Origin of the sequence: Anaerococcus tetradius ATCC 35098 (assembly GCF_000159095.1) — a bacterium.
Classification (GTDB): Bacteria; Bacillota; Clostridia; order Tissierellales; family Peptoniphilaceae; genus Anaerococcus; species Anaerococcus tetradius.
The window spans coordinates 117,990-164,066 of sequence record NZ_GG666296.1 but is presented as its reverse complement, the minus strand read 5'-3'; the positions used below and the strand labels follow the sequence as shown (position 1 = coordinate 164,066).

The window sequence follows — 46,077 nt, the reverse complement described above, 5'->3', positions numbered from 1 at the left end:
GCTAAGATTTTTTATATATCTTGTATTTTAGATAAGCATTTGCACTCATTAGGAGGGCTGCTATTAGGACTAGCCAATAGTAAGGCTTATCTTTTATATATTGGTAGATGGTTAGAATATATAAGAGGCTAGCTGAAGCTAGGCTTGTCATAAATTCTAATCTTTGAAAATTTTTCATAAATATCTTAGATAGTTTGATCAAGTGTCTTCCAAGAAAGAAGGGCACATTTTACTCTTTGTGGCATATTTTGGATGTTCTTGAAGGCCACAGCATCCTCTAGAAGTTCTAATTCTTCATCGCTCACTTCTTCTCTTTTTATCATCCTTATGTAGATATCAGCGAGCCTTTTTGCCTCTTCTTTGGTTTTGCCAACAATTATATCACACATTACACTTGTTGCAGCCTGGCTGATGGCACAACCATCGCCAGTGAAAGCTGCATCTTTTATTACATCTCCATCCATCTTTAGTTGAAGGACGATTTCATCTCCACAAGAAGGATTGTGGCCTGGCTCTTTGATATCTGCGTCAGGCAAATCGTGTTTGTTAGCTTGATTTCTTGAATGATCTAGTATTATTTGACTGTAAATTTCTTCCATGTTCATTATAAGCCCATCACCTTTCTAACATTTTTAAGTTCTTTCGCAAAAATCTCTGCCTCTTCTTTGGTATTATAGATAGAAAATGACGCCCTTGCAGTTGCAGATATTCCCAAGTATCCATGAAGGGGCATAGCACAGTGATGTCCGCTTCTAACAGCAATCCCCTTACTATCGAGGATTGTTGCTATATCATGAGGATGTATGTCTGTAAAGGCAAAAGAAATTACTGAACCTGCCCTTCCATTTTTTGGATAAAATATTTTGATATTAGAAATATCCTTTATCAAATCGTAGGCATAAGAAGTTAATTCATGCTCGTAGGCAAGTATCTCATCCATTCCTATTTTTTCTACATAGTCTATGGCAGCCCTAAGACCAAGGACTCCTCCAACATTTGGAGTTCCAGCCTCAAATTTTAGAGGTGCTTGTTCAAAGCTTGATTCTTGTTCATAAACATATTCTATCATATCTCCACCATAGTTAAAAGGCTCGAGGTCTTCTAGAAGTTCGTATTTTCCATACAAAACTCCTATGCCCATAGGTGAAAACATCTTATGGCCTGAAAAAGCGAGAAAGTCGCAGTCAATATCCCTAACATTTGTTTTTACATGAGGGATTAGCTGGGCACCGTCTACTATTGATATGGCTCCCACTTCATGGGCCCATTTTGTGATTAGTTTTGAGTCGATCAACTCTCCTGTAACATTGCTTGCTCCAGTTACAGAAACTATCTTTGTTTTGTCAGTGATTTTACTTTTTAAGTCATCATAGTCTAAGCTATAATCGTCTTTTAGATAAGCATAGACTAGCCTTGCCCCAGTTTTTTTGGCTACCATTTGCCAAGGAACTAGGTTAGCATGGTGGTCTAGGATGGTTATTAGGATTTCGTCATCTTTCTTTAGCTTATTTAAGCCATAAGAGTAGGCTAAAAGGTTAAGAGATTCTGTTGTAGATCTTGTAAAAACAATCTCTCTTGCGCTTTTTGCTCCAATAAAGTTTTTTACCACTTCCCTAGTCTCTTCGTAGGCTTCTGTAGCCTTCCAGCTAAGATAATGTGCTCCCCTATGAGGATTTGCATTTGAGTATCTATAATACTGATCTACTGCATCAATTACGCAAGTAGGCTTTTGGCTTGTAGCTCCTGTATCCAGATAAATAACCTTCTTTCCCACCTTTTCGCTATCAAGGTAGGGAAAGTCGGCTCTAATTTTTTCTACATCTATCATAGTTTACGCCTTGTATTCATTTGGTGAACTTTTTCTCTAATCCTATTTCTCAAAGTTTCGTCTTCTATTTCATCAATAGCAGGTGCGAAATTGGCTTCAAGCATCATAGCTTCTGCTTGTTTTTTGCTAAAGCCACGACTCATGATGTAAAATAGCATACCTTTGTTAAGTCTACCAACACTTGCTGCATGCTTTCCAGCAACTTCCCTTTCTTCGTTTAGAAGGATTGGCGCAGATTTGTTGATAACTTCATCAGATAGCATCATTGAATAATCACCGATTTTTCCATCTGCCTTAGTACAACCCCTTCTTAGGTCGACTATACCCTTGAAGTTTTTCTCTGCCTTATCCTTCAAGGCTCCATTAAACATACATTCTGAATCAGTTTCATTGCCAAAATGTTCATTTGTAGCTAATAGGTCTAGGAAGTCTTTTCCTTGCTTGAAGTAAATTCCCTTCTGGATGACCTTTGACTTGGCTCCCTTTAGGATATTGTCTATATTTACTAGGGACTTGCCAGCTCCAACTTCTATATAAGTTATATCAAGAACTGCTCCTTCTTCCAAGTAAGTTCCTATGGAGTTTAGATTAGTTGCCTTTTCAGACATATTGGTAACTACTACTAGTTTCACATAAGAATTAGCGTGAAGCTTTGCCCTTATCCTAGAATTTAGAAAAATATGATCTGACCTATCATCAAAAATACTTACGAGGAAAGATGATTGACTTTCTTCTTGAGCATTAATGTCGATATTTGAAACTAGAATATTTTTATCCTTATTTAATTCAAGATTTATAAATTCTGTTTCTCTTTTTCCTATCACATCAAAATCTAGGGAAGAATTTCTAAAGTCTTTATTTTCTTTTTCTATTTTCTCTGAAATACCTAGCTTATGGCCCTCAAAGGCTTTTTCTACTTCACAAAGGCCAGCTTCTTTTTCACTAGGGTTAAGTTCATCTTCTATTTTTTCTATCTTAACTTTTGATTCTCTTAAATAATTTAATCCGAGACTTGCCCAAGTAGGCATTCTCATTTCGTTTATTCTTGCCATCAGCCGTTTGCTCCTTCCAATTCCATATCTATAAGATGGTTCATCTCTACAGCATATTCTAGTGGAAGCTCTCTAGAAATTGGCTCAGCAAAACCCCTAACAATCATTGATTTAGCTTCTTCTTCTGGTATTCCCCTAGTCATTAGATAGAAGATTTGGCTTTGGTCGATTGAACCTATTTTAGCTTCGTGACCACAGTCTACATCGTCATTTCTAATATCTAGAACTGGAATTGTATCTGACTGAGATTCTTCTGAAATCATTAGGTTTTCACAATCTACTGTCGATCTTGCTCCCTTAGCTTTTTTCTTAATTTGAACAAGAGATCTGGTCATAGACTTGCCATTACCTGCTGTGATTGACTTAGTTAGAGCTGTTGAGTAGGTATTTGGTGCAAGGTGAATCATTGAGCAACCATTATCTATATATTGACCATTGGATGCAAAGGTAATTCCTGTATATTCCGCACTAGCTCCTTCTCCTACAAGAACACTTGTTGGATAAAGCATGGAAACCTTAGAACCGAAGGAACCTGATACCCAAATAACCTTGCCACCTTCTTGGACTATAGCCCTTTTGGTGTTTAAGTTATACATATTTCTTGACCAGTTTTCTATAGTTGAAAATCTTACTTCAGCATTTTTTCCGACAAAGATTTCTACAGAACCTGCGTGGAGGTTAACCACATTGTATCTTGGGGCAGAACAACCTTCTATAAAGTGAACCTTGGCATTATCTTCTGCTATAATCATGGTGTGCTCGAATTGCCCAGCTCCTGGTGCATTGAGCCTGTAGTAGGATTGAAGAGGAATATCGACTTCAACACCTTCTGGAACATAAATCAAAGATCCACCGCTCCATACAGCACCATGAAGGGCTGCGTACTTGTGGAGGGTTGGTGGAATTGCCTTTTGGAAGTAGGCTTTTACTATATCCTCATGTTCTCTTACAGCAGAGGAGAAATCCATAAAGATAACCCCTTGATCTGATAGGTGTTTTTGGATAGAGTGATAAACTTCCTCACTATCGTATTGGGCACCAACTCCAGCCAAGGATTCTTGTTCTGCTTGTGGAATACCAAGTCTATCAAAGGTATCTCTTATATCATCTGGAAGGGCCTCCCAGTTAGACTTTTTATCAGACTTTGGCTTAACATAAGTTGTAATATCAGCCATATTAAGCTCTGATAGGTCTGGGCCCCAGGAAGGATTGTCGATTTTTTCAAAAAGTTCTAGAGATTTAAGCCTTCTTCTTCTCATCCAATCAGGCTCATTCTTCTTTGTCGAAATCTCATTAACTATATCGGCATTAATCCCCTTTTCAGTTATATCTGCATATTCAAATTCATTAAAGAAGTCATAGTATCCTCGATCTAGCTCCTTTAGTTGATCTTCAATATTAATTTCTTTCATCTTAAACCCACTCGTATCCTTCTTGTTCAATCTTATCCATTAGCTTATCATCGCCTGTTTCTTGGATTTTACCATCTTTAAGGATATGAACATAATCAGCCTTGATATTAGCAAGAAGCTCCCTATGGTGGGTTATAATAATTACAGCATTATCCTTATTTAGGAAGTCTTTGATACCTTCACTAACAATTCTTACAGCGTCAACGTCAAGACCTGAGTCTGTTTCGTCAAGTAGGGCAAGCTTAGGATTGAGCATTTTCATTTGTAGGATTTCTGATTTCTTTCTTTCACCACCAGAAAAACCAACATTAACATATCTTGAAGCATAATCTTCAGAAAGCTTTAGCTCCTTCATCTCTTTGGCTAGTTCTTTATTAAAGGCAAGAACTGATGGCTTCTTTCCTTCTTTTTGCTCCTTAGAAATCCTTAGAAAATCGTTAAGCTTAACGCCTGGAATTTCGTTAGGATATTGGAAAGACATAAAAATACCACGTCTTGCTCTCTTATCTACTGATTCATCTGTAATATCTTCGCCTTCAAAGAAAATCTTTCCTTCTGTAACTTGATAAACCGGATTTGCCATAATAGAATTCATAAGGGTTGACTTGCCTGAGCCGTTTGATCCCATGACAACGTGAACTTCACCCTTATTAATCTCTAGATCTATACCATCCAAAATCTTCTTATCTCCAACTGAAACATGAAGATTTTCTATCTTTAATAAATTAGTCATCGCTACCTCTTCTTATAATATTTTAAAAAATCTATTTAAAGTATACTCTTTTACTAGGAATTATCAATTAACTCCTCTAAACAATTTACCCTAAAACAAGCTAAAAATAAACATAAACAGCTAAAATTTCATATAGAATCAGAATAAAAAAACGAGCTAAGTAAATAGTTCGTTTTATGAGCAAAATATATAATCATCAATAATCGCTAAGTCTATTCTCAACTAAGTCGACGAGAGTATTTACAGCTTCATCTTCAGCTTGGCCGTCAGCCCTTATAATTATCTCATCGCCTTTAGAAGCACTCATGCTAAGAACTGACATGATAGATTTTGCATTATAACTCCTACCAGTTTTTTCTACTGTGATATCACATGGGAACTTAACGGCTTGTCTGATAAAAATAGATGCTGGTCTTGCATGTAAACCTATTTCATTAGAAAGTGTTACTTTTTGTTCGTACATAGGTACCTCCTTTTCTATAATCTACCTATATGGTACTCTGTTTTCTCTGAAAGTGCAAACGTTTTTTTGTCTCTTTATTAATAATTTTTTTTAAATTTTTATTTTTATTAATTAAATCTTGAATCAATTAGCATGTAACGTAAAATTTGCTTAGAAAAAGTGGCTAGAGCTATCCCCGCCACTTGACATTATTCTTCTCTTTCGGAAAATTCTTTCAATTTTCCTAAAGCTTGATTTTCTATTTGTCTAATTCTCTCTCTTGATAGGTCATAGATTTTTCCTATTTCCTCTAGGGTCTTTGGTTTTTCGTTATCAAGACCATACCTGTAGATGATTATTTGTTTTTCCCTATCTGTAAGTTGGTCTAGGGCCTTTAAGAGGAAGTTTTCCATATCCTTTTCAAGTATTAGCATATCGACTGGAGTTGATTCATCTCCAACCATATCCATAAGCTCATCGCCTGTCGAATCTTCACTATCCAAATTGATATTTAGAGAAGTAGAGTTTACTTGATTTCTATTTATGAGGAAGAGATCGTCTGCTTGTTTCTTATCTATCCCTTCATTTTCCAAAATCCTATACAACTCTTCATCACTTGCTTCTGGATTTGCCTTTAAGATTTGCTTTAATTTATTTAATTTAAGATATTTGCCAGCAGGTATCCTTATAGTATGGCCTTCCTTGTTGATAGCCTTTCTTATGGCCTTATCAATCCACTTGTAGGCATAGGTTGTGAATTTATAACCAAGGGAGAGGTCAAACTTTTCTGCAGCACGAATCATCCCAAGCATACCTGATTGGACCAAGTCTTCGAGGTCTAGGTCATTGCCATGAGATCTAAAGAAATATGATGCCCTACTTCTAACTAGACCCTGGTTTTTTTCAACAAGGGCTGCTAGGGCGTTTTGATTGCCTATTTGAAATTGCTCTACAATCTGCTCATTTGTAAGGTCTGATAATTTCATCATATCACGACGACTTATAGGAGTAATTGCACTGCCAGCTGATTTATTTGCTCTTGCGATGAATTCGTCGTCGTCTTCGTCTTCATCGTCAACATCATCAGTTATTATATCAATTATCTCTTCTTTTTCTTCTTCTGATAAACCTTCAAGAACTGAGCAAATTTCTTCTTCGGTCAAGTCCTCCGAGTTTAGATACTCTTTTAATCTCTCTAGGGTTTTTTCATCTTTTAAATTTATTTTATCCATCTTATCACCCATTTGAATTTATTTACCTAATTGTTATCATCCAAGTCTTCTCTTATTTTATCGAGCATATCTGAAACTTTGTCAGATATTGGGAAAGTTTTGAAGTTTTGGTTGAAGTTTTCTTTCCTTTTTCTCTTAATCTTATTTCTTAAAGTATTAAGCTCTGCCCTAAGCTCAAGAGCTGTAACTCTAATTGCTCCCTTGCTTGTAGCCTGTGTTTGAACAGCTCCATCATCTGTTACAACCTTAATATTGTTGTAAGTGTCGATTTTTGCAAGTTGCCTTTCTATGAAGCTGTCGGCTGTTTGAAATCTCTTAGTGAAAACTATCTTCATAGCATATTTTTCTATGACAGTTTCCTTTATCCTATCTAGATTATAAGCATCGAAGACTATGACTATTTCTTCTCCGGATAGAGATTTGTATTCAGCAAGCTCTTCTATCAACTTATCTCTAGCATCTGCTAGATTAACTTTAGATAGTTCTTTTAGCTCGCCCCACTTATTTATAACATTATAGCCATCTATAAAGCTAATATTTCTCTTAGTTAAAGCCATTTTGCCTTAATAACTCATACATGGATATGCCGGCTGCTACAGAGGCATTTAGGCTATTAACCTTACCTAACATCGGTATATTAATAAGCATATCACAATTCTCTCTTACAAGTCTAGAGATACCTTCACCTTCGTTACCAATCACAAGAGTCACCTTGCCTTTAAGGTCCGCCTTAGAAATGTCGCTATCCGCTTCTCCTGCTAGACCATATATCCAAAATCCCATATCCTTTAGGTCTTTGATAGTCCTGGTAAGATTTGTAACTCTGATTACCTTAATGTTGTTTATGGCCCCTGCGCTGGTTTTGTAGACAGTAGATGTTACAGATGCTGATCTTCTTTCTGGAATGATTACCCCATCAAAGCCAAAACTTTCTGCACTTCTTATGATAGCTCCAAGATTGTGGGGATCTTCTATCTTATCTAAGATAATTAGCCTATTAGCATCCTTTACATCATCCATTGTTGCATACTTAAAAGATTCGACCTCTAGCATTACCCCTTGGTGGTTCATATCTATCTTATCAAAAAATCTCTTATCTACAAAGGAAATTTCTATATTTTTTTCTTCTAACTTTTTGATAATAGTATCGACCAATTTAGAATTTTGCTTTTGTATATAGGCCTTATAGATTTTAATATCTGTATCTAGGCTGTCTAGAACAGGTTTTCTTCCATATATCTTATCCATTAGCTAATCTCCCACTTGACACCTTCTCTGGTATCTTTGATAGTAATGCCCATATGAGAAAGCTCGTCTCTTATGGCATCTGCTGTGGCAAAGTCTTTAGCTTTTTTGGCTTCACTTCTTTTTGCTATAAGCTCTTCGATTTTTGCTACATCTACATTATCTTCTTTTTTCTTAGCAAGAAGTCCTAGGGTATCAAACAAGCTCTTGTATAAGTCAAAGGTCTTATTTACAAGGTCTTTGTCAGAATTTTCATCTATTTTTGTATTGATGAACTTAGCTATATCAAATAATACTGTTATGGCATCAGCAGTATTTAGGTCATCGTCCATAACTTCAATAAATTTATTCTTGAAGGAGTCTAGCTCTCTTATAAGATCTTGGTTGATTGTTTGGGATTTTTCAGCTTGGCTTTTTTTCAAGTCTTCTAGCCTAAAATAAGCGTTAGTTAGTCTTTGCAAGGAAGAGTTTGCTTGATTAATTATTTCCTTGGTGAAGTTAATAGGTTGCCTATAATTTGTTGTAAGAAGCCAAAATCTGATAACTGAAAGGTCATATTCCTTCTTTATATCATGAAGGGTGAAAAAATTTCCCAAGGATTTACTCATCTTGCTGCCATCTACTTGAATCATTCCGTTATGCATCCAGTAATTGGCAAATTTCTTACCATTTAGTCCTTCTGATTGGGCGATTTCATTTTCGTGATGAGGAAATTCGAGATCTTCCCCTCCAGCGTGGATGTCTATGGTATCTCCTAAGATTTTCTTACTCATAGTCGAACATTCAATATGCCAACCAGGTCGACCATCTCCCCATGGTGATTTCCAGCTTATTTCGCCTTCCTTCTTGGTTTTCTTCCATAGGGCGAAGTCTACTGGAGATTTTTTCTTGGAGCCATCAGCCCTATCCAGCCTATTGCTTGCTCCATGAATCAAGTCCTCTATGTTTTTACCTGAAAGCTTGCCATAATCGTCTGCCTTAGACACGTCGAAGTAGACATCACCTTCGGATTCATAAGCCATGCCCTTATCAATTAGCCCCTTTACGAAGGCTATTATATCATCCATTACCTCTGTAGCCCTAGGATGGATGGTATTTTCTTCGTCAATATTTAAGTCCTTAGCATCTTCCATGTAGGCAGCTATATATTTATCGGTAACTTCCTTGGTGCTAATGCCTTCTGCTATGGACTTATTAATTATCTTATCATCTACATCTGTAAAGTTTACCACATATTTTACATCGTAACCCCTAAAGTTCATATAACGCCTAAGGGTATCAAAAACTACTAGGGGTCTAGCATTGCCAATGTGCATATAATCATAAACAGTAGGCCCACAGACATACATTTTTATTTTATTTTCATCTATAGGAATGAATTCTTCTTTTTGTCTAGTAAGCGTGTTATGAATTTTCATTAAAAGTTTTCCTTTACGAAATTTAGTCTGTTTTTGATTTTTTCCTTGCCCATTATTATGAAGGCATTAGAAAGTTCTGGTCCATGAACAGAGCCTGTAATAGCTGCCCTTACTGGGAACCATAGGTTTTTGCCCTTTATGCCAGTTTCTTTTTGGATTTTTTTCATTACACTTGTTGCAAATTCTTCATCTATCTCGTCTACTTGGTCGAGATGATTTAGGAAAGAATCTATTAGTTTTTTAGCATCTTCTGTGCTTATAGCTTCAACTGCTTCATCATCCCAAGACATTTGCCTATCATCTATGAAGTAATTCTTTGATAGCTCTGGAGCATCAGAGAATTTGTCTATGGCTGATTGCCAGGTAGCTGCTAGAAGTTTTAATTTATCTTCTGGGTAAGATTCGTCAATAAGACCTGCTTTAATCATAAATGGTTTGATTTTTTCGGCAAGTTCATCAACGGATAAGTCTCTTACATAGTGGCCGTTTACCCAATCAAGTTTTCTCTTATCAAAAACTGCTCCAGTCTTGTTAACTCTATCAAAGTCAAATTGCTCAGCTAATTGTTTCATAGTAAAGATTTCTTCTTCGCTATCTGGTGACCAACCTAGGAGGGCTAGGAAGTTTATTAGGCCTTCTGGCATATAGCCTTCTTCGATGAAGTCTTCTACCATGCCATCTCCGTTTCTTTTTGAGTATTTCTTGTGGTCTTTGTTAAGAACGGTTGGTAGGTGGATATATTCTGGAGCTTGCCAGCCAAAAGCTTCATAGAGATATACGTGTTTTGGTGTTGATGAAACCCACTCATCACCACGAACTACATGGGTTATACCCATCAAGTGATCATCTACAACTACTGCAAAATGGTAGGTTGGGAAGCCATCTCTTTTTATAAGAACTTGATCGTCTTGGTCGTCTGTGTTAAAGGTTATTTTTCCCTTAATCCTATCATTAAAAGTGATATCACGATTTACCGGAAGTTTTAGTCTTACTGTGTGAGGCTCTCCTGCTGCCACTCTTTTTTTAGCTTCTTCTAGAGGAAGAGATCTACAAAGTCCGTCGTATTTTGGTGTAAGACCATCAGCCCTTTGTTGATCACGAACCTTGTCTATTCTTTCTTGAGAGCAGAAGCAATAATAAGCCTTACCCTCTTCTATAAGTTGGTCTATATACTTGTTATAGATGCCTTTCTCTACTCTTTCTGATTGGATATATGGACCACAGTCTCCCCTTTCGGTAACTTCTCCATTCTCATCAAGCATAACGCCTTCATCTATTTCAATGCCTGCCCATTTTAAGGCCTTGAGGAGATTTTCCAAAGCTCCTTCAACAAATCTAGTTCTATCTGTATCTTCAATCCTTAAAAGCATATCGCCACCAGTGTGTCTTGCATATAGGTAGTTGAACAAGGCTGTTCTTAGACCACCTATGTGAAGGTAACCTGTTGGTGATGGTGCAAATCTTACTCTAACATTTCCCATTTTCTTCTCCTTCTTAATTTATTACAACAAATTATATATATTCTTATACTATTATATAATAAATCGATAATTTTTTTAAGCGAAATATAAATTAGATAAACAAAGGGGCTGTTGCAAAATTATGAATAATCATCGTCCCATCATTAGAAGGTTCTCTTAGGAAATTTTTAGTGGTGCCTGCCGGCTGATGGAGGCAAAATTTCCGTGGAGGTTCTTCTAATGATATTGGGACGATTTATTCATTCTGCAACTGCCCCTCCTCTGGCTTAACTCACCTTATTATATCAAGATGTACTACAAAAAGCAAGATTGTCAAGGACTTTTTTGGAAATTCTTGCCTATAATAAAGTAAAAGGAAGCCTCCAAGGACTCCCAATCAAATATCTTATTAACCTTATATCTTTTTAGTTGAATATATAAAAGAACTTACACTTTCCTATTTATACATATCGAGTTCTTCTAAAAGCTCATCAATTTGATCTATAATAGAGCCTATAAAGGCTATAGCTTCTTCTAGGGCGTGGGTGTTTGTCATATCAACACCAGCCTCCTTAGCTAATTCTATTGGCCCTTTTGATCCACCGAGTTTTAGGACTTCTATCCATCTTTTCCTATCTTCGTCATCTCCATTAACAATTTTATCAGAAATTATAGTTCCTATAGTAAGACCTGCAGAATAGGTGTATGGGTAAAGACCCATATAATAGTGAGGTTGTCTCATCCAAGTAAGCTCACTTCCCTCATCAAGTTTCACAGAGTCTTTCCAGAATTTTTCCAAGTTTTCTTTAAAAATTCTATTAAAATCAGCTGCTCCTAGGCTTTCTCCTCTTTCTACTGCCCTATAGACATCTCTTTGGAAGCTTGCTTCTAGGAAATGAGTTACAAAATTGTGATAGTAGGTCTTACCAATCATAGTTGATAGAACCCATAATTTTTCCCTCTTATCCTTGGCCTTCTTTAGGAGATATCTTTCCATAGTTATCTCGTTTGCTGTTGATGGAGCTTCTACAAAATACATGCTCATATTTGAAACTAAGGCTTCTTGATTAGAGTTTGAATATATTCCCTGGCAAGCGTGGCCCAATTCATGAGCAAGGGTCATTACTTGGCTCATAGCATTGTTGTAGCAGGTCATTATATAAGGATGGGACTTGTAAGGGCTAGCACAAAAAGCTCCTGTCCTCTTGCCTGTGTTTTGAGCATAGTCTATCCATCTATCGGCAAAGGCCTTATCAAGATAAGATACATACTCATCTCCTAGTGGAGAAAGTCCATCTAGGATATATTCACGAGCCTTGTCTATATCAACTTCAAGCTCATAGGAAGGGTCAATTCCAAGTTTTAGGTCTGCATAGGTCATCTCTTCAAGACCATAGTGTCTTTTGATGATTTGTGCATACTTTCTCATATGAGGAGCAAGTTTTTCCATTATTGTATCTAGTTGCTTTTCATAGATTTCGAAATCCACATCTTGCCTTGCTAGTAAATAATGAAAAACTGATTCGTAGCCACGAATGTCTGCCAATCTTTTTTCTGTAGTAACTTGGTTGTTATAGACAGAGGCATCGGCATTTTCATATTTTCTTAATACATCATGGTATCTTTTAAAGGCTTCACGCCTTAAATCTGTTCTTGGGTCAGCTTCTAAGTATTCTTCAAAAGTATTGTGGTCTAGGATTATTTCTTCACCTTGATATTGGAAATTCTCAAAGGCCATATCCCCATAACGCATATCGTTGTAGTTTTTGTATGGAGCATCAAGGCTTGGCTCTAGACTTGCAAGAAGGGCCTCGGCCTCATCTGTTAGCATATGGGCTTTTTTCTTTTCAATTTTTTCCAAAAAATAAGCAAATTCTGGATAAGCCTTGATAGCTTCCTCCAAGATATTTTTATCTAGCTTGGCAAGGCTTGGCTCGTAGAAAGATAGTTTGCTTGAAATTTTTGATAAATCATTAGTAAAATTAGCATATCTTTTGATAGGTCCCTGGTCGCTGGTATCAACTTCCATGGAAATCCCCGCAAAAGTTCCTAGACAATCTATTATAGCATCTATTTCTGAATAAGCCTTTAGGGACTTGTATAAGTCTTCGAGGCTTTCTATGTTTTTAAAATTATTAGAAAAATCAGAAGCTTTTTGCTTTAGTCCTTCTATTTCTTTGTAGAAGGCCTCATCATTAGCATACATATCCTCAAGCTTCCAAGTTTCTTTAATATCAACTTCACTTCTTTTTTTCATCTTTTCTCCTTAATTTTTAAAATTAAACTCACTATCTTTATTCTACCCAATTACTTATAATCTATCATATCCTTGTCTAAGATTTAATAAAAGTATAATGTAAGAAAATACTAGGAGGAATTATGAGAGAAAGAATAGAAAATTTTGCAAGGCTTGCTGTAGAGTTTGGCGTTAATGTTCAAAAAGGAGAAGATGTCCTAATAGCATCTCCTGTCGAAAGCCCAGAGCTTTGCCGCCTTATCACAAAAGCCGCCTACGAAAAAGGGGCAAGAAATGTCGCAATAGACTGGAAAGATGACGAGCTTACAAGATTAACTTATGAATACCAAGACCAAGAAACCCTTAATGAAGTGGCAGATTGGAAGCTTGCTAAGCTTGACTATCAAATAGCTAAGAAAAAATCAAACAGAATTTCCATCCATGCAGAAGACCCAGACCTTCTAAATGGACTTGATAGTGAGAAAATCTCAGAAGCTATAAGAGAAAATAGCAAAAAAACCAAGGACTATGTAAAATACACCATGAATGATATAGTATCTTGGCTAGTTATTTCAGTACCAACCAAAAAATGGGCAAAGAAAGTCTTCCCAGACCTCACAGAAAAAGAAGCCTATGATAAATTGTGGGAAGTAATTTTAGATGTCTCAAGAGTATCAGAATCTTGGCAAGAAACCAAGGCTAATTGGACAAAACACATTGATAACCTTGATGAGAAGGCAAAATTCCTAAACGACCATCAGTTTGACAAAGTCCACTACAAGGCAAGTAATGGAACAGACCTTTGGGTAAAACTTCCAAAAAATCATATCTGGATGTCAGCAGGATCTACTAACGAAAAAGGCGATAGATTTATACCCAACATGCCAACAGAAGAAGTCTTCACCTCTCCTCAATACGATGGAGTAGACGGAAGGCTCGTAGCAAGCAAACCACTTGTCTATAATGGTGTGGTAATAAACGGTTTTGAGTTTGAGTTTAAGGATGGAAAGGTAATTTCTTTTTCTGCCAAGGAAGGGGAAGATACCCTAAGAGAAATGTTAGATAGCGATGAGGGAAGTAAGTTTTTAGGAGAAATCGCCCTAGTTCCTTACGATTCTCCAATATCAAACTCAAACATCCTCTTCTATAACACCCTCTTTGACGAAAATGCCTCTTGCCACTTCGCCCTAGGTAAGGCTTATCCAACAACCGTAAAAGGAGCAAGTGATTTAGATGATAGCCAAGTAAGATCTCTTGGTCTTAACGATTCCTTAATCCATGAGGACTTCATGGTAGGAACAGAAGACCTAGAAATTACAGGCTACAAGGATGATAAAGAATTTAAGATATTTGAAAAGGGAAACTGGGCCTTTTAGCCAAAACATAAATATATTCTGCCTGTCGATTGTATCGATAGGCCTTTTTTTGTCCACTTATCCTAGATAAGTTACCTTTTATCAGAAAACAAATGAAGCATCCTCCACTTCGGTCTATAATAATCATAGGAGGTGGCGATGAAGGTTGAAATAATTATAGATGAAACAATCGAAGAAACTAAGGTTAAGATTTTCGCCAAAGAATATTCCAAGGAGGTCGAAAACCTAAAGGACCTTCTGGCAGATAGGCTGGTAGATAAAATAGTAGTCTTTAAGAACAAGGAAGTTTATATCATATCTCATGAGGATATCATAAGAATTTATGCCCAAGATAAGAACGTCTTTGTAAAAACAAAGGATGGAACTTTTTCATCAAGGCTAACTATTTATGAGCTAGCTGATAGACTTGATAAGAACAAATTTATCAGAATATCTCGATCTGAGATTGTTAATTTGGATTTTGTAAGAAAACTCGACCTATCCTTTACTGGAACGATAGCTGTCGAGCTTACAAATGGCGATGTTTCTTATGTTTCTAGGAGAAACTTAAAAGAATTTAGGAAGGCCTTGGGCCTATAGGAGGATATATGAAAACTTTTAAAGATTTACTAGTTGGTTTTTTGGCAGGGGTTGGTATTGGAGCTTTAATCGAAGCTTTCATATCAATATTAGTTGGAGCTGATATTGTAGGTGTGCCTGACTTTGTGGCAAGTGTAAGCGCAGGACACGCAAAGATCATCCAATGCTTAGTTTATGGAGGCTTTGGTGTGGTATCAACTCTATCTGGAATTATTTTTAAGAATAAATCTAGATCAATTTATCTAAATCACGCTATCCACTTTCTAATAATAGCAATATATTTTGTCTTTGCAGGATTATACCTAAGATGGTTTTCTAACAATAGTACAATAATCTTTGCCTTTGCAAGTTTTGTTATAATTTACTTATTAATTAGCTTTGGTTTTTATATCTACGAAAAAAATATGATTAACGAAATAAACAAGAAGCTCTAAAAGGGGCTGTTGCAGAATGAATAAATCGTACCATTATCGTTAGAAGAACCTCCACGGAAAGCCTCATAACGCCGACGGGCTAAATGCCTCCATCAGTCGGCAGGCACTAATATGCCCACCGGCAAGGAGAGGTAAATTTTCCTAAGAGAACCTTCTAATGATGGTACGATGATTATTCATAGTTTTGCAACAACCCCTTATTTTGCTGCTATAATTCCTATAATAGAAGAAATAGCTAGAAATATTGGTGCTAGTATCCCTACATCTGTGTAAAAGCCTAGTCCTGATAGAACTACTAGCATTATGAAATTTGTAAGAATAGTTGCGCTATAGCCCCTGTAGCCTTTTTTGTAATAATCAGCTTTTAGCATCTCGTCAGATTCTTCTATAAACTTCTTATTAAACTTAAAATCAAGGGTGTCAGCTTTTCTATTTGGTTCTACTTTCTTGATAAGCTCGTAGTTTTTTTGAAAAATCATTGATATAAGGATTATATAAACTATAAACCCTAGTATTATAATCAAAGCCTCTTTTATATTAATCCAAGATTTGTAAGAATAAACGCCCATAGACATAGCCCATATGCTCGCAAGAGCAAAGATTAGAAAAATACTTACCTCTCTTACCATAAGGCTATAGTTAGTGTATTTTGTTGGAATTGGATCTTCGCCTTTAAGACCTTTTTCGATTTCTTTTTTAGACTTCCTATAAAAAGCATAGGCTATTATAAGGCTTAATACGATTACTGTAAGAGATATCGCAAATACATTTTTTATTAGGAAGAACTTAATAGCCTTTCCCAAATCGCTTAGCGCAACATTTTCAAATATCCATCCAGAAAAAGTCCCAACTAGAAGCCCTACTATAATTAACATCAAAAATTTTTTCTTATTCATATTCTTCCTCCAATCCGAAAATATCCTCGACTCTCATATCAAAAACTCTGGCAAGACTTAGAGCAACCATAACTGAAGGATTGTAATCTCCTCTTTCAATAAGAGATATGGTCTGTCTTGAAACTCCTACCATATTACCAAGATCTGTCTGATTGATTCCTTTTTCCTTTCTGATTTCAGAAAGTTTATTAACTAATTTCAATAAATCTAAGCTCCTTTCTTGACAAGTATCTTTGTCATTATTATATAATTGACAAGTATTCTTGTCAACCCTTGCCATAAAAAAACCAGAGCATCTGCTCTGGCTATAAATACTAACCCCTATAAGCTTCCTCATCTACATAAATATAGACATTTGGATGAAGGGATAAGAATCCTGCTGGAAAGTCTGTCGATAGGCTTTCGTCTTCTAATAATCTTTTAACAGCTTGGTGTTTTTTCTTGCCATTTGCAAGAAGAATTATAGTTTTTGCATTGAAGATATCTGCCATTCCCATAGAGATAGCATATTTAGGAACGTCTTCTTTGCTAGCAAAAAATCTTGAATTAGCCTCAATGGTGCTATCAGCTAATTTTACTATCGAAGTTCTCCTATTGAGTTTATCGGCTGGCTCATTAAAGGCTACATGGCCATTTTCACCTATGCCTAGAATTTGAATATCTCTTTGTCCAAATTCATCGAGGATCTTGTCATAGTCTTTGGCGTATTTTTCGTCATTATCCTTAGCCTTTGGTAGAATATTAGTCCCCTCATTAAATGAAACATGGTCGAAGAAGTTTTTCTTCATAAAATACTTATAAGAATGTTCATTTTCTGAATCAATACCTACATATTCGTCAAGATTTATTGATTTTGCATATTTGAAACTAATCTCTCCCTCATCATTTGCCTTAATTAAATATTGATAAAGGCCCACTGGAGAAGACCCTGTAGCAAGGCCCAATTTAATTTGTGGTTTTTCTATGATATTTGATATGACCAAGTCTGCCGCTTTTTTGCTCATATCATCGTAGTCTTTGCATACTATTACTTTCATATTGCCTCCTCTTACTTATCTTTCACTTAAATTATACGAGTAGAAAGAAAAAGTTCTATCCCTAAGACTAGGACTATTGGTTAATAGTTATCTACAAATAAGGGCTTTTTCTATATCTAAAATAATCATCTAGGATTGTAACTTCTAAATTTATAAAATTGCCCACAAAAAAACCAGGACCAAGGCCCTGGCACAAATTTCTTATTAATAGTTAAAGTTTGCGATTTCGAACCATTCTTGTTTGTGATGACAAGCTGGACAAATCTTTGGTGCAACTTTTCCTTCATATAGGAAGCCACAGTTTCCGCATTTCCAAATAACTTTTTCGTCTCTTTCAAATACTTTTCCATTTTCAACATTGTCATGAAGTTTTTGATATCTATCTCTATGAGCTCCTTCAGCTTTTGCGATGTTTCTGAATGCTCTAGCAATTTCATCAAATCCTTCTTCTTCTGCAACATCTGCAAATGATGGATACATATGTTCACATTCTTCATTTTCACCATCTATAGCACCTTGTAGGTTTGTTAGGGTGTCATGGAAGATAACTGGGAATGCTGTGTATTCTGGGTTAAGTTCAATTGCTTCAAGTTTAAATTCTTCTTTTAAGAATTTGTAGAATCTTGCAGCGTGTTCAACTTCGTTTCTTGCTGTTTCTTCAAAGATTGCAGCGATTTGTTGATAACCTTCTTTTTTTGCAACTTTTGCTGCATAGTTATATCTCATTGTTGCTTGGCTTTCACCTGCGAATGATGTAATTAGATTTTGTGCTGTTTTTGTTCCTTTTAATGTCATATGTACACTCCTTTTTTATTTCTTTCTTCGACTTGTATTCACATTATATTATATAAATTTCATTTGTCAAGAATCATTCTAAAGTTTTTATCATTCTAATTATGATACTTAGAATCATTATCAAATACATAATCAACCCTTATTCTTCATCTATTTTCCAACGTTTGATTTTAAGAGGTAATTTTTCTATATCTCACAGGAAAACTTTATCTTTTTCGTGAGCATTCTTTATGGCTGACTTTCAAGTCTGTATAATTATTTGATAATGGAAAATAATTTTATCGGGTATAATAAAGGTATATATAGGAGGAGAATATGAAATTAGATTTTACTAATGTAAACTTAGACAATTTGTCTAGCTATGAGGATAAGGCTCTTTCCGCCTTTGATACTTTGATGAATAAGGATGGAGCCGGTAATGACTTTCTCGGTTGGATTGAAAGACCTGTAGATTATGACAAGGAAGAGTTTGAAAGAATCAAAAAAGCAGCAGAAAAAATCAACAAGAATTCTGATGTTTTGATTTCAATTGGTATAGGTGGATCCTATCTAGGTATCAAGGCTGTTGATGTGGCTTGTGATTCTTATTTTAATTCTAATAGAAAAGTTAAGCTAATCTATGCAGGAAATCAAATTTCTGGGGAATATTTGTCTGACCTTCTCGATTATCTAAAGGATAAGGACTATTCTTTAAATGTTATTTCTAAGTCAGGTACTACTACAGAACCTGCCATAGCCTTCAGATTCTTAAAAGATGCTATTGAAGAAAAATATGGAAAAGAAGAAGCCAAGAAGAGAATTTTTGCTACTACAGATAAGGCTAAGGGAGCTTTAAAAGAACTTGCCGATGCGGAAGGCTATGAAACTTTTGTCGTACCAGATGATATTGGCGGAAGATTTTCTGTTATATCAGCCGTAGGCCTTCTCCCACTTGCAGTAGCTGGAATTGACCTTGATGAATTTATGGCCGGTTTTAAAGAAGGTATGGATGAGTACACTCAAAGATCTTTCGAAAACCCTGCTATCAAATACGCTGCCATTAGAAATATGTTAAATGAAGCTGGAAAGGATATAGAAGTTCTTGTAAACTATGAATCAAAGTTAAAATATATAGCCGAATGGTGGAAGCAACTTTTTGCAGAAAGTGAAGGAAAAGATGGCAAGGGAATCTTCCCAGTATCTGTTAATAATACAACCGACCTTCACTCAGTAGGACAAATGATTCAAGAGGGTAAGAGAAACCTATTTGAGACTGTCCTAGAGATCGAAAATCCAAACAAAGACCTTACCATCAAAGAAGAAAAAGATAATCTCGATGGCCTAAACTACCTAGCAGGAAAGACCATGAGCTTTGTAAACAAACAAGCTATGGAAGGAACAACTATAGCCCATGTAAAGGGTGAGGTTGCTAATATCAGGATAAAACTAGATAAGATTTCTGCTAAAAATATTGCCAAACTATTCTATTTCTTCGAAATAGCTGTAGGCGTTTCTGGTTACATGTTAGGGGTAAATCCATTTAACCAACCAGGAGTTGAAGAATACAAATCACAAATGTTCAAGCTTCTCGGCAAGCCAGGTTACGAAAATTAATATCCATCACTCTGGATTTCAAGTTCAGAGTGATTTTTTATTAATATTTTTATATTTTTTTGAGCTAGAAAGCCTTTGTTTCAAGGCTTTTTATGAATAATAAAAAATTATTTTGAAATTTTATTTGACAAACCTTCGAAAAGAGATTAATATATTATCAAGAATAAATTAGCAGAAAAAAAGAGTAGATTCAGTAGGGATTTCAGAGAGTAGACGTTTGGTGAAAGTCTATATTCAAGCTGATTTTCGAAAATCATTTTTCTAATGCAAGTCTGAACTATAGTAAGATTTGACGCATTGGTAGGCGTTATCACTACCCAGCATTGTTGGATGCTTGAGAGCTTATTTTTATAAGAAAAAAGGTGGTACCGCGGAACTTTCGTCCTTTGTCATATGACAGAGGACTTTTTTTATAGAAAATTTTCGAATATTATTAAGAGGTTAAGATGAGAATAAAAGGATCAGAAATTATAGTAAAAACACTGATTGATGAGGGAGTTGATACTCTCTTCGCCTATCCAGGCGGATCAGTTATCCAAGTCTTTGATTCGCTTTATGATTATTCAGATAAGATAAGGCTGATTAGGACAAGTCACGAACAAGGAGCATCTCACGCTGCTGATGGTTATGCTAGGTCAAGCGGAAAGGTCGGAGTTGTTATGGCTACATCAGGACCTGGAGCAACTAATATAGTTACAGGGATTGCGACAGCCTTTATGGATTCTATTCCCTTAGTTTGTATTACTGGCAATGCTGGAAGGAAACTTTTGGGTAAGGATTCTTTCCAAGAAATTGATATTGTAGGCATTACTATGCCAATTACCAAACACAATTTTATAGTAAGGGATATAAAAGACTTGCAAGATACTATAAGAAGAGCGTTTTTGATTGCAAACTCTGGCAGAAAGGGCCCAGTGCTTATTGATATTCCAAGCGATGTTATGGGTGATTATTGGGAGTATGAGAAAAAAGAGAAGCTTGTCGATGATTCATTAAAAAATAAGCCAAGCCTTGAAGATATCAAGAAGTTAGCAGAATGTATAAATAATTCTAAAAGACCTATCATCTATTGTGGTGGGGGTCTTACCTCATCTGGTAGTTTTATGGAGCTTAGAGAGTTGATTAAGTTATCAAATATTCCTGCTTGCAATACTATCATGGGCATAGGAGTTTTGGGCTATGAGGATGAGCTTAACTTAGGAATGTTAGGTATGCATGGTAGGTATAGTACAAATCATGCTATTGATGAGTGTGATTTGCTTATAGCTTGCGGAGTTAGGTTTTCTGACAGGGTAGCTCTTAATACAAAAAAATTCGCCAAGAATGCTTATATAGTACATATTGACATTGATAAGTCAGAAATTGATAAGAATATTTTCACAGACTTTAGTCTAGTTGGAGATTTGAAAGAGATTTTATCAGAGCTTTTAGATTATATAGAAAAAAAGGATAGAAAGGAGTGGATAAGGAGAGTCAATGAATTAAAGAAGGATGATTATAAGCCTGAGGACTGTAGAGATAAGATTAAACCACATCAAGTTATTTCTTATATTTCAGAATTTCTAGGTGAAGATTTGATATTTGTAACTGATGTTGGTCAACATCAAATGTGGACAGCCCAGTATTGTGGCAGAACTAAGCCGAGATCTTTTCTTACTAGTGGTGGACTTGGTACTATGGGCTTTGGCTATGGAGCATCTATTGGTGCTAAGCTTGCTAATCCCGATAGGCCTGTTGTTCATATAACTGGTGATGGTTCATTTAATATGAATTTTAATGAGATTTTGACTGCTGTTAATAATAATGTAAAGGTCATAAGTGTAATTATGAATAATTCTACTCTTGGCATGGTTAGGCAGTGGCAACACCTTCTTTATAACAATAGATTTTCAGGGACCAATATAGAAAAGACGATTGATTATGTAAAACTTGCAGATTCTATGGGAGCGGAAGGCTATAGCTGTGATAAGCTCTCAGACTTCAAAGAGTCTTTTAATAAGGCTGCAAGTTCAAATAAGGTATCGATTATAGAAGTTAGAATTGACAAGAATGAGTTAGTTCTACCAATGATTCCAGCTGGTGGAACTGTAGATGATGTTATTATGGAGTAAAAATGAAAAACCTTAGCACTATTAATGTCTTTGTCCACAATAATGCTGGTATCCTTACTAGAATCTCCTCCATATTTTCGAGGAGGGGTTTTAATATCGAAAGCATTAATGCTGCTGTTAGTAGCGATGATAACAAGACAAGGATTATTGCAACAATTTCCGAAGACCCAGATATGGTAAGGCAGGTAGTAAATCAGATTGAAAAGTTAGAAGATGTTATCGACCTTGAGATTATGGATAATGAGAATTTCATCTCAAGAGAGATGCTCTTGGTCAAGCTAAAGATTCACAGTAGTGATTATTTGGAGCTTAATGCCCTAACTAGTCTTTATAAGGCAAAAATTATAGATTACTCATCTGATAATTTATTTTTGGAGATGACAGGATATAAGAATAATTTGGATGATTTTTTAAAGATTATATCAAAATATCAAGTAGAAGATGTAATAAGAACAGGAATAACAGGAATAAAAAGAAATTAGGAGATTAAAAATGATAAAAAAATATTATGACAAAGATTGCGATTTAAGTTTATTAGAAGGTAAAACAGTAGCTATAATAGGATTTGGTTCTCAAGGTCATGCCCACGCCCTAAACCTAAAGGAAAGTGGCGTTAATGTTGTGGTTGGTCTTAAAGAAACTTCAAAATCAAGAAAACTTGCCCAAGACTTTGGCTTAGAAGTGTTAAGCGTAAGCGAGGCTAGCAAAAAAGCTGATGTTGTAATGATGCTTGTACCTGATGAAATATCCGCAGATATCTACAACAAAGAAGTTAAGGATAATCTAAAAGAAGGAGATACCTTGATGTATGCTCATGGCTTTAATGTTCATTACAACTTGGTTGAAGTAAATCCTGGCGTAGATGTTTCTATGGTAGCACCAAAAGGTCCTGGTCATACAGTAAGAAGCCAATACCAAAAGGGCTTGGGAGTTCCATCCCTTGTTGCTGTATATCAAGATGCTAGCGGCAAGGCTAAGGATTTGGCCCTAGCTTATGCCAAGGCTCTAGGTGCTGGCAGGGCTGGAATCCTCGAGACAACTTTCAAGGAAGAAACTGAAACAGACTTATTCGGTGAACAAGCTGTCTTGTGTGGAGGTATTACTGAATTGATGAAGGCTGGTTTTGAAACCCTAGTTGCTGCTGGTTATGAACCAGAAATGGCCTACTTCGAATGTATCCACGAGATGAAATTAATTGTAGATATGATAGTCGAAGGTGGATTTACAAATATGAGAAATTCAATTTCTAATACTGCTGAGTACGGTGATTATCACGCAGCAAAAATGGTAATCGGTAAGGAAACAAGAGATAATATGAAAAAAATCTTAGAAGATATCCAATCCGGAGAATTTGCTAGTGAGTTTATGCAAGAATTTAGTGCAGGTAGGAAGATTAAATTCCTTACAACAAGGAGAAGAGAAGCCTCTCACCAATTAGAAGAAGTAGGCAAGGATCTTAGGTCAATGATGAGTTGGCTTAAAAAATAAGGAGCTTAGATGTTAAATAGTGATAAGGTCCTAAAGGGTGTAGAGAGAGCCCCAAACAGGTCTCTCTTTTACGCCCTTGGATATACAAAAAGACAACTAGAAAGACCCCTCGTAGGAATTATTTCTGCCTATAGTGAGATAGTGCCAGGCCATATGTACCTAGATAAGGTATCCCAAGCTGTAAAAGATGGGGTCTTGATGAACGGGGGAACTCCTATCCTCATCCCATCAATAGGTGTTTGTGATGGAATAGCTATGGGCCATGTCGGCATGAAATACTCCCTTCCCAGTAGGGAGTTAATAGCTGATAGTGTCGAAACCATGGCTAGGGCTCATGGCCTTGACGGTCTTGTTCTAGTACCAAATTGCGATAAAATCGTTCCTGGTATGATAATGGGAGCTTTGAGGTTAAATCTTCCAACCATCCTCGTTAGCGGTGGACCAATGCTTGCTGGCAAGAATAAGAAAAAAGAAATCTCCTTATCCTACGCTTTCGAAGCTGTCGGTCAAAATAAGGCTAATATAATCACAGAAGATGAACTCTACGAAATAGAAAAAGCTGTTTGTCCAACTTGTGGGTCATGTGCTGGAATGTACACTGCAAATTCCATGAACTGTCTTTCAGAAGCTATAGGCCTAGCCCTCAAGGGAAATGGAACAACTCCTGCTGTTTATGCTGAAAGATATAGGATTGCTAAGGAGAGTGGCTATCAGATAATGGAATTGATTAATGATGATGTAAGGATTAAGGATATAATCACTCCTTCTTCCATAAGAAATGCAATCGCAACTGATATGGCTTTAGGTTGTTCTACAAATACGGTCTTACACTTACTTGCCATTGCCACAGAAGCTGGCATAGATATCAACCTTAACTTGTTTAACGAGATTAGCGAAAAAGTTCCTAATTTATGTCATCTAGCACCAGCTGGGCCATTTCATATGGAAGACCTCTACCTAAGCGGTGGTATAGCAGCTGTCCAAAATGAACTTATGATGGCTAATTTACTAGAAAAAGATTGTAAGACTGTCCAAGGCATCAGTATCTATGAACAAATTAAAGATGCTAAGCCAGAAAATCACGAGGTTATAAGACCAATTGATAAGCCTTACTCAAAAGTTGGAGGCCTTGCTATCTTGTTTGGCAATATAGCTAGAAAAGGTGCTGTTGTAAAAAGAAGTGCAGTCGATAAGTCCATGCTCAAACACACTGGCCCTGCAAGAGTATTTGATAGTGAAGATACCGCAATCAAGGCTATATATGAGGGAGACATAAAGGATGGCGATGTAGTAGTAATAAGATACGAAGGCCCTAAGGGTGGCCCTGGTATGAGAGAGATGCTAAATCCAACTTCAGCCTTGGCAGGAATGGGCCTTGATAAGAGTGTTGCCCTTATAACAGATGGAAGATTTTCAGGAGCATCAAGGGGAGCATCAATAGGACACGTTTCTCCAGAAGCTGCCCTAGGTGGAGAAATCGGCATAATCAAAGAGGGCGATCTTATAGAAATTGATATAGAAAAATATTCTATCAGGCTAAAAATATCCGACGAGGAAATGGAAGAAAGAATGAAGAATTTTACTCCAACTGATAATAATAAGCTATCAGGTTGGCTTGATAGGTATAGAAGATGTGTTACAAGCTCTGATAAAGGAGCTGTCCTAAGATAATTTTTTCAAAAAATAATCGTAGCCTTAAAACGAAGTTTAACTCCCTAAATAGGCTACGATTATTTTTTTAGTCTTAATGACAAGGCTTATTTAATTTCCTAAATAAAATAACTAAGACGAAAAGCTCGACAAGGGTTACTATTAGGCTTGCCTCTATTCCGAAGCCACCCCCACTTATTAGGAAAGAGCCGACAGGTTCACTCTTAAAGATGGTATTTTGGCTATCAATTATTCCACTAACATTTATACCAAAGAAATTTCCCTGGAGGAAATTCCATACGCTATGACAAGCTGCAGATGTGTAGATACTATCGTTTATGTAAAAAATCATAGAAAATACTAGACCCATCAAGAGTAAATTGACAAAGGCTATAGCATTAAAGGAAGTGTTTCCTACATGAAGGATAGCAAATAACAAACTATTGGCTATAAGTCCCGTCTTTACGTCCTTAACAGCAGCAAAATAATTCATAAGCACTGATCTCGTAATTAATTCTTCCTCAAAGCCTTGGAAAATCCAACCTATAACAAAAAGTAGATATAAAAAAGGACTGATATTTCTAATATTGACCCTTATCCTAAAGCCTCCAAATAAGAAGACAAGAAGGAAAGATGCCGTAAGCATAGCCCCACCAATCAAGATACCCTTGGTGTAGGATATGAGCTTTTTATCATCTACTAGGCCTAGAGACTTGGCATTTCTATTTTGATATTTTTTTACGAAAAAATAAATAGTGAGACTTATGAAAAATGTGGAAAGTAAATCAAATATCATAAATGAGTCACTTCCATAAGCTATTTTAGGAACATATCCTAGCTTTAATACTTTTACTAGGGGGTAGATTATAAGACCTAGTAAAAAGGCTATTACAGCTGGCATAAGATTCATCACAAAAAATAGGCATAGGGTAAAGAGGATAGGGTTTCTATCCTTCATGACCCTCCTAGTTTCTTTGATTGACTCATTATCTAATAGCATATATCTCTTATTTAGCATAGTCGAGTGCCCCTCCCAAAATTGCATTTACAAAGGGTCTTGACTCGTAAATCTTCTTTGAAAAAATCTTATCTCTAATGAAGATACTAACCCTAGCCTTTTTCCTTGGTGCATCTTTATTCTTTAGAGCCTTCATATAGGCCTCATGGCTCTTATCTTCTCCCAAGGCCTTGTAGACATCTATATAATTAACATTTTCAATCTCTAGACTAACTTCCTTGCCACCTTCAACACTTTTTTCTTCTATATACTTAATTGACAAGTTAGAAAAAACAGCCTGGTAAAACTCCTTATTTTCCTTCTCATCCTTGGAGTAGGACTTCTTTAGCACATCCATTATAACTGCCATCCTATCCATTTTCTTAGAAAAATATTCTTCATCGTCATTTTTGATAGCAGTCTGAATCATCCCTACTTGCTTTTTATTGGAAGAGATTAGCTTCTTATAAGAAAAAAATACAGCAAATATTATAAAAAGTAGGACAAGAATCCTAATAATAGTCTCTCTTCTACGCCTTATCTTTCTCCTATGCCTTCTTTCTGCATCTCTTTTATTTTCTCTTATGTAATTATCGTCCATCTTGGATCGTCTTCTTCTATCCATGTCAACTCCTCTTATGAGTATTATATCATTTTATTAGTAATTTTTCTTATTTGTGATATGATTTAAGTATGAAAAATATCAGACTAAATATAGCTGGCTTTTTGGGCTTAATTTTACTTGTTATTAGTTTTATTACCCCTTTGCTAGGCCTTTCAACAAAATTAAATACTCAAATAGCATCAAGAATCATAAATTCCTATCTGATAGCCTATATAGCCTACATGATCTCCTTCATGGATACCAGAAGGGTTATCCTAATATTTCTTCCCCTTCTTTTTCATGTAAGCCTTAATTACCTCATAATTAACGGATTTTCTGTAAAACTATCCAAAGATATCATCCAGGGTACTTATGCTATTGTCAGAAATTTGTTTGATTTAATAAGCCTAGTTGGAATATTTTTCCTCCTAGAGCTTATCTTAAATAAAATTTTCGGTAATAAATTTACAAGTCTAGTTGGCCTTTTATCGCTTGCCTTCTTCTTTTACTTTGATTATAGCAGGATTCTTGTTCGCTTTACAAGTCTTAAAGAATTTTTTCTATACTTTGCTATTTTTGTTATGGCTTTAAGAATTAGGAAGGCTGAAAAAATCAACCCCCTCCTCTATATTTTGGCGGCAAGTCTTGTTGGAGTCGAAATTTTTCTTAACTATAAATATGGATTTGACTATGGATATTTCCTATCCTTTATCCCCCTAGTCTACCTAATCCTAAAATCTATAGCTAACCCTAGCCAAGTAAGTTTTGAGAAGTTTATGATTTTCACCTACCTCTACATCTATCCAAGCATTTTTATCGCCCTTAGACTTTTTGTCGGCGAAAATAGGTTAGTTACTTGCTTGTTAGGACTACTTAGCACTTTGTTTATAGGCCAAATTCTTTATAAGCTTAGGATAAAATATATAAACTATCTCCTAGTGGGAATAAATTAAAAAAATCCAGCCTTTCAAAGTTTAGTAATTATCTACTAAGCTTTGAAAGCTGGATTTTTTATAGGCTTTCTACCTTATTCTTTATATCTCTTTTTAGAAAATACATACACATTATAGTATTTAATACTTCCGATATGAAAAATGACCACCAAACTAGATCTATATTACCGGTAAGGGACAATAGATAGAAGGTTGGTAGGAGGATTATAAATTGTCTAAGGAAGGATTGGAGGATAGCTGATTGCCAGTTACCCAAAGCCTGAAACACTCCTACAGCTATTATAGATACAGAGGCTATTACATAAGATAAGGAAACTATTCTTATCATAGGAACGCCTATCTCACGCATCCTAAAAGTTGCATTGAACATATCAAAGATTTGATTTGGAAATATCCACAAAAGAATAGTAGCTAGTCCAACTAACAAGAATCCCCATAGCAAGGCTAACCTTATAGATTTTTTTATCCTTGCCACATGTCTTGCCCCATAGTTAAAGGAAATTATAGATATCATGGCGTTAGACATACCTATAATAGGCAAAAAGGCAAAGGACTGAAGCTTAAACATCACTCCATAGGCTGCTATGGCTGATTGACCAAAGGCCCTTAGCATGGTGTTTAAGATAAAGATAAGGACTGATGATATAGCATTCATCACTATTGATGGGATTCCAATCCAAAATATTTCCTTTAATATTTCTCCATGAAAACTAAAATGCTTAAAATCAACTACTATGTCTGTGTTCTTCTTCCTATTTATTACAAGTCCAATTATTGACCCTCCAATTTGACCGATAACCGTTGCAAGGGCAGCTCCCCTAACTTCTAATCTTGGAAAACCAAAAAGACCAAAAATAAAGATAGGATCGAGGATAAGATTTATCAAAGCGCCCGATACTTGGACAATCATGGTGTAGAAGGTAAGGGATGTCGCTTGAAGGAGCTTTTCTGCCAAGATTTGGAAGAAAACTCCTATACCAAATACCATTATTATCCACAAGTAGTCCTTAGTGTATTTTATGATTTGAGGGTTTGTCGACTGGCTATTAGCAAAATTATTTGTAAAGAGTAGGCCTAAGCTTGCAAAAACTAGGTAGGCTAGGATTGATAGGGCTATACCATGCATAGCAACAACCCCTACTCTTTTCTTATCATCCATACCCAAATACCTACTCAATAGGGCACTGGCTCCTACAGAAATTCCAACTGCCACAGCTATCATGATATTTTGGACTGGAAAGGCAAGGGAAACTGCCGTAAGGGCCTCTTCTGAAATTCTTGCTACGAAAATCGAGTCTACCACATTGTAAACTGATTGGACTAGCATGGAGATAACCATAGGAATACTCATCTTGATAAGGAGATTTCCAACCGGCATAGTCCCCATTATATTTTCTTTTCTTGTTTCGGTTTTTTCCATAAATTCTCCTTTCTGTTTAAAAAAATTTGGCAATATAAGAGATACCGGAAAAAACCGATATCTCTGATTAATTAAATAATTCTTTTTCTTGTCTTTTTATTGACTCATTTACTTTAAGTTTTCTAAGCATATCATCATCATAATCGCTTATAACATGGATAGCTGAGTTTTCTTCTCGACCTTTCTTATTAAACTCTTCTTTTAGCTCTTCTGCTACATTCTCGTAGGCAACCTTCCTAGAAATAGCTTGGAGCCTAAAAGCTTTTTGGGTCTTTTTGCTTTCACTTTTGCCAAGAACTAAGTCATTTACCGCAAGCTCTATGAGATTGACGCCTGCCAGGGTTGAATAATAGAAGGTCCTTCCTTGTCTTATATTCATCTCAAGGACAAAAACTTCACCAGTCTTTGAGTCTTTCTTGAAGTCTATATTAAAGAGTCCATGATAGTCGAGGGATGTAACAATTTTTTCTGCCAAAGCATACATGAGGCTATCATCGTGATCTACTTGAACTAGGTGGTTACCAACCCACATAGGTCTAAGGTCTGATAATAAGTTTCTCGCAAGAACAAAAGAAATCTTTCCATCTTTTGACCTATAACCATTTAGAGAATACTCACTACCTTGAGTCCCATTAATAAAGTTTTGGCAGATAAAATCTCCCCTAAAATCACTCTCATATACTTTCCTTAAAACTGCCTTAGCCTCATCTGAATCCCTTAAATAATAACCCTTTTGGATATTTTCACAAGATGAGTCAAGGAGAGCATCATAATCGTCAGCCTTGAGGAAGACTTCTCCAGAAAAATCAATGCTATCAATATTATCCTTATTGATAACCAAGGTCTTTGGATAAGAAACTCCTATTTTTTCTAAATATGAATAGAACTCAGATTTTTTTAGTAGTTTCTCTGCCCATTCATAATTAGGATATGGAATATGGTAGGTAAAATTAAACTTAGCTTGATTTTTAAGTAAAATCTCCACATATCTTTCTGTCGGAGCAAAAAAGACAAACTCATCTTCATCTCTTTTTTCGATAACTTCATTTATAAAGTTTGCAAAAATCTCCTCGTCTGATGAAAAACCCTTGGTCGTATAAACATCGGCAATTTTTGATTTATAAAAAGGAACAAGAACAGCGGCTCCTATGACAAGGGGCTTTTTAGAAAAAGCCTCATAAAAGCTCCTTGCCACTGAGTAACTGTTATGGTCTGTCCCCAAAATTACAGCATTGAAGGTCATATTAGAATATTGATTTTATTGATTTAGAAGCTTTTTCTTCATTAAGCTTTTCTATAAATTCTTCTAGAGAAACATCTGGAGTTTCTTTAGCATCTCTATTTCTTACAGTAAGTTTACCAGAATTTTCTTCTTTCTCGCCTACTACCAACATGTAATTTGTTCTCATAAGTTGAGCTTGACGAATCTTGTAGCCTACTCCTTCACTTCTGTAGTCTATATTAACCCTGTAACCTGCTTTTTTGATTTTTTCTTTTAATTCTTCTGCATAAGGAATATATTTATCAGATACTGGGATGATTTCAACTTGTTGTGGGTTTAACCATAGTGGGAATCTTCCTGCGAAGTGTTCTGTTAGAACTCCGATAAATCTTTCAATTGATCCAAGTAGGGCCCTGTGGAGCATGGCTGGTCTTTTCTTTTCTCCATTTTCATCGATATATGTTAAATCAAAGTTTTGTGGAAGTTGGAAGTCAAGTTGGATTGTACCACATTGCCATTCTCTCTTAGCAGCATCTAGTAAGTGGAAGTCGATTTTTGGTCCGTAGAAAGCACCATCTCCTGGGTTAATTTCATATTCAATACCACGTTCTTCTAGGGCTTTCTTTAGTTGGTCTTCTGCGAAGTCCCAATCCTTAATCTCGCCCATGAAGTCATCTGGCCTTGTTGATAGCTCTATTGTATATTTGAAACCGAATGTTGAATAGAGAAGGTCTGCAAGGTCTATCATCTTGTAAACTTCTTCTTTGATTTGGCTTGGCATACAATAAACGTGGGCATCATCTTGAGTAAATGTTCTTACTCTGAAAAGTCCGTGTAGGGTACCAGAAAGCTCATGTCTGTGAACTTGACCATACTCAGCAAGTCTTATTGGAAGGTCCCTATAAGAGTGTTGGTTAGCTGCATAAGTTAGAACAGAACCTGGGCAGTTCATAGGTTTAACTGCATAAGCTTCCCCATCAATTTTTGTAAAGTACATATTTTCTTTGTAGTGATCCCAGTGACCTGATCTGTGCCATAGGGCTTCATTTAGGATAAGTGGAGTTTTGATTTCTCCATAACCATTGTTGTTAAGAACATCTGTCCACCAAACTAGAAGTTCATTCATAAGAATCATTCCATTTGGATGGAAGAATGGGAAACCTGGTCCTTCTTCGTGGAAGGCAAAAAGGTTCATTTCACGACCGATTTTTCTATGATCTCTCTTTTCAATTTCTTTTTGAAGTTCTTCATACTCTTCTAATTGTTTAGCCTTCTCGAAAGAAATTCCGTAGATTCTTTGAAGCATTTGTCTATCAGAATCTCCCCTCCAATAAGCACCAGCTATAGTTTTTAACTTAACAGCCTTGATAACTTTTGTAGATTCAAGGTGTGGTCCCCTACAAAGGTCTACAAAAACATCGCCCATCTTGTAAAGGGTAATCTTTTCATCTTCTGGAAGGTCTTCTATAAGCTCAACCTTGTAGTCTTGCTTATCTTTTTTAAACATTTCCAAAGCTTCATTTCTAGAAATTTCTACTCTTTCAAGTTTTAGGTCTTTTTTGGCAAGTTCTAGCATCTTCTTTTCGATTTTTTCCAAATCTTCTGGAGTAAATCTATGTTCAAGGTCCATATCATAATAGAAACCATCATTAATAGCAGGTCCTATGGCAAATTTAGTATTAGGATATAATTCATTAATAGCTGCAGCCATTAAGTGAGAAGAAGTATGCCAGAAAATTTCTTTTCCTTCCTTATCTTCAAATTTTACAACTCTGAAGTCAGAGTCTTCTTCTATTGGCTCAGCATAGCCCATAACTTTTCCATTAACAACAGCCCCAAGTGCTGCCCTATAAAGACCCATAGAAATGTCTTTTGTAACATCTCCTACTAGGACTCCACTTTCATATTCCTTAACTGATCCATCAGGTAATTTAATCTTAATCATAATTTCTCCTTTAAAATAAAAATAGACGTATGCCCAAGCCTCATGGCTATAGGACGATACGTCTTTGTTTCGTGGTTCCACCTAATTTGTTACTCATTAGAAGGCTTATCGCGCCCAAACGTTTCACATTACATGAAAAACTCTAGGGTGGTACTTTAAATCTATGTACTGAAACTTCTCAACTACCGTTTCTTTCTGTAAGCACTTTTCCGATCAAAGCTCCCTATCTAAGTCAATATTAAGTATAAGCTTATGTTACCATATAATTTAGACTTTGCAAATTATTTTTAAAATATAAAAGCACGATAAGGATAAATTGACCCTAACTGAGAACTAATTTATAATAAAATTAGAAAAAACAATAAAAGGAAAACTTATGAAAAATGGCATTATACTTACAGGTCATGGTAAAATCGCCTCTGGTATCTACTCTGCTATTCAGATGATAGCAGGCAATTTCGATAATTTAAGAGTTTGCGATTTCAAAAAAGGAGATAGCTACGATAATCTTGATATAAAGCTTATAAAAGCCTACCAAGAACTTTCAACTTACGAGAATATAATAGTCCTAGCAGACATAGGAGGGGGAAGCCCTTTCAATAGAGCTGTCCTAAGTTTAGCTAGCTATAAAAATGTCTATTTCTTAACGGGTATGAATTTTGAGATGGTCTATCAAGCCCTAAATTTTGATTGCGATGATATCAATACTTTTCTAAAAAAAATAATAGATACAGCACAAAAGTCGATTTACTTATTTGACTAGCAAAAAAGGCCCTTGCAAAAGTATGAATAATATCTCAACCCTAGAAGCTTTTTCTAAAGATGAGATGATCATTCACTCTGCAAGAGCCTTTTTCCACTAAAACTAAATTTATAAACCTAATTTATTTAGGAGGAGGGAGGATATCCTTAGTTTTAGGATTTTTATATCTTAATACTTGTTATATTCGACCATTAGCTTTTCTTTTCTAGATTTTTCGGCATCAAAGCACATCAAATGGCTTGCCAAACTTTCCATTGCTCCAGTTTTCACTTCATCGACACTGCCATTGCAAGCATCATAGAAGGCTTTGATAATAGCCCTATCAGACCCACCATGGCCGCCAAACATGTTGTTTACCTTAAACAACCTATCTTCGTCTTTACCAAATACATTTACTCTTATTTCTTGAGTTAAATCATCAGCTATGATTTCACCCTTTGTCCCTTGGATTTTGATATTTCTGTGGACATCTTTGGCAAAAGCAGAAAGGTTAAAGGTTGCTGATACTTCATCTTCAAATTGGATGGCTATGGATTGGTGATCACAGACGTCGTTATCTGATTTGAATACACATCTTCCATAAGGACCTTCTTCGAGAGCTTTCTTCAAACTTTCATCAGTGATTTTTGGATCGACAACTGCTCTCCAGCCTCTTCCCCTGCCGATAGTATAAAAGTCCTTGACAGAAAATATACATGAGTCTTGATATTTACAGCTTAGACACCTGTCAGCTGCTCCTTCTGGTTGATTTTCCTCTTTGAAATATGTCAAGGATCCATAGGCTGATATTGATTTAGGCATCTTACCTGTTAGGTAAAGGAGGATATCCATATCGTGACAGGATTTTTGAAGAATAAGAGGAGATGACTCAACAGAATTTCTCCAGTTACCCCTTACAAAAGAGTGGGCGAAGTGAAAATATCCAATATTTTCATTATGGTTAATATTTATAAGCTCACCTATGGCTCCTTCATCTATCAATTCTTTTATCTTTCTAAAGAAAGGTGAATACCTCAATACATGACAAATCATAAAAACTTTCTCATAATCTTTTGCCTTGTTAGCAATATTTAGCACCTCTTCTCTTATAGGAGAAATGGGTTTTTCCAATAGGATATTTAGATTCATATCCAAGGCTTTCATTGTTATATCATAGTGCTCCCTATCATAGGTAGCTATAATTATAGTATCTGCAAACTTTTCCTTTTCTAATTTATCAAAAAAATCTTTCTCATCTTTAAATATGTATTCGTCTGATATGTTAAATTCTTTTTTTACCTTATCTAGTTTTCTTTGATCCCAATCAAGGGCAGCGACTATCTCTACCCCCTCGTATTGGATCAATTCCTTAGCATAGGCTTCGTGTCCTCTATTACCGCATCCAACAACTGCAACTTTCATTTTTACTCCTCAATATTCTAAACTATATAATACTTTCTTGCCTTATAATTATTTTATCAGCACAGACCTCACTTATTAAGAGAGTGCTCAATTATCTTTTCTTTAGCTTCATCGGTTGATAGTATATTTTGTAGACCTATAACCTTAATTCCGCTTTCAATTTCTTTTTCAAAGTTATCTTCAAAGTTTTTAGCACAAAATATAAGGTCAACATCTTCATCTATAGGAGATCTATCCTTTATAGACCCATGGTCTATTTCAAGCTCACCCTTATAATTTAATTCTTCAAATGCCTTCTTAATAACTTCTTTCATTAAAATAGATGTTGCTATTCCATTTGCGCAAAGAACTAGTATTTTCATCTCTCCTCCCTAATTTAATAATTTATAAAATTTGCTAATATTAAGATATCTTATTTCCTGTATCTGGATCAAACAAGAAGGATTTATTTGCATTCAAATATACTTCTAAGCTTGATCCCAATTCATAATCTAAATTCATAAAGTCTCTAATTATGATTTCATTATCTTCACAACTTGAATATACAACTTTCTCACTACCCAAAGATTCTACGACTTCTATTTTAGTCTCTAGGGTGATTACTTCTTCTGTATAATTTTCTACATATATATGCTCTGGTCTTGTGGCTACATTTACGCTATCCTTATCATAGGCCTTGAGTTTGTCCGCCAAAACTTCTGGCATAAGAATTTTTTGCCTTCCCACATAGCCTAATAATTGTGAGCCGTCTTTCTCCAATTTTATATTGATAATATTAATCCTTGGTGATCCTATAAAACCTGCTACAAATTCGTTGACAGGATTGTTATAAAGGTTAACTGGCGTATCTACCTGTTGGACAAGTCCCTTATTCATAACAACTATCCTATCACCTAGAGTCATAGCTTCTGTTTGATCGTGGGTTACATATATGAATGTAGTATTCAAATCCTTGTGAAGCTTATTTATCTCTGTTCTCATTTGAGTTCTAAGCTTAGCATCAAGATTAGATAAAGGCTCATCCATCAAGAAGACCTTAGGATTTCTAACCATAGCCCTACCAAGGGCAACTCTCTGATTTTGACCGCCTGAAAGTTGGCTAGGTTTTCTATCTAGGTAATCTTCGATTTGAAGCATCTTTGAAGCCTTAGTAATCTTCTCCTTAATTTTATCCTTATCCATTTTTTGATTCTTGAGGGCGTAGGCCATATTATCATAGACTGTCATGTGAGGATATAGGGCATAATTTTGAAAAACCATAGCTATATTTCTATCCTTTGGTTCAACATCATTTATGACCCTTCCATCTATTTCAATCTCTCCTGAAGATATATCTTCAAGTCCTGCCAGCATCCTCAAGGTTGTCGATTTTCCACAACCAGATGGGCCGACAAATACAACAAATTCGTTATTTCTTATATCTAAATTAAAATCCTTAACAGCATGAAAGCCATTATCATAGATTTTATTTACATTGGTAAACTTAATACTACTCATCTGTTCTCCTTAATTTTTACCTTACAATACCGATTTTACATTAACCCTTCATACCACTTTGAGCTAGACTTTCTATAAATTGTTTTTGGAAAATAGCAAAAAGCAATATCATTGGCCATATTGATAATAGGGCACTAGCCATATATACAGGGAAATTGACTGTGTATTGACCAGTAGATGCCATATTTGCCAAGCCTACTGCTAGAGTTTGTTTGGCAGGTAGGGTGTTAACAATCAAAGGCCACATTAGGTTGTTCCAAGTATATAATAAACAAGTTATTACAAGGGTAACTATTCCTGGCTTTACTATAGGCAAGCATATATCAAAAAATATTTTAAATTGACCTGAGCCATCGATTCTTGCTGCCTCTTCTAATTCTTTAGGAATTTGACTGAAAAATTGCCTCATCAAGAATGTTCCCATAGCTGAAAACATGCTTGGCAATACCAAAGCTGTTATAGTATTTAGTAATCTCAATTTGTTCATTATTTGAAATTGAGGAACTAAAAATATTTGACCCGGCACCATCAAGACTGACATTATCAATATAAAAATAATGTTTTTGAATGGGAAATCAAGTCTTGCAAAGGCATAGCCTGCCATAGTACACATAACTACCTGACCTATGGTTGTAAAAATAGCATACAAGGCAGTGTTCTTGTAAAGTAAGATGAAGTCTATTTTCTTTAAAGCAACGCTAAAGTTAGACCATTGCAAAGCACTTGGCAAGATTACTGGAGGTATAGCCATGGATTCGCTTAGGGTTTTTAAGGACGTTAAAATCATCCACAAAAATGGGAAAACCGTAAATATAACTCCAATTATAAGAACTAAATGTATTAAGATTTTCTTGAATTGACTAGTTTTTAACATTGTTTATCCACCTTTTTTGTAATGTCATTTGTATAAAGGTAATGACAATTATAATAACAAATAAAACGGTCGCAACAGCAGCTCCATAACCTTTTCTACCAAAATCAACGGCAGCTTGATAGAATAAATAAACAATAGATTGACTACTTTTTAAAGCTGGACTAGTCTTATTTATCATCATAAAGATAATATCAAAGACTTGAAAGCTACCTATCAAATCTTTTGTTATTACAAACAAGAGGGTTGGCGATAGCAAAGGAAAGGTTATAGTAAAAAATTGTTTAAATCCACTAGCTCCGTCAAGCTTAGCCGCTTCATAGTATTGCTTAGGTATTGACTGCATGCCAGCTAAGAAAAATATAATATTCATTCCCAAGCTCATCCATATTCCAACAACTATAATACAAGCTAAGGCAGTATTGTTATCAGCAAGCCAAGCTTTAGGTTGACCACCAAACTTCATAATCAGCTGATTCAATAAGCCGTATTGACCATTATAAATCCATTTCCAAATCATAGCAACTGCTGCCGGCATTGTTACAGCAGGCAAAAAGTATAAGGTCCTATAAACTCCTATTCCCTTAATATTTTTATTCAACAAGTTCGCTACGGTCATTGATATTATTATTGATAAAGGAACAGTAAATATTGTGTAAGTAAAAGTATTTTTAAGTGCCATATAGAAATTTTCATCAGCGAACAATTCCTTATAATTAGCCAATCCTATTGGCTTCCATACTCCAAAAGAGTTCAAATCAGTAAATGAATAAAAAATATTTTGGAAGAATGGTATTATGTAAAACACAGTAAGGCCTAGCAAAACAGGGAGTATCATTAAATACCCCCATTTTACCGCCTGTGAGTTATACCTTTTTTTATTAGTTTTCTTATTTTTCATAACCCACCTCGCTATTCTAGGATAAATTATTCTTTAGACAATGCGTCATTCATCTTGTCAGCTAAATCCTTTAATGAATCTTTTGCTGGTCTTTCTAGTGAAAAGATTTCGTTAATAGCATCATTTTCATATTGGTTCCATACTGGTGTATTTTTGCTTACTGGGTAAGGAACTGAATATTCTAGCTCATCAACATAAGCTTTTAGGTTCTTGTCTGGATATGAAGCTTCCCAAGTTTTTAGTGATTTATTAAGAGCAGGAATTACTGTTCCCTTGCTAGCCCATAGCTCATTTACTTCTTCAGAAGCTAAGTATGCCATAAAGTCTAAAGCTTGTTCCTTATTTTTTGAATCCTTTGCCAAAGCATAAGAAAGACCATGGATTGTAGCTGCTCTTTTCTTTATTAAAGGCATAATTTGTAAATCTACCTTGTCCTTGAAGCTTGCATCTCCGAAAAATTCTGGAACTCTCCAGCTACCTAGATAAACCATAGCTATTTTTCCAGCCTTGAACAAATCATTATCAGGAGTGTCTGTTAGAGTTTTTAGATCAGGAGAAATTCCTTTTTCAATTAAATCTGTCCATCTCTTAACTCCTGCTTCAGCTTCTGGACTATCGTATCCAGATTTTTTCTTATCTTCACTTATAATGTATCCACCAGATTGAGGAATAGTATCATATATTCCTTCTTGAGTCATAGACTTAGCAGAAGTTCCCCATATTCCTTTTTCTTTGTTTGTTAATTTTTCAGCTGCCTTAACAAAATCATCCCAAGTCCAATTTTCATTAGGATATTCAACACCTGCTTGATCAAATATTTCTTTATTGTAGAATAGGGCAGTAAGGTCCCAATCCTTAGGGATTCCGTATAGCTTACCTTCGTATGTATAGAGATCAATCAAACCCTTTGGGAAATCTTCCTTCTTGAAATTCAACTTATCCATATGTTCATCTAGGGGTTCTAGAACACCATTAGAAGCAAACTTAACAAAGTTAGGACCATTCATAGTAAAAATATCTGGCATAACTTGGCCTTGTGCTTGTGTTTCTAGTTTTGTGAAGTGATCTTTGAAAGTTGTTTCCTCTATTTGAATATCAATATCAGGATGTTTTTCTTCGTATTTTTTCTCAATCTCCTTCATAACTTCAATTTGATCAGGGTTCCACATGGCCATTCTAACAACAGTTTTACCATTATTGCTAGTGCCATTGTCAGCCTTATCCTTGCTCTCATTTCCACTACATCCTGTTAACATGGTAACAGCAGCAACTGCGAATAACATTTTCTTAATAGCTTTCATATTTCCTCCTTAAAACTATTAGTTGACAGAAAATTTTGGATTTTGAAAATTTCAAAACGATTTCATGTCCAGTAATGGTAGTTACCTTGTAAATAGTATAGTCCCTCATTGCTATTTAGTCAAGTAAAATATTAATTTTATTTATCAGTAAATTAAAGGCACTTACAGAGATTAGAATTTTTAAATAAAATATTAACAAGAAAAAACTTATATCTTTTAACAAAATGGATACTACCATATCAAATCATCTTCTAACCCTATAAATTTTTTTATATAAGATTATTTACACATGCTTTAATATCTAACTAGCCTTTGTTAGCGATTTGCTATATAATATATATAAGTTTAAACAGGAAATGAGGAATTTCGATGAAGAATGTATTAATAACCGGAGGGGCTGGATATATAGGTTCCCACATAGCAGTCGAACTTTTAGATAAGGGTTATGGAGTAGTCCTTTATGACAATTTATCTAATTCATCTAGAATTTGTATAGATAGGGTTGAGGAAATAACAGGCAAGTCAGTTAGCTTTTACGAGGCTGATGTCCTTGATTATGACAGGCTAAAAGAAGTTTTAGCTAAGGAGAAAATCGATGTGGTCATCCACTGCGCAGCCCTCAAGGCTGTAGGCGAATCTGTAGAAAAACCCTTACAATATTATCACAACAATATAAGTGGTACTTTATCCCTTTTAAAGGCTATGAATGATATAGGATTAAGGAATATAATCTTTTCTTCTTCAGCTACTGTTTATGGTGATCCAGAAAATGTGCCTATAACAGAGGATTTTCCAAAGGGCATTTGCACCAATCCTTACGGTTGGACTAAGTCTATGATGGAGCAAATTATGACTGATTTATATACATCAGATCCTTCTTGGAAGGTTATTCTTTTAAGGTATTTTAATCCAATAGGCGCTCACAAGTCTGGAAAAATCGGTGAGGATCCAAAGGGGATTCCTAATAACCTTCTTCCTTATATAAGCCAAGTTGCTATAGGAAAGCTAGCTTGTCTAAGTATTTATGGAGATGATTATGATACCCACGATGGTACTGGAGTTAGGGATTATATCCATGTAGTCGACCTTGCCAAAGGCCATGTCCTAGCAGTAGATAAGCTTGATGAACTTTCCGGAGTTGAGATTATTAACCTTGCTACAGGAAGGGGATATTCTGTTCTTGATGTAGTTAAGGCCTTTGAGAAGGCTTCGTCTAGAAAAATTGCCTACAAGATTGTAGGAAGAAGGGCCGGCGATATAGCCGAATGTTATGCAGATGCTAGTAAGGCCTACAAGCTTTTAGGCTGGAAGGCTTGTAATGGTATAGAGGAAATGTGCGAAGATTCTTGGAGATGGCAATCACAAAATCCTAACGGATACGAGGAAAAGGAGCAATGATGAAGACAACTCTTGTAGTTCTTGCAGCAGGTATTGGCTCAAGATATGGGGCAGGCATTAAGCAGCTTGCCAAGATGGACGATAATGGATATACAATCATAGATTATTCTATTTTTGATGCAATGAAGGCAGGTTTTAGCAAAGTTGTTTTTATTATAAGAGAAGAAATCGAGAAGGATTTTAAGGAAATAATTGGTTCTAGGATTGAAAAAATAATAGATGTCGAATATGCCTACCAGGATATGACTTTGCCAGCTGGCTTTATTAGTCCAAAGGAAAGAAATAAGCCTTGGGGCACAGTTGATGCTGTCCTTACCTGTAAGGGGCTGGTAAATGAACCTTTCTTGATAATTAATGCAGACGACTATTATGGTAAGGAAGTTTTCGAAGATCTTCACGAGTTTTTAGTTAATCACAAAGAAATAGAAGATGGCAAACTTCAAATAGCTATGGCTGGCTACAAGCTAAGAAATACCCTCTCGGATAATGGAGCTGTAACTAGAGGAGTTTCGGTTGGAGATGAGGATAACAAGCTTACAACTATAATCGAAACTCACGGAATAAAACTAGAAGATGATGGTTCTCTTTCAAGCAAGGAAAATCTTAGTCCTGATTTACTTAGGCTAGATGCTCTAGTTTCTATGAATTTATGGGCTTCTTACCCAAAATTTATAAGCCTTTGTGAAAAACATTTCATAGGATATCTAGAAAAGAACAAGGACGATTTAGCAAATGCCGAGTATGTACTCCCAAATATGATAGCTGAGCTTATTAATGAAGATGAGGCTTGTGTTACAATACTTCCTACTGATGAAAGATGGATTGGTATAACCTACAAGGAAGACCTAGCCCCAGCCAAGGAAGCTTTCAAAGAAATGTTTGAGGAAAAACTTTACCCAAAAGACATTTGGAATATCTAAATTTAAACATTTGACAAATATTTTTTTAAAATTATAATAAGTCTATAAAATAGAGAAACAATAAAAAATATTATTCATAAGGAGATTTTATGGCAGAGATTGTTTTTACTAGAATTGATGATAGGCTACTTCATGGCCAAGTTGGTAGAGAATGGGTTAAATCTGAGGGAGCTGATCTTATACTTGTAGCTAATGACAAGACAGTAGATGATAGACAAGCCCAAAAACTCATGAATATTGCAACACCACTTTTTGCTGAAGCTATTTTTTGGTCTATCGATAGAACCATAGCAGAAATCGAAAGCAAATTTGAAGATAACAAGGTACTCATTCTTGTTGAAAGCCCAGAAGATGCTTATAAGTTAGTAGAAGCTGGTCTTGATATTACAAGTGTAAATGTCGGAAATATGAGACAACTTCCTGGCAAAGACGAAATCAACGAAAATGTCTATGTAAGCAAGGAAGATAGAGAATTTTTCAAAAAATTAAAGGATAAAAATGTAAGCCTAGATATTAGGACAATTCATTCTGATCAAGCAGCTGACGAAAATATCCTATTCTAGGACCTTTTCCCCGACTATAGTCGGGGCTTTTTAATTGGAATTTAGAAGAAAAAGGGCTCTTTAGAAATTTAGATAGCCACAAGCTTCATTAAAAAGTCCTCTGGAAAGTTTAAAAAACCCCAAAATCTGTATTCTGGATTTTGGGGTTCTGGCCAATGTCTACTGGTCCTTTTCTTTTTCTTTATTTTTAAGTTTTCTGAGTCTAACAGCCTTTATTCTATTGTCTTCAATGTAGAGTATTTTTATTTCGTATCCATTGTATTCTATGGTTACATTAGAATTTTCATCTGGTATATAGCCAAGCCTATCTATGATAAATCCACCGAGGGAGTCGTAGTTTTCATTTTCTTCATCTATGGCTATATTTGTCTTTTCATTTAAGTCCTTAATAGATATGGAGCCCTTAACGACAAATACGTCCCTGCCATTTTCCTTTATTACTGGTATGTCGTTATCGAAGCTATCGTCAATATCTCCCACGATTTCTTCTATTAGGTCTTCCATAGTTACTACTCCAGAAAATCCTCCATATTCATCTATAAGCACAGCCATATGGATGTGTTTTTTTTGCATATCAGAGAAAAGTTTATCAGTTTCTATCTTGTCTGGTGCAAAGTAGGCAGGTCTAAGAATTTTCTTGATGTCTACTCCCCTTAGTCCTGTTTTTGTAGCTTCTAGGAGGTAATCTTTGGTATAGACAATACCTAGGATATTGTCCAGTTCATCTTCATAGACAGGTATCCTTGCGTGTTTAATCTTGGTAAACTCTTCTAGAAATTCCTTATCCTTATCATTTATATCAATCATAAAGACGTCAGTTCTTGCAGTCATTATCTCCTCTGCTAGAAGGTCATCAAAGGTCATAATCGAATGAATCATCTTTGATTCCATAGGCCTAAGGATTCCCTGGTCTTCTCCAATTTGGACAATTGATTTTATTTGCTCACCTGTAACTTGTTTTTGGATGTTTTGTGCCTCTATACCAAAAATCTTCATAAAAAGATTGGTAACCGATGTGGTAAGTCCGACCATGGGCCTTGTCAAAAATATAGTAAGCCTAATAAGAGCTACCGTCTTACTAGTAATCTCCATGGGAAATCTTACACCAATCCTTTGGGGGATTTTGTCCACAAAGATGACCTTCAATATAGTATAAACTACAATGGATATTATAGTTACCCATCTAATAGGCAAATTTCCCGCTAATAAATAGCCATCTGAGCTTACTTCCCTTAATCTTTTAGCAAAATAAGCTATTGTTAAGAGAGAAAAAATTATATTTACAATATCGAATGATTGGTTTAGCCTATCTTGGTCTGATAAAATCTTTAGGATAGCTTGGGATTTATCATCTCCATTTTCGCTATCTTCTTCGAGTTTTGATGTATTTAGGGTAATTAGCCCTGTATGAATTGCAGTAAAAAATCCATTTATTAAGAAAAATAAAATTATAGTAAATGTTGTAATTAAGCTATGGTAGGGTCCAGTTTCCATTATATCTTATCTCCATTCTTTATGTATCTAATATTGACTATATACATAAAGCTTGTATTGTCAAAAACATTGAGAAAAAAGCCACCCTTTTTAAGTGAGAAGAAACTTTCCCTTGGCCATTAAATAAGAGCTTAATCCAAAGCTTACTCTATTTTTCTAGTAAAGCTTATTGATGCAGATAGGTTTTTGCTTTTTAAAGTCTTTAGGCCTATCTTCTTTATAGAAAAAGAAGACCTAGCGGCCTTCTTATTTTTCTTCAGCTATTATATCTTTAACCTTCATAAGTCTAGATATTGTAGCCCTTTCGTTTTCTTCTAGTTTTGCCCTTATATATTTAATTGTTTCTTCTAGGTCTGGAATAGTCCTATATTCTAGGGCATTAACTCTTCTTCTTGTGCTTTCTATCTCATCTGCCATAAGCTGGGTAGTTTTTTCTAGCTCAGCAAGCTCTAGGAGTCTTTCCATTACTTCTTTTAGACCCTTTATAGCCTTATCAAGGCCTGCAGATGTTTCTGCATAACCATAAGGAAACATACTGGCATTTTCGTTTTCTTCTAGCTTAAATTCCATCTTAGGAATTCTTACGCTCATGACATTTTTGATACTTATATCAACGCCAAGTTTTTGGGTAGGAAAGCTTACTGCCTCCTCCATAAATTCTGGGCTCATAAAGGCACTTGCTATGAGGAAGTCAGAAAAAGAATCCTCTAATTCTTTTTCCACTTCTTCTCTTAATTTTTTGTTTTTTCTAATAAGCTCTAAGAACTGTCTCATTAATTCATCTTGCTTGTCTTTTAGTAGCTTGTAGCCACGTTTGCTAGTTGCAAGCCTGTCTTTTAATGCATTTAGATTCATCCTCGTTGGCGTTACTTTTAATCTTGCCATAGCACGCTCCTAATCTAAATATTTTTCAATTAGCTTATCATCTATTCTCTTAAGCTCTGATTTTGGTATAATCTTTAGAAGTTCCCAACCCAAATTTAGGGTATCTTCGATAGTTCTGTTGGTGTAGTAACCTTGGTTGATGTATCTTTCTTCAAACTCTTTGGCAAACTTTGCAAAGGCAAGGTCAGCTTCTGATAGGGCAGAATCACCCAAAATCTTTTGAAGCTCTCTTGCATCAACACCTGATGCGTAGGCTGCATAGATTTGATTCATTGTATCTGCGTGATCTTCCCTAGTTTTTCCCTTACCTATACCCTTATCTTTAAGTCTTGATAGGGATGGAAGGATTGATACAGGTGGCTCAACTCCTTGGTTATAAAGCTCTCTATTAAGGATGATTTGGCCTTCTGTAATATATCCTGTTAGGTCTGGGATTGGGTGAGTTATATCATCTTCTGGCATGGATAGGATTGGAATTTGTGTAATTGTTCCTGGTTTGCCACGAAGTTTTCCAGCTCTTTCGTAAATTGTTGAAAGGTCTGTATAAAGATAACCTGGATAACCACGACGACCTGGCACTTCCTTACGGGCAGCAGATACTTCACGAAGGGCTTCTGCGTAGTTAGTCATATCTGTCATGATTACTAATACTTGCATATCCTTTTCGAAGGCAAGGTATTCTGCAGCTGTAAGGGCCATCTTTGGTGTTGATAGACGCTCTATAGCTGGGTCATCAGCAAGGTTCATGAAAAGAACTGACCTATCCAAGGCTCCAGTTTTTCTAAAGTCATTCATGAAGAATTGTGCTTCTTCGAAGGTAATACCGATGGCAGCAAAGACTACCGCAAAGCCTTCATCATCTGATAAAACTCTAGCTTGTCTTGCAATTTGTGCTGCTACTTGGTTGTGTGGAAGTCCGTTTCCAGAAAATATTGGAAGCTTTTGTCCACGAACTAGGGTATTAAGACCATCTATGGTGGAAATTCCTGTTTGAATAAACTCTGATGGGTAATCTCTTGATACAGGGTTGATAGCTGTACCATTTACATCTCTTTTTTCTTCAGGTATTATTGCAGGGCCATCATCTATTGGCTCTCCTAGACCATTGAAAGCACGGCCTATCATATCTTCCGATACGCCAAGCTCAAGAGGTCTACCTAAAAATCTTACAGAAGTAGATTTAAGGTTAATACCAGTAGAGCCTTCGAAAAGTTGAACCATGGCACGATCTTTTTCTATTTCTATTACACGGCCACGACGACGCTCGCCTGTTTGCATTTCGATATCTACAAGCTCATCAAAGCTTACACCCTCTACTCCTTCAACGAGCATAAGAGGGCCAACTACTTCAGAAACTGTTTTATATTCTTTTAACATTATGCCTCCCTTATAAGCTCATCTATTTGCTTATCAATTTCATCTTTAATTTCTTTGATGCTTCCTAGGTCATCTTCGGAAATTAGTTTTAGTCTTGTAATTCTTTCACGAACTGGAAGTTTCTCAATTTTATCAAGATCTACTCCAGCTGCTAGGGCTTCTAAAGACTTATCGTAGTTGTATAAAATAGTATCGAGCATCCTATCTTGCTTGTTAAGTGAGCAGTAGGTGTCTACATCGTGGAAGGCATTTTGTTGGAGGTAGTCCTCTCTGATTGACTTAGTAACATCAAGTTTTAACTTGTCATCATCAGATAGGGCGTCACGACCTACAAGCCTTACTACTTCTTGAAGACCTGATTCTTGTTGCAAAAGACTCATTGATCTCTTTCTATTTTTCGAAAAGTCCTCATCAACTTCTCCGTCTATATACTTATCCATCTTCTCTTGGTAGAGAGAATATGAGGATAGCCAGTTTATAGCTGGGAAGTGTCTTTGGTAGGATAGGTCGTAATCTAGTCCCCAGAAGACCTTAACTATACGAAGTGT

The 46,077-nt window shown here is 35.7% G+C and carries 45 protein-coding genes and 1 other annotated feature (1 of these 46 cut by a window edge); of the genes, 13 read left to right on the top strand and 32 right to left on the bottom strand.

Annotation, left to right across the window (positions count from 1 at the left end; genetic code table 11):
- Position 1 precedes the first annotated feature (1 nt).
- The 13 genes from HMPREF0077_RS10755 to pepF form a co-directional block, all read right to left on the bottom strand.
- On the bottom strand, positions 2–178 hold the full coding sequence (locus HMPREF0077_RS10755) for a hypothetical protein (RefSeq protein WP_004836657.1): 177 nt from the start codon (positions 176–178) through the stop codon (positions 2–4).
- Positions 179–185: 7 nt separating this feature from the next.
- Positions 186–605: a Fe-S cluster assembly sulfur transfer protein SufU gene (gene sufU / locus HMPREF0077_RS03870; RefSeq protein ID WP_004836656.1), complete on the bottom strand. Its 420-nt coding sequence runs from the start codon at positions 603–605 to the stop codon at positions 186–188.
- Positions 605–1,828: a cysteine desulfurase gene (locus tag HMPREF0077_RS03865; RefSeq protein WP_004836655.1), complete on the bottom strand. Its 1,224-nt coding sequence runs from the start codon at positions 1,826–1,828 to the stop codon at positions 605–607. The genes sufU and HMPREF0077_RS03865 overlap by 1 nt, the downstream gene beginning before the upstream one ends.
- Positions 1,825–2,880, bottom strand: a complete 1,056-nt coding sequence (locus HMPREF0077_RS03860) for a SufD family Fe-S cluster assembly protein (RefSeq protein WP_004836654.1) — start codon at positions 2,878–2,880, stop codon at positions 1,825–1,827. Before HMPREF0077_RS03860 ends, HMPREF0077_RS03865 begins: the two co-directional genes overlap by 4 nt.
- The gene (gene sufB, locus HMPREF0077_RS03855; protein ID WP_004836653.1) at positions 2,880–4,292 is read right to left on the bottom strand and encodes a Fe-S cluster assembly protein SufB; all 1,413 of its coding nucleotides are present in this window, start codon (positions 4,290–4,292) and stop codon (positions 2,880–2,882) included. Before sufB ends, HMPREF0077_RS03860 begins: the two co-directional genes overlap by 1 nt.
- A 1-nt stretch (position 4,293) precedes the next feature.
- Positions 4,294–5,025: a Fe-S cluster assembly ATPase SufC gene (gene sufC / locus HMPREF0077_RS03850; protein WP_004836652.1), complete on the bottom strand. Its 732-nt coding sequence runs from the start codon at positions 5,023–5,025 to the stop codon at positions 4,294–4,296.
- A 196-nt stretch (positions 5,026–5,221) separates the two neighbouring features.
- Complete coding sequence (locus HMPREF0077_RS03845; protein ID WP_004836651.1) at positions 5,222–5,488, bottom strand: HPr family phosphocarrier protein; 267 nt, start codon at positions 5,486–5,488, stop codon at positions 5,222–5,224.
- A gap of 188 nt (positions 5,489–5,676) precedes the next feature.
- Positions 5,677–6,711, bottom strand: coding sequence for a sigma-70 family RNA polymerase sigma factor (locus HMPREF0077_RS03840; protein WP_004836650.1), 1,035 nt, complete (start codon positions 6,709–6,711; stop codon positions 5,677–5,679).
- 14 nt (positions 6,712–6,725) lie between these two features.
- Complete coding sequence (locus HMPREF0077_RS03835) at positions 6,726–7,256, bottom strand: NYN domain-containing protein (RefSeq protein ID WP_004836649.1); 531 nt, start codon at positions 7,254–7,256, stop codon at positions 6,726–6,728.
- Positions 7,243–7,947 carry a 23S rRNA (guanosine(2251)-2'-O)-methyltransferase RlmB gene (rlmB, locus tag HMPREF0077_RS03830; protein ID WP_004836648.1) on the bottom strand — a complete coding sequence of 235 codons (705 nt, stop codon included), beginning with the start codon at positions 7,945–7,947 and terminating at the stop codon, positions 7,243–7,245. The genes HMPREF0077_RS03835 and rlmB overlap by 14 nt, the downstream gene beginning before the upstream one ends.
- The gene (gene cysS, locus HMPREF0077_RS03825; RefSeq protein WP_004836647.1) at positions 7,947–9,362 is read right to left on the bottom strand and encodes a cysteine--tRNA ligase; all 1,416 of its coding nucleotides are present in this window, start codon (positions 9,360–9,362) and stop codon (positions 7,947–7,949) included. The genes rlmB and cysS overlap by 1 nt, the downstream gene beginning before the upstream one ends.
- A complete protein-coding gene (gene gltX, locus HMPREF0077_RS03820; RefSeq protein WP_004836646.1) occupies positions 9,362–10,843 on the bottom strand; it encodes a glutamate--tRNA ligase in 1,482 nt (493 codons plus the stop codon). The genes cysS and gltX overlap by 1 nt, the downstream gene beginning before the upstream one ends.
- Before the next feature lie 436 nt (positions 10,844–11,279).
- Positions 11,280–13,079 carry an oligoendopeptidase F gene (pepF, locus tag HMPREF0077_RS03815; RefSeq protein ID WP_004836645.1) on the bottom strand — a complete coding sequence of 600 codons (1,800 nt, stop codon included), beginning with the start codon at positions 13,077–13,079 and terminating at the stop codon, positions 11,280–11,282.
- 122 nt (positions 13,080–13,201) lie between these two features.
- Here pepF and HMPREF0077_RS03810 point away from each other — a divergent pair, with 122 nt between their 5' ends.
- The 3 genes from HMPREF0077_RS03810 (at position 13,202) to HMPREF0077_RS03800 (ending at position 15,447) form a co-directional block, all read left to right on the top strand.
- Positions 13,202–14,434, top strand: coding sequence for an aminopeptidase (locus HMPREF0077_RS03810; RefSeq protein ID WP_004836644.1), 1,233 nt, complete (start codon positions 13,202–13,204; stop codon positions 14,432–14,434).
- Between the two features lie 138 nt (positions 14,435–14,572).
- Positions 14,573–15,013 carry a LytTR family DNA-binding domain-containing protein gene (locus HMPREF0077_RS03805; RefSeq protein WP_004836643.1) on the top strand — a complete coding sequence of 147 codons (441 nt, stop codon included), beginning with the start codon at positions 14,573–14,575 and terminating at the stop codon, positions 15,011–15,013.
- An 8-nt stretch (positions 15,014–15,021) separates the two neighbouring features.
- Positions 15,022–15,447 (top strand): DUF3021 domain-containing protein, encoded by a 426-nt coding sequence (locus HMPREF0077_RS03800; RefSeq protein ID WP_004836642.1) that lies wholly within the window; start codon positions 15,022–15,024, stop codon positions 15,445–15,447.
- Positions 15,448–15,644: 197 nt separating this feature from the next.
- Here HMPREF0077_RS03800 and HMPREF0077_RS03795 read toward each other — a convergent pair whose 3' ends face one another.
- The 4 genes from HMPREF0077_RS03795 to rbr form a co-directional block, all read right to left on the bottom strand.
- On the bottom strand, positions 15,645–16,343 hold the full coding sequence (locus HMPREF0077_RS03795) for a DUF3169 family protein (RefSeq protein ID WP_004836641.1): 699 nt from the start codon (positions 16,341–16,343) through the stop codon (positions 15,645–15,647).
- Entirely contained in the window at positions 16,336–16,545 is a 210-nt protein-coding gene (locus tag HMPREF0077_RS03790) for a helix-turn-helix transcriptional regulator (RefSeq protein ID WP_040349456.1), read from the bottom strand. The genes HMPREF0077_RS03795 and HMPREF0077_RS03790 overlap by 8 nt, the downstream gene beginning before the upstream one ends.
- Before the next feature lie 112 nt (positions 16,546–16,657).
- Positions 16,658–17,380 carry a glucosamine-6-phosphate deaminase gene (nagB, locus tag HMPREF0077_RS03785; protein WP_004836639.1) on the bottom strand — a complete coding sequence of 241 codons (723 nt, stop codon included), beginning with the start codon at positions 17,378–17,380 and terminating at the stop codon, positions 16,658–16,660.
- 204 nt (positions 17,381–17,584) lie between these two features.
- Positions 17,585–18,175, bottom strand: coding sequence for a rubrerythrin (gene rbr / locus HMPREF0077_RS03780; RefSeq protein WP_004836638.1), 591 nt, complete (start codon positions 18,173–18,175; stop codon positions 17,585–17,587).
- Between the two features lie 315 nt (positions 18,176–18,490).
- Here rbr and HMPREF0077_RS03775 point away from each other — a divergent pair, with 315 nt between their 5' ends.
- From HMPREF0077_RS03775 to ilvD, 5 genes are all read left to right on the top strand, one after another.
- Positions 18,491–19,768: a glucose-6-phosphate isomerase gene (locus HMPREF0077_RS03775; RefSeq protein ID WP_004836637.1), complete on the top strand. Its 1,278-nt coding sequence runs from the start codon at positions 18,491–18,493 to the stop codon at positions 19,766–19,768.
- Positions 19,769–19,930: 162 nt separating this feature from the next.
- Positions 19,931–20,158 (top strand) — a binding site (T-box leader).
- 56 nt (positions 20,159–20,214) lie between these two features.
- Entirely contained in the window at positions 20,215–21,879 is a 1,665-nt protein-coding gene (gene ilvB, locus HMPREF0077_RS03770; protein WP_004836636.1) for a biosynthetic-type acetolactate synthase large subunit, read from the top strand.
- Positions 21,880–21,881: 2 nt separating this feature from the next.
- A complete protein-coding gene (ilvN, locus tag HMPREF0077_RS03765) occupies positions 21,882–22,361 on the top strand; it encodes an acetolactate synthase small subunit (protein ID WP_004836635.1) in 480 nt (159 codons plus the stop codon).
- A 10-nt stretch (positions 22,362–22,371) separates the two neighbouring features.
- A complete protein-coding gene (gene ilvC / locus HMPREF0077_RS03760) occupies positions 22,372–23,367 on the top strand; it encodes a ketol-acid reductoisomerase (protein WP_004836634.1) in 996 nt (331 codons plus the stop codon).
- 9 nt (positions 23,368–23,376) lie between these two features.
- Positions 23,377–25,038, top strand: a complete 1,662-nt coding sequence (gene ilvD, locus HMPREF0077_RS03755; RefSeq protein ID WP_004836633.1) for a dihydroxy-acid dehydratase — start codon at positions 23,377–23,379, stop codon at positions 25,036–25,038.
- A gap of 73 nt (positions 25,039–25,111) precedes the next feature.
- Here ilvD and HMPREF0077_RS03750 read toward each other — a convergent pair whose 3' ends face one another.
- Positions 25,112–26,035, bottom strand: coding sequence for a CPBP family intramembrane glutamic endopeptidase (locus HMPREF0077_RS03750; protein WP_004836632.1), 924 nt, complete (start codon positions 26,033–26,035; stop codon positions 25,112–25,114).
- The gene (locus tag HMPREF0077_RS03745) at positions 26,025–26,639 is read right to left on the bottom strand and encodes a hypothetical protein (protein WP_040349389.1); all 615 of its coding nucleotides are present in this window, start codon (positions 26,637–26,639) and stop codon (positions 26,025–26,027) included. Before HMPREF0077_RS03745 ends, HMPREF0077_RS03750 begins: the two co-directional genes overlap by 11 nt.
- 68 nt (positions 26,640–26,707) lie before the next feature.
- Between HMPREF0077_RS03745 and HMPREF0077_RS03740 the strand changes: the two genes are divergently transcribed.
- On the top strand, positions 26,708–27,571 hold the full coding sequence (locus HMPREF0077_RS03740; protein ID WP_004836630.1) for a hypothetical protein: 864 nt from the start codon (positions 26,708–26,710) through the stop codon (positions 27,569–27,571).
- A 58-nt stretch (positions 27,572–27,629) separates the two neighbouring features.
- Here HMPREF0077_RS03740 and HMPREF0077_RS03735 read toward each other — a convergent pair whose 3' ends face one another.
- The 3 genes from HMPREF0077_RS03735 to thrS all read right to left on the bottom strand — a co-directional run bounded on the left by HMPREF0077_RS03735 (position 27,630) and on the right by thrS (position 32,158).
- Positions 27,630–28,991 (bottom strand): MATE family efflux transporter, encoded by a 1,362-nt coding sequence (locus HMPREF0077_RS03735; RefSeq protein ID WP_040349388.1) that lies wholly within the window; start codon positions 28,989–28,991, stop codon positions 27,630–27,632.
- A 67-nt stretch (positions 28,992–29,058) separates the two neighbouring features.
- Positions 29,059–30,234: a carboxylate--amine ligase gene (locus HMPREF0077_RS03730; RefSeq protein WP_004836628.1), complete on the bottom strand. Its 1,176-nt coding sequence runs from the start codon at positions 30,232–30,234 to the stop codon at positions 29,059–29,061.
- A gap of 1 nt (position 30,235) precedes the next feature.
- Positions 30,236–32,158, bottom strand: a complete 1,923-nt coding sequence (gene thrS / locus HMPREF0077_RS03725; protein WP_040349387.1) for a threonine--tRNA ligase — start codon at positions 32,156–32,158, stop codon at positions 30,236–30,238.
- A gap of 376 nt (positions 32,159–32,534) precedes the next feature.
- Here thrS and HMPREF0077_RS03720 point away from each other — a divergent pair, with 376 nt between their 5' ends.
- Positions 32,535–32,921 carry a PTS sugar transporter subunit IIA gene (locus HMPREF0077_RS03720; protein WP_004836626.1) on the top strand — a complete coding sequence of 129 codons (387 nt, stop codon included), beginning with the start codon at positions 32,535–32,537 and terminating at the stop codon, positions 32,919–32,921.
- 168 nt (positions 32,922–33,089) lie between these two features.
- Here the strand turns inward: HMPREF0077_RS03720 and HMPREF0077_RS03715 are convergent, their stop codons facing one another.
- The 6 genes from HMPREF0077_RS03715 to HMPREF0077_RS03690 form a co-directional block, all read right to left on the bottom strand.
- Complete coding sequence (locus tag HMPREF0077_RS03715) at positions 33,090–34,322, bottom strand: Gfo/Idh/MocA family protein (RefSeq protein ID WP_004836625.1); 1,233 nt, start codon at positions 34,320–34,322, stop codon at positions 33,090–33,092.
- Between the two features lie 68 nt (positions 34,323–34,390).
- On the bottom strand, positions 34,391–34,684 hold the full coding sequence (locus HMPREF0077_RS03710; RefSeq protein WP_004836624.1) for a PTS sugar transporter subunit IIB: 294 nt from the start codon (positions 34,682–34,684) through the stop codon (positions 34,391–34,393).
- A gap of 40 nt (positions 34,685–34,724) precedes the next feature.
- Entirely contained in the window at positions 34,725–35,819 is a 1,095-nt protein-coding gene (locus HMPREF0077_RS03705; protein ID WP_004836623.1) for an ABC transporter ATP-binding protein, read from the bottom strand.
- A gap of 40 nt (positions 35,820–35,859) precedes the next feature.
- Complete coding sequence (locus tag HMPREF0077_RS03700) at positions 35,860–36,693, bottom strand: carbohydrate ABC transporter permease (protein ID WP_004836622.1); 834 nt, start codon at positions 36,691–36,693, stop codon at positions 35,860–35,862.
- A complete protein-coding gene (locus HMPREF0077_RS03695; protein ID WP_004836621.1) occupies positions 36,680–37,591 on the bottom strand; it encodes a carbohydrate ABC transporter permease in 912 nt (303 codons plus the stop codon). Before HMPREF0077_RS03695 ends, HMPREF0077_RS03700 begins: the two co-directional genes overlap by 14 nt.
- Positions 37,592–37,617: 26 nt before the next feature.
- Positions 37,618–38,892 carry an ABC transporter substrate-binding protein gene (locus HMPREF0077_RS03690; protein WP_004836620.1) on the bottom strand — a complete coding sequence of 425 codons (1,275 nt, stop codon included), beginning with the start codon at positions 38,890–38,892 and terminating at the stop codon, positions 37,618–37,620.
- A 369-nt stretch (positions 38,893–39,261) separates the two neighbouring features.
- Here HMPREF0077_RS03690 and galE point away from each other — a divergent pair, with 369 nt between their 5' ends.
- The 3 genes from galE to HMPREF0077_RS03675 all read left to right on the top strand — a co-directional run bounded on the left by galE (position 39,262) and on the right by HMPREF0077_RS03675 (position 41,773).
- The gene (gene galE, locus HMPREF0077_RS03685; protein ID WP_004836619.1) at positions 39,262–40,290 is read left to right on the top strand and encodes a UDP-glucose 4-epimerase GalE; all 1,029 of its coding nucleotides are present in this window, start codon (positions 39,262–39,264) and stop codon (positions 40,288–40,290) included.
- Entirely contained in the window at positions 40,290–41,210 is a 921-nt protein-coding gene (locus HMPREF0077_RS03680) for a sugar phosphate nucleotidyltransferase (protein WP_040349384.1), read from the top strand. Before galE ends, HMPREF0077_RS03680 begins: the two co-directional genes overlap by 1 nt.
- 89 nt (positions 41,211–41,299) lie before the next feature.
- Positions 41,300–41,773: a PTS sugar transporter subunit IIB gene (locus tag HMPREF0077_RS03675; protein ID WP_004836617.1), complete on the top strand. Its 474-nt coding sequence runs from the start codon at positions 41,300–41,302 to the stop codon at positions 41,771–41,773.
- A 159-nt stretch (positions 41,774–41,932) separates the two neighbouring features.
- Here the strand turns inward: HMPREF0077_RS03675 and HMPREF0077_RS03670 are convergent, their stop codons facing one another.
- The 4 genes from HMPREF0077_RS03670 to HMPREF0077_RS03655 form a co-directional block, all read right to left on the bottom strand.
- Positions 41,933–43,267 (bottom strand): hemolysin family protein, encoded by a 1,335-nt coding sequence (locus HMPREF0077_RS03670; protein WP_004836616.1) that lies wholly within the window; start codon positions 43,265–43,267, stop codon positions 41,933–41,935.
- Between the two features lie 246 nt (positions 43,268–43,513).
- Complete coding sequence (locus HMPREF0077_RS03665; RefSeq protein WP_004836615.1) at positions 43,514–44,152, bottom strand: V-type ATP synthase subunit D; 639 nt, start codon at positions 44,150–44,152, stop codon at positions 43,514–43,516.
- A gap of 9 nt (positions 44,153–44,161) precedes the next feature.
- Complete coding sequence (locus HMPREF0077_RS03660) at positions 44,162–45,529, bottom strand: V-type ATP synthase subunit B (RefSeq protein ID WP_004836614.1); 1,368 nt, start codon at positions 45,527–45,529, stop codon at positions 44,162–44,164.
- Positions 45,529–46,077 carry the final stretch of a V-type ATP synthase subunit A gene (locus tag HMPREF0077_RS03655; RefSeq protein ID WP_004836613.1) on the bottom strand. 1,209 nt of this gene lie beyond the right edge of the window, so only the last 549 of its 1,758 coding nucleotides appear in the window; its start codon lies off the right edge, out of view; its stop codon occupies positions 45,529–45,531. The genes HMPREF0077_RS03660 and HMPREF0077_RS03655 overlap by 1 nt, the downstream gene beginning before the upstream one ends.

Bases quoted from the DNA above. Each gene is read 5' to 3' on its own strand.
- HMPREF0077_RS03680 (WP_040349384.1), top strand. From the start codon at position 40,290: ATGAAGACAACTCTTGTAGTTCTTGCAGCAGGTATTGGCTCAAGATAT.
- HMPREF0077_RS03835 (WP_004836649.1), bottom strand. From the start codon at position 7,256: ATGGCTTTAACTAAGAGAAATATTAGCTTTATAGATGGCTATAATGTT.
- ilvD (WP_004836633.1), top strand. From the start codon at position 23,377: ATGTTAAATAGTGATAAGGTCCTAAAGGGTGTAGAGAGAGCCCCAAAC.
- HMPREF0077_RS03840 (WP_004836650.1), bottom strand. From the start codon at position 6,711: ATGGGTGATAAGATGGATAAAATAAATTTAAAAGATGAAAAAACCCTA.
- ilvN (WP_004836635.1), top strand. From the start codon at position 21,882: ATGAAAAACCTTAGCACTATTAATGTCTTTGTCCACAATAATGCTGGT.
- HMPREF0077_RS03665 (WP_004836615.1), bottom strand. From the start codon at position 44,152: ATGGCAAGATTAAAAGTAACGCCAACGAGGATGAATCTAAATGCATTA.
- HMPREF0077_RS03810 (WP_004836644.1), top strand. From the start codon at position 13,202: ATGAGAGAAAGAATAGAAAATTTTGCAAGGCTTGCTGTAGAGTTTGGC.
- ilvB (WP_004836636.1), top strand. From the start codon at position 20,215: ATGAGAATAAAAGGATCAGAAATTATAGTAAAAACACTGATTGATGAG.
- HMPREF0077_RS03700 (WP_004836622.1), bottom strand. From the start codon at position 36,693: ATGTTAAAAACTAGTCAATTCAAGAAAATCTTAATACATTTAGTTCTT.
- HMPREF0077_RS03735 (WP_040349388.1), bottom strand. From the start codon at position 28,991: ATGGAAAAAACCGAAACAAGAAAAGAAAATATAATGGGGACTATGCCG.
- ilvC (WP_004836634.1), top strand. From the start codon at position 22,372: ATGATAAAAAAATATTATGACAAAGATTGCGATTTAAGTTTATTAGAA.
- HMPREF0077_RS03740 (WP_004836630.1), top strand. From the start codon at position 26,708: ATGAAAAATATCAGACTAAATATAGCTGGCTTTTTGGGCTTAATTTTA.
- HMPREF0077_RS03800 (WP_004836642.1), top strand. From the start codon at position 15,022: ATGAAAACTTTTAAAGATTTACTAGTTGGTTTTTTGGCAGGGGTTGGT.
- sufC (WP_004836652.1), bottom strand. From the start codon at position 5,025: ATGACTAATTTATTAAAGATAGAAAATCTTCATGTTTCAGTTGGAGAT.
- gltX (WP_004836646.1), bottom strand. From the start codon at position 10,843: ATGGGAAATGTTAGAGTAAGATTTGCACCATCACCAACAGGTTACCTT.
- sufB (WP_004836653.1), bottom strand. From the start codon at position 4,292: ATGAAAGAAATTAATATTGAAGATCAACTAAAGGAGCTAGATCGAGGA.
- HMPREF0077_RS03675 (WP_004836617.1), top strand. From the start codon at position 41,300: ATGGCAGAGATTGTTTTTACTAGAATTGATGATAGGCTACTTCATGGC.
- pepF (WP_004836645.1), bottom strand. From the start codon at position 13,079: ATGAAAAAAAGAAGTGAAGTTGATATTAAAGAAACTTGGAAGCTTGAG.
- nagB (WP_004836639.1), bottom strand. From the start codon at position 17,380: ATGAAAGTAATAGTATGCAAAGACTACGATGATATGAGCAAAAAAGCG.
- galE (WP_004836619.1), top strand. From the start codon at position 39,262: ATGAAGAATGTATTAATAACCGGAGGGGCTGGATATATAGGTTCCCAC.
- rlmB (WP_004836648.1), bottom strand. From the start codon at position 7,947: ATGGATAAGATATATGGAAGAAAACCTGTTCTAGACAGCCTAGATACA.
- HMPREF0077_RS03805 (WP_004836643.1), top strand. From the start codon at position 14,573: ATGAAGGTTGAAATAATTATAGATGAAACAATCGAAGAAACTAAGGTT.
- HMPREF0077_RS03670 (WP_004836616.1), bottom strand. From the start codon at position 43,267: ATGGAAACTGGACCCTACCATAGCTTAATTACAACATTTACTATAATT.
- HMPREF0077_RS03745 (WP_040349389.1), bottom strand. From the start codon at position 26,639: ATGGATAGAAGAAGACGATCCAAGATGGACGATAATTACATAAGAGAA.
- cysS (WP_004836647.1), bottom strand. From the start codon at position 9,362: ATGAAAATTCATAACACGCTTACTAGACAAAAAGAAGAATTCATTCCT.
- HMPREF0077_RS03690 (WP_004836620.1), bottom strand. From the start codon at position 38,892: ATGAAAGCTATTAAGAAAATGTTATTCGCAGTTGCTGCTGTTACCATG.
- HMPREF0077_RS03865 (WP_004836655.1), bottom strand. From the start codon at position 1,828: ATGATAGATGTAGAAAAAATTAGAGCCGACTTTCCCTACCTTGATAGC.
- HMPREF0077_RS03660 (WP_004836614.1), bottom strand. From the start codon at position 45,529: ATGTTAAAAGAATATAAAACAGTTTCTGAAGTAGTTGGCCCTCTTATG.
- HMPREF0077_RS03845 (WP_004836651.1), bottom strand. From the start codon at position 5,488: ATGTACGAACAAAAAGTAACACTTTCTAATGAAATAGGTTTACATGCA.
- HMPREF0077_RS03710 (WP_004836624.1), bottom strand. From the start codon at position 34,684: ATGAAAATACTAGTTCTTTGCGCAAATGGAATAGCAACATCTATTTTA.
- HMPREF0077_RS03730 (WP_004836628.1), bottom strand. From the start codon at position 30,234: ATGACCTTCAATGCTGTAATTTTGGGGACAGACCATAACAGTTACTCA.
- HMPREF0077_RS03720 (WP_004836626.1), top strand. From the start codon at position 32,535: ATGAAAAATGGCATTATACTTACAGGTCATGGTAAAATCGCCTCTGGT.
- HMPREF0077_RS03695 (WP_004836621.1), bottom strand. From the start codon at position 37,591: ATGAAAAATAAGAAAACTAATAAAAAAAGGTATAACTCACAGGCGGTA.
- HMPREF0077_RS03860 (WP_004836654.1), bottom strand. From the start codon at position 2,880: ATGGCAAGAATAAACGAAATGAGAATGCCTACTTGGGCAAGTCTCGGA.
- HMPREF0077_RS03775 (WP_004836637.1), top strand. From the start codon at position 18,491: ATGAAATTAGATTTTACTAATGTAAACTTAGACAATTTGTCTAGCTAT.
- HMPREF0077_RS10755 (WP_004836657.1), bottom strand. From the start codon at position 178: ATGAAAAATTTTCAAAGATTAGAATTTATGACAAGCCTAGCTTCAGCT.
- rbr (WP_004836638.1), bottom strand. From the start codon at position 18,175: ATGACATTAAAAGGAACAAAAACAGCACAAAATCTAATTACATCATTC.
- HMPREF0077_RS03705 (WP_004836623.1), bottom strand. From the start codon at position 35,819: ATGAGTAGTATTAAGTTTACCAATGTAAATAAAATCTATGATAATGGC.
- sufU (WP_004836656.1), bottom strand. From the start codon at position 605: ATGAACATGGAAGAAATTTACAGTCAAATAATACTAGATCATTCAAGA.
- thrS (WP_040349387.1), bottom strand. From the start codon at position 32,158: ATGATTAAGATTAAATTACCTGATGGATCAGTTAAGGAATATGAAAGT.
- HMPREF0077_RS03795 (WP_004836641.1), bottom strand. From the start codon at position 16,343: ATGAATAAGAAAAAATTTTTGATGTTAATTATAGTAGGGCTTCTAGTT.
- HMPREF0077_RS03750 (WP_004836632.1), bottom strand. From the start codon at position 26,035: ATGCTAAATAAGAGATATATGCTATTAGATAATGAGTCAATCAAAGAA.
- HMPREF0077_RS03715 (WP_004836625.1), bottom strand. From the start codon at position 34,322: ATGAAAGTTGCAGTTGTTGGATGCGGTAATAGAGGACACGAAGCCTAT.